At 71.9% G+C, this 57,671-nt stretch carries 38 protein-coding genes, 9 tRNA genes and 4 pseudogenes (1 of these 51 only partly in view); 32 read left to right on the top strand and 19 right to left on the bottom strand.

Translation table 11 applies throughout. The annotated features are described in order from the left end of the window. From K7C98_RS10745 to trhA, 3 genes are all read right to left on the bottom strand, one after another. Nucleotides 1-292 carry the 5' end (the start) of an ADYC domain-containing protein gene (locus K7C98_RS10745; protein ID WP_224191500.1) on the bottom strand. 641 nt of this gene lie to the left of the window's left edge, so only the first 292 of its 933 coding nucleotides appear in the window; it begins with the start codon at nucleotides 290-292; the stop codon falls past the left edge of the window. 161 nt (nucleotides 293-453) lie between these two features. Then, nucleotides 454-3,108 carry a protein kinase domain-containing protein gene (locus K7C98_RS10740; RefSeq protein WP_224191499.1) on the bottom strand — a complete coding sequence of 885 codons (2,655 nt, stop codon included), beginning with the start codon at nucleotides 3,106-3,108 and terminating at the stop codon, nucleotides 454-456. Between the two features lie 294 nt (nucleotides 3,109-3,402). Beyond that, nucleotides 3,403-4,062 (bottom strand): PAQR family membrane homeostasis protein TrhA, encoded by a 660-nt coding sequence (trhA, locus tag K7C98_RS10735; protein ID WP_224191498.1) that lies wholly within the window; start codon nucleotides 4,060-4,062, stop codon nucleotides 3,403-3,405. 281 nt (nucleotides 4,063-4,343) lie between these two features. Between trhA and K7C98_RS43495 the strand changes: the two genes are divergently transcribed. The 10 genes from K7C98_RS43495 to K7C98_RS10690 all read left to right on the top strand — a co-directional run bounded on the left by K7C98_RS43495 (nucleotide 4,344) and on the right by K7C98_RS10690 (nucleotide 5,706). Further along, nucleotides 4,344-4,478, top strand: a complete 135-nt coding sequence (locus tag K7C98_RS43495) for a hypothetical protein (RefSeq protein ID WP_263429395.1) — start codon at nucleotides 4,344-4,346, stop codon at nucleotides 4,476-4,478. 135 nt (nucleotides 4,479-4,613) lie between these two features. Next, nucleotides 4,614-4,688, top strand: a tRNA-Pro gene (locus tag K7C98_RS10730). A 49-nt stretch (nucleotides 4,689-4,737) separates the two neighbouring features. Further along, nucleotides 4,738-4,820: transfer RNA gene (locus K7C98_RS10725), tRNA-Leu, on the top strand. A gap of 51 nt (nucleotides 4,821-4,871) precedes the next feature. Beyond that, nucleotides 4,872-4,957, top strand: a tRNA-Leu gene (locus K7C98_RS10720). Nucleotides 4,958-4,984: 27 nt separating this feature from the next. Beyond that, nucleotides 4,985-5,067, top strand: a tRNA-Tyr gene (locus K7C98_RS10715). Between the two features lie 24 nt (nucleotides 5,068-5,091). Then, a tRNA-Leu gene (locus K7C98_RS10710) sits at nucleotides 5,092-5,177 on the top strand. Nucleotides 5,178-5,221: 44 nt separating this feature from the next. After that, a tRNA-Tyr gene (locus K7C98_RS10705) sits at nucleotides 5,222-5,303 on the top strand. Nucleotides 5,304-5,332: 29 nt separating this feature from the next. Further along, nucleotides 5,333-5,419 (top strand) — tRNA-Leu (locus K7C98_RS10700). A gap of 67 nt (nucleotides 5,420-5,486) precedes the next feature. After that, nucleotides 5,487-5,572, top strand: a tRNA-Leu gene (locus K7C98_RS10695). 53 nt (nucleotides 5,573-5,625) lie between these two features. Then, nucleotides 5,626-5,706 (top strand) — tRNA-His (locus K7C98_RS10690). Between the two features lie 46 nt (nucleotides 5,707-5,752). Here K7C98_RS10690 and K7C98_RS10685 read toward each other — a convergent pair. From K7C98_RS10685 to K7C98_RS10675, 3 genes are read right to left on the bottom strand one after another with little or no spacing between them, the layout of a single operon-like run. After that, nucleotides 5,753-5,971, bottom strand: a complete 219-nt coding sequence (locus K7C98_RS10685; protein ID WP_224191497.1) for a hypothetical protein — start codon at nucleotides 5,969-5,971, stop codon at nucleotides 5,753-5,755. A 15-nt stretch (nucleotides 5,972-5,986) separates the two neighbouring features. Then, nucleotides 5,987-6,967 carry an FAD binding domain-containing protein gene (locus K7C98_RS10680; RefSeq protein ID WP_224191496.1) on the bottom strand — a complete coding sequence of 327 codons (981 nt, stop codon included), beginning with the start codon at nucleotides 6,965-6,967 and terminating at the stop codon, nucleotides 5,987-5,989. Further along, nucleotides 6,964-9,798, bottom strand: a complete 2,835-nt coding sequence (locus K7C98_RS10675) for a molybdopterin-dependent oxidoreductase (RefSeq protein ID WP_224191495.1) — start codon at nucleotides 9,796-9,798, stop codon at nucleotides 6,964-6,966. Before K7C98_RS10675 ends, K7C98_RS10680 begins: the two co-directional genes overlap by 4 nt. Nucleotides 9,799-10,031: 233 nt before the next feature. Here K7C98_RS10675 and K7C98_RS10670 point away from each other — a divergent pair. Further along, a pseudogene (locus K7C98_RS10670) lies at nucleotides 10,032-10,468 on the top strand (NADP-dependent oxidoreductase); the annotation flags it as partial. Between the two features lie 147 nt (nucleotides 10,469-10,615). On the opposite strand, the gene K7C98_RS10665 reads toward K7C98_RS10670, so the two are convergent. Further along, nucleotides 10,616-12,076 (bottom strand): hypothetical protein, encoded by a 1,461-nt coding sequence (locus K7C98_RS10665; RefSeq protein WP_224191493.1) that lies wholly within the window; start codon nucleotides 12,074-12,076, stop codon nucleotides 10,616-10,618. Nucleotides 12,077-12,194: 118 nt separating this feature from the next. Between K7C98_RS10665 and K7C98_RS10660 the strand changes: the two genes are divergently transcribed. Both K7C98_RS10660 and K7C98_RS10655 read left to right on the top strand, forming a co-directional pair. Continuing rightward, nucleotides 12,195-12,857 (top strand): GIN domain-containing protein, encoded by a 663-nt coding sequence (locus K7C98_RS10660; protein ID WP_224191492.1) that lies wholly within the window; start codon nucleotides 12,195-12,197, stop codon nucleotides 12,855-12,857. A gap of 601 nt (nucleotides 12,858-13,458) precedes the next feature. Further along, a complete protein-coding gene (locus K7C98_RS10655; protein WP_224191491.1) occupies nucleotides 13,459-13,761 on the top strand; it encodes a hypothetical protein in 303 nt (100 codons plus the stop codon). Between the two features lie 223 nt (nucleotides 13,762-13,984). Here the strand turns inward: K7C98_RS10655 and K7C98_RS10650 are convergent, their stop codons facing one another. The 7 genes and pseudogenes from K7C98_RS10650 to K7C98_RS10620 all read right to left on the bottom strand — a co-directional run bounded on the left by K7C98_RS10650 (nucleotide 13,985) and on the right by K7C98_RS10620 (nucleotide 19,394). Further along, entirely contained in the window at nucleotides 13,985-15,079 is a 1,095-nt protein-coding gene (locus K7C98_RS10650; protein ID WP_224191490.1) for a hypothetical protein, read from the bottom strand. A 118-nt stretch (nucleotides 15,080-15,197) separates the two neighbouring features. Continuing rightward, nucleotides 15,198-15,644: a hypothetical protein gene (locus K7C98_RS10645; protein ID WP_263429411.1), complete on the bottom strand. Its 447-nt coding sequence runs from the start codon at nucleotides 15,642-15,644 to the stop codon at nucleotides 15,198-15,200. Nucleotides 15,645-15,718: 74 nt separating this feature from the next. Beyond that, complete coding sequence (locus K7C98_RS10640) at nucleotides 15,719-17,056, bottom strand: FG-GAP-like repeat-containing protein (RefSeq protein WP_224191489.1); 1,338 nt, start codon at nucleotides 17,054-17,056, stop codon at nucleotides 15,719-15,721. Next, nucleotides 17,032-17,400: pseudogene (locus tag K7C98_RS10635) on the bottom strand (transposase); the annotation flags it as partial. The pseudogene K7C98_RS10635 and the gene K7C98_RS10640, both read right to left, overlap by 25 nt. Beyond that, nucleotides 17,286-17,819 (bottom strand): annotated as a pseudogene (locus K7C98_RS45475) (tetratricopeptide repeat protein); the annotation flags it as partial. The pseudogenes K7C98_RS10635 and K7C98_RS45475, both read right to left, overlap by 115 nt. A 140-nt stretch (nucleotides 17,820-17,959) precedes the next feature. Beyond that, nucleotides 17,960-18,481: pseudogene (locus tag K7C98_RS45470) on the bottom strand (tetratricopeptide repeat protein); the annotation flags it as partial. After that, a complete protein-coding gene (locus K7C98_RS10620) occupies nucleotides 18,369-19,394 on the bottom strand; it encodes a hypothetical protein (RefSeq protein ID WP_224191487.1) in 1,026 nt (341 codons plus the stop codon). The pseudogene K7C98_RS45470 and the gene K7C98_RS10620, both read right to left, overlap by 113 nt. Before the next feature lie 419 nt (nucleotides 19,395-19,813). Between K7C98_RS10620 and K7C98_RS10615 the strand changes: the two genes are divergently transcribed. The 8 genes from K7C98_RS10615 to K7C98_RS10580 all read left to right on the top strand — a co-directional run bounded on the left by K7C98_RS10615 (nucleotide 19,814) and on the right by K7C98_RS10580 (nucleotide 34,094). Next, complete coding sequence (locus K7C98_RS10615; protein ID WP_224191486.1) at nucleotides 19,814-20,026, top strand: hypothetical protein; 213 nt, start codon at nucleotides 19,814-19,816, stop codon at nucleotides 20,024-20,026. A 194-nt stretch (nucleotides 20,027-20,220) separates the two neighbouring features. Beyond that, nucleotides 20,221-21,591, top strand: a complete 1,371-nt coding sequence (locus K7C98_RS10610) for a hypothetical protein (protein ID WP_224191485.1) — start codon at nucleotides 20,221-20,223, stop codon at nucleotides 21,589-21,591. 156 nt (nucleotides 21,592-21,747) lie between these two features. Beyond that, nucleotides 21,748-22,506, top strand: a complete 759-nt coding sequence (locus K7C98_RS10605) for a hypothetical protein (protein WP_224191484.1) — start codon at nucleotides 21,748-21,750, stop codon at nucleotides 22,504-22,506. Between the two features lie 232 nt (nucleotides 22,507-22,738). Beyond that, entirely contained in the window at nucleotides 22,739-23,557 is an 819-nt protein-coding gene (locus tag K7C98_RS10600) for a hypothetical protein (protein WP_224191483.1), read from the top strand. A gap of 338 nt (nucleotides 23,558-23,895) precedes the next feature. Beyond that, complete coding sequence (locus K7C98_RS10595; protein WP_224191482.1) at nucleotides 23,896-25,518, top strand: right-handed parallel beta-helix repeat-containing protein; 1,623 nt, start codon at nucleotides 23,896-23,898, stop codon at nucleotides 25,516-25,518. Nucleotides 25,519-25,881: 363 nt separating this feature from the next. Next, nucleotides 25,882-27,216, top strand: a complete 1,335-nt coding sequence (locus tag K7C98_RS10590) for a hypothetical protein (protein WP_224191481.1) — start codon at nucleotides 25,882-25,884, stop codon at nucleotides 27,214-27,216. A gap of 232 nt (nucleotides 27,217-27,448) precedes the next feature. Further along, nucleotides 27,449-30,952 carry a sigma-70 family RNA polymerase sigma factor gene (locus tag K7C98_RS10585; RefSeq protein ID WP_224191480.1) on the top strand — a complete coding sequence of 1,168 codons (3,504 nt, stop codon included), beginning with the start codon at nucleotides 27,449-27,451 and terminating at the stop codon, nucleotides 30,950-30,952. Between the two features lie 298 nt (nucleotides 30,953-31,250). Next, on the top strand, nucleotides 31,251-34,094 hold the full coding sequence (locus tag K7C98_RS10580) for a DUF4215 domain-containing protein (RefSeq protein ID WP_224191479.1): 2,844 nt from the start codon (nucleotides 31,251-31,253) through the stop codon (nucleotides 34,092-34,094). Nucleotides 34,095-34,221: 127 nt separating this feature from the next. Here the strand turns inward: K7C98_RS10580 and K7C98_RS10575 are convergent, their stop codons facing one another. Together K7C98_RS10575 and K7C98_RS10570 are read right to left on the bottom strand one after the other, a co-directional pair. After that, the gene (locus tag K7C98_RS10575) at nucleotides 34,222-35,673 is read right to left on the bottom strand and encodes a deoxyribodipyrimidine photolyase (RefSeq protein WP_224191478.1); all 1,452 of its coding nucleotides are present in this window, start codon (nucleotides 35,671-35,673) and stop codon (nucleotides 34,222-34,224) included. A 184-nt stretch (nucleotides 35,674-35,857) separates the two neighbouring features. Beyond that, entirely contained in the window at nucleotides 35,858-37,021 is a 1,164-nt protein-coding gene (locus tag K7C98_RS10570; protein WP_224191477.1) for an oxygenase MpaB family protein, read from the bottom strand. An 80-nt stretch (nucleotides 37,022-37,101) separates the two neighbouring features. On the opposite strand from K7C98_RS10570, the gene K7C98_RS10565 reads away from it, so the two are divergent. The 6 genes from K7C98_RS10565 to K7C98_RS10540 all read left to right on the top strand — a co-directional run bounded on the left by K7C98_RS10565 (nucleotide 37,102) and on the right by K7C98_RS10540 (nucleotide 46,362). Continuing rightward, a complete protein-coding gene (locus tag K7C98_RS10565) occupies nucleotides 37,102-37,590 on the top strand; it encodes a glutathione peroxidase (RefSeq protein ID WP_224191476.1) in 489 nt (162 codons plus the stop codon). 61 nt (nucleotides 37,591-37,651) lie between these two features. Continuing rightward, entirely contained in the window at nucleotides 37,652-38,629 is a 978-nt protein-coding gene (locus K7C98_RS10560; protein ID WP_224191475.1) for a DUF4384 domain-containing protein, read from the top strand. An 82-nt stretch (nucleotides 38,630-38,711) separates the two neighbouring features. Next, nucleotides 38,712-40,088 carry a hypothetical protein gene (locus K7C98_RS10555; protein ID WP_224191474.1) on the top strand — a complete coding sequence of 459 codons (1,377 nt, stop codon included), beginning with the start codon at nucleotides 38,712-38,714 and terminating at the stop codon, nucleotides 40,086-40,088. Next, nucleotides 40,085-43,582: a caspase family protein gene (locus tag K7C98_RS10550; RefSeq protein ID WP_224191473.1), complete on the top strand. Its 3,498-nt coding sequence runs from the start codon at nucleotides 40,085-40,087 to the stop codon at nucleotides 43,580-43,582. Before K7C98_RS10555 ends, K7C98_RS10550 begins: the two co-directional genes overlap by 4 nt. Nucleotides 43,583-43,624: 42 nt before the next feature. Next, complete coding sequence (locus K7C98_RS10545) at nucleotides 43,625-44,179, top strand: cupin domain-containing protein (protein ID WP_224191472.1); 555 nt, start codon at nucleotides 43,625-43,627, stop codon at nucleotides 44,177-44,179. 173 nt (nucleotides 44,180-44,352) lie between these two features. Next, nucleotides 44,353-46,362: a hypothetical protein gene (locus K7C98_RS10540; RefSeq protein WP_224191471.1), complete on the top strand. Its 2,010-nt coding sequence runs from the start codon at nucleotides 44,353-44,355 to the stop codon at nucleotides 46,360-46,362. A gap of 59 nt (nucleotides 46,363-46,421) precedes the next feature. On the opposite strand, the gene K7C98_RS10535 is transcribed toward K7C98_RS10540, so the two are convergent. Beyond that, nucleotides 46,422-48,536, bottom strand: a complete 2,115-nt coding sequence (locus K7C98_RS10535) for a hypothetical protein (protein ID WP_224191470.1) — start codon at nucleotides 48,534-48,536, stop codon at nucleotides 46,422-46,424. 48 nt (nucleotides 48,537-48,584) lie between these two features. Beyond that, complete coding sequence (locus K7C98_RS10530) at nucleotides 48,585-49,142, bottom strand: alpha-ketoglutarate-dependent dioxygenase AlkB (protein ID WP_224191469.1); 558 nt, start codon at nucleotides 49,140-49,142, stop codon at nucleotides 48,585-48,587. Nucleotides 49,143-49,240: 98 nt separating this feature from the next. Here K7C98_RS10530 and K7C98_RS10525 point away from each other — a divergent pair, with 98 nt between their 5' ends. From K7C98_RS10525 to K7C98_RS10510, 4 genes are all read left to right on the top strand, one after another. Continuing rightward, entirely contained in the window at nucleotides 49,241-50,089 is an 849-nt protein-coding gene (locus K7C98_RS10525) for an EamA family transporter (protein WP_224191468.1), read from the top strand. A gap of 32 nt (nucleotides 50,090-50,121) precedes the next feature. Continuing rightward, entirely contained in the window at nucleotides 50,122-50,601 is a 480-nt protein-coding gene (locus tag K7C98_RS10520; RefSeq protein ID WP_224191467.1) for a hypothetical protein, read from the top strand. A gap of 73 nt (nucleotides 50,602-50,674) precedes the next feature. After that, nucleotides 50,675-51,676: a cupin-like domain-containing protein gene (locus K7C98_RS10515; RefSeq protein WP_224191466.1), complete on the top strand. Its 1,002-nt coding sequence runs from the start codon at nucleotides 50,675-50,677 to the stop codon at nucleotides 51,674-51,676. A 198-nt stretch (nucleotides 51,677-51,874) separates the two neighbouring features. Beyond that, nucleotides 51,875-52,393, top strand: a complete 519-nt coding sequence (locus K7C98_RS10510) for a Spy/CpxP family protein refolding chaperone (RefSeq protein ID WP_224191465.1) — start codon at nucleotides 51,875-51,877, stop codon at nucleotides 52,391-52,393. A gap of 395 nt (nucleotides 52,394-52,788) precedes the next feature. Here K7C98_RS10510 and K7C98_RS10505 read toward each other — a convergent pair whose 3' ends face one another. Further along, nucleotides 52,789-54,555 carry a right-handed parallel beta-helix repeat-containing protein gene (locus K7C98_RS10505; RefSeq protein WP_224191464.1) on the bottom strand — a complete coding sequence of 589 codons (1,767 nt, stop codon included), beginning with the start codon at nucleotides 54,553-54,555 and terminating at the stop codon, nucleotides 52,789-52,791. A 469-nt stretch (nucleotides 54,556-55,024) separates the two neighbouring features. Between K7C98_RS10505 and K7C98_RS10500 the strand changes: the two genes are divergently transcribed. Next, nucleotides 55,025-57,592: a hypothetical protein gene (locus K7C98_RS10500; RefSeq protein WP_224191463.1), complete on the top strand. Its 2,568-nt coding sequence runs from the start codon at nucleotides 55,025-55,027 to the stop codon at nucleotides 57,590-57,592. Nucleotides 57,593-57,671 lie beyond the last annotated feature (79 nt).

Genomic DNA, 57,671 nt, shown 5'->3' with positions numbered 1-57,671 from the left:
CGCCGATCAGCTGCGCGCCCCGCAGGACCTGGCCGGCGGGGTTGCGAGCCACCAGCGCGTCGCCCTCGGTGGCGAGGCTGAAATTGCCGAGTAGCCCCTGCGGCGCCAGGAAGCCGACGATCCGCACGCCGTCGCCGTTGGCCTCGCCGTCGAGGTTGAGCTCGCCGATCGAGCGCCCGTTGACCTCGGCGGAATTGAAGCCGCACTGCCACGTCGGGCAATTGTAGGGGCGGAATTGTGTATCGTCGACCTCGGGGTCGTCGCACCCCGCGATGAGGGCGAACAGAGACACGATAACGCTGAACATTCGACGGTGGGGCATATATCCTCCGGGTTATCGATTGTGCGATGCGCCACTCGAGACGGACTCGAGGTGCCGTTATTGAATCGCATTCGGCCGCAGCGGCGGCGGCGGCGGCGTCCCCGCGCGAGTGCGAGGATGCCGCGATTGAATCACTCTAGCAATTGACGGCGCGCGATGATTGCGGGTAGTCGCCAGGCGAATTCGCCCCCCGCGCCGCGGTACCATGATTCCGCGTCTGCGAGCACCTGCGCGGCCTTCTCGCGCTCGTCGTCGGCGATCAGGGCGTCCACGAGCGCGAGCCGCGAGCCGGCGAGGTTGCGCGGCAACAGGTTGTCGTGCGCCTTGTCGGCGATCTGCGCGAATGTGTCGACGCTGGCCTCGAGGGCGCGCCGGGCCCCTGGGACGTCCCCGAGGGCCAGCCGGTGAAGGCCGATGCAGAGCTCGATCTCGGCGACCTTGCGGCGCTGCCACCATTCCGGGCCGCGCAGCTCGTCGACCGTGGCCTCGAGGTATGGCAGCACGTCGGTGTGGGTGCCGTCGACCAGGCCCGCGTGGCCGCGGATGAGCGCGTGGTCGGCGCGATAGGGCGAGCGCGGATCGGGCTCGGGCAGCTGCTCGAGCAACGCGCGGGCGCGCAGGATCGCCGCGTCGGCGATCGCGACCTCGCCGGCGTCGCGCGCGTGCGCGGCGAGGTGCTGTAGACATTCGGCGCGCTCGCGCAGGTCGTCGGGGCGGTACTCGTCGAGGGCGTCGCAGCCGCGCTCGAGCAGCAGCATGGCGTCCTGGGGGTCCTGCGCGAGCGCGCCGGCGAGGATCCGTACGCCCATGGTGTCGGGGTGGGCGGGCCCGAGGTTGTCCTCGAAGATGTCGAGCGCGTCGCCGATGTACTGCCGGCTGCGCGCCGGGTCGGCCGCCTGCAGGGCGAGGTTGCCGAGCGTCTTGCCGACCTCGAGGTCGTCCCCGCCGGCGGCGCGGCGCAGCACCAGCGACTCTTGCAGGAGGGTCTGGCTGCGCTCGGCGTCGCCGGCGACGAGGTGGAGCGCGCCGGCGTTGTTGGCCATGAGGGCGCGCAGGTTGGGCGGCATGCCGAGGCGAGGCAGCAGCGCCTTGACGACCTCGAGGTCTTCGAAGGCGCCCTGCAGGCCGCCCGGGATGCGGCTGCGGGCGTAGAGGCGCAGGGTCAGGGCCTCGGCGACGCGGCTGTCCTCGCCGGCGCCGATGGCGACGACGAAGGCGCGGGTGAGGAATGGTTCGGCGCGGCTCGGGTCGCTCTCGAGGTCGAGGCGGCCGCGGTGGAGGTACGCCTGCGCGAGCGTCGGCCGGTCGCCGAGGGCGTGGGCCTCGGCGATCACGGCGTCGGCCAGCTCGATCGCCGTCGGGGTCCGGCCGGCCCGCGCGTGCACCTTCACGACCTCGAGCTCGGCCATGACCCGCTCGCGGCGCAGCGCCGTGCCGATGTCCCGCGAGACCCCGGTGTGGGCGACGAGGCCGGCGCTGCTGCCACACTCGGCGGGGTCGGGCAGCGACGTCGCGACCTCGAGCGCGTGCAGGGCCACGTCGGCGTCGGCCTCGCGCAGCACGACCACCGCGGCCGCCAGCGCGGCGCGGGCCCGCTCGAAGCAGACCGCGCTGCGGGTCGCCAGCTCCTCGGAGAACTCGCCGCGCCGGCGCGCCTCGCAGGCGCGGCGGAAGTCGGTCTTCCAGCGCTCGCCGTACTCGTCGAGCTCGCGGCGGGCCTGCGGCCAGAGGTTGATCGCGAACGCCGGCGGCAGGTCGTCGAACGTGCGCTGGATGTCCGCCTGCGACTCGCTGTTCCACACCTGCTCGAGGTGCGCGTCGCCGCCGCCGCAGACATCGACCGGAGGCGGCGTGCGGGCGCCGACGTAGCCGCCGCCGAGCCCGAGGATCGCGGCCCCGGCGACGGCGGCGAGCAGGGTGCGGCGGGCGCGGGTGCGGTTGTGATCGAGGGTCCGCAGCAGCTCCTCCATGCTGGCGAACCTGTCCTTCGGGTCCTGTCGCAATCCTCGCAGGATCGCGGCGCTGAGCCACGAGGGCACGCGGACGTGACGCGGCGGGCTGCGGACCTGGCCGCTGGTGATCGTGAGGCGCAGCTCGTCGGCGCTGTCGCCGGGGAACGGCAGCTGACCGAACAGCGCCTGGTACAGCGAGGCGCAGAAGCTGAACTGATCGGAGGCCGGGCCGACGTGCTGGCCGAGGAACTGCTCCGGGGGCATGTACGCCGGGGTGCCGACGACCTCGCGGCCGGCCTTGGCGGGCGTGCAGGACAGGCCGAAGTCGAGGACGCGGACGCGGCCGTCGTCGCCGATCATCGCGTTGCTCGGCTTGAAGTCGCGGTGAATGAGGCCGGCCGCGTGGGCGGCCGCGAGGCCGCGGCCGGCCTGGATGAACGCGTCGAGGATGTCGGTCCAGCTGCGCGGCTGTTTGGACAGCCAGGCCTGGAGCGTGGCGCCGCGGATGAATTCCAGGGCGATGAAGATGCCGTCGTCGTGGAGGCCGACCTCGTGGACCACGGCGACGTTGGGGTGCGAGACCTTGGCCATCGCCTGGGCCTCGTCGTGCAGGCGCACGCGGCCGTGGCTGTCGGGGCGGGCGGCCTGCGGTCGCAGGACCTTGAGCGCGACCTTGCGGTCGAGCTCGGGGTCGTAGGCGGCGTAGACGATGCCCATCGCCCCGGCCCCGAGGTATGACAGGACCGTGAAGCGGCCGATCTCGTGGCCCGGTTCGAGGGCGATCGGGTCGGGCAGCGTATGTGGGACAATGGTCGTCCTTGTGGACCCGGTCACCATGATCGCGTTCGAGGCGTGACGGCCATTCCGGCCGCCCCGTTCGGGTGCGCGCACAGTCGGATGCGGACTCGACAAGGCTCTATGCTAAGAGGGCCTGATCCAGCGGCGGAGTCAAGGTCTGTCGAAGTCGCGGAGGGTTTGGAAAAACTGCGACCAGTGCGACCGGCCACAGAACGTCGGCGAGTCGGCCGCGCCCCGTCGGGAGCAGGCTCGTGACATGGATCGTCGAGGCCCGGATCGACGGTGTTCCGGCCGGATGCGCGCGGCCCTGCGTGGCCAGCGCTGGCGGCCTCAGGTGACCAGAGTCCAGATCGCCAGGTAGTGGACCAGGGCGGCGCTGAACACAAATACGTGAAAGAGCTCGTGATAACCGAACACGAGGGGCGCCGGATTGGGCCAGCGGAGGGCGTAGACCACGGCCCCGACGACATAGAGCAACCCGCCGGCGACGAACAGGAGGAACACCTCGTCGGCAGCGGCGCGGAGGGCCGGGGCGGTCGGCAGGGTGACGCAGCCCATCGCCACGTAGAGCGCCGCGCTGAGCTTGCGCGGGGCGTGGGGCCAGGCGAACGTCTTGACGATCCCGAGGGCGGCGGCGGCCCACATGGCGGCCAGGAGCCACACGGTGGCGGAGCCGTCGAGCGCGAGCGCGAGCGGGGTCGCGGTGCCGGCGATGAGGAGGTAGATGTTGGCGTGATCGAGCTTCCGCAGCCACAGGGCGGTGCGCAGCGGCCAGCCCGGGAGGTGGTAGACCGCGCTGCCGACCAGCAGGACGACCAGGGAGACGCCGTAGACGAGGGCGGCGAGGGTGGCGGCGCCCTCGCGGGCGCACAGGACGAGGGCGATCGCCGCCGGGACGGCGGTGGTGGCCGCGTAGATGTCGGCGACCCCGCGCAGGCGCGGGCGCAGGACCGAGGAGGTCGGGGAGGTCGGCGAGCGGCGTTCGGACACGCGGCCGCGAGCATACACGAGCGACGCGCGGGGACGAGAGCTCGGCCCCGGCTGCCCCGGATGTTCCCGCACGGACGTCGGGCGCGGGGGACGACGAGCGGCGCAATGACGAGAGGACGGTGCGCGGATTCGCCGGGCTCGGCGCGCCGCGGGAGCGGTCAGGGGCGCGTATCATCATAGAAGGCCCGGCCAATCACCGCATCGCGAGAAAAATCGTGCGAGGGGCTTGACCCGCGATTCGGCGTGCTGTACAAACCGCGGACCGAGTCAGGGTGAACGTCGTGGCGAACCATCAGCACATCACCGGGTCGAAGCTCCAGGGCCAGCCGCTCACGGCGAAGCTCCTGCCGCTCCCCGCGCTGTTGGTCCTCCCACAGCCGTATTTGCCGTATTCGGGCCCGTATCTACCCCTGTGACGCAGGGCGCCCCGGTCGGGGGTGCGGGCGTGCGCCGCGACGGGCGCGGGAGACATCCGAATCGTCGCACCTCCGCGGGGTCGTGTCGGGCGGGCATGTGACAGTGCCACTCGCGCGAGGTCCCATCAATCGTCTCGGGGCATGGCTCAGCCTGGTCAGAGCGTCTGTCTTGGGCACAGAAGGTCGTGGGTTCGAATCCCGCTGCCCCGATCCCCCGTACTCGGGCCACGGAAGGCCTGAGGGGCGAGGACGACAATTCGCGCAGGTGCTGGAACTGGTAGACAACTGGCGATGAGAGCGCCAGGCCCGGCGGGCGTGAGGGTTCGAGTCCCTCTCTGCGCATGAGTCACGAGAGATCGATCTTATAAAAGAAAGAGAGACACAGGGCTGTTCGCGCAGGTGCTGGAATCGGCAGACAACCGGCATTCAAAACGCCGGGCTCCGGGAGGGGCGTGAGGGTTCGAGTCCCTCCCTGCGCATGGTGCGAGGATCCGATTGGGAAAATCCCACGGGACGCCTCAATGGTGGGGCAGTCGGCTGTAACCCGACGGCGCTTCGGCGCAGGCAGGTTCGATCCCTGCCCCGTGGACTTTTTGAAAATGAACGAAAATACGCGCAGGTGACGGAATTGGTAGACGGCTGGCGTTGAGTTCGCCAGGTCCCGCTGGGGGCGTGAGGGTTCGAGTCCCTCCCTGCGCATGGCTTTTTTGAAGAGAATGAAGAGAGAAGACCGGGAGAATTTCCCGCGGGACGTCTCAATGGGGGACAGCCGGCTGTACACCGGGGGCGCTTCGGCGCAGGCGGGTTCGATTCCTGCCCCGCGGACTTTTTTGGATGATGGACGAGAGAGACAGGCGCAGGTGACGGAACCTGGTAGACGGCTGGCGCTCAGAACGCCAGGCCCCGGATGGGGCGTGAGGGTTCGAATCCCTCCCTGCGCATGATTGCGAGCGGAAGAACGAGACGCCTCGATGGTGGGGCATGGCATCGAGACGAGGACGTACGTACGCGCAGGTGACGGAATTGGTAGACGACTGGCGCTCAGAACGCCAGGCCCCGGACGGGGCGTGAGGGTTCGAGTCCCTCCCTGCGCATCCTTGATTCTTTAGTTCCTATTTTTAAAGGAAGTCTAGCGAGCAGAAGACACGCGCAGGTGGCGGAAGTGGTATACGTGGGCCCATGTGGCCAGGCCCTCGCGGGCTTGAGGGTTCGAATCCCTCTCTGCGCATCTCGGTGAACCAACACGGAGCGGGGCGTGAGGCCCTCCTTGTGCATCAGCTCAGGCGGAGGGCGACCAGGGGCGAGGCGACGTAGCACGGGCGGCTGTCGTTGCAGGCCTCGGGGGCGGCGAGCTCGTCGTCGGGGCCCCACGGCTGGCAGGTGTGCAGGCACGAGTAGGGGACCTGGTTGCGGGCGAAGGTGAGCTGGAATTCGGCCAGCTCGGCGGCGTCGTGGGCGTGGCCCTTCCAGCGCAGGTGGCGGCACAGTTGCATGGGCTGTCCTTCGGGTCAGGTGGGCGCGGGGGCGGCCGCGGGGGCAGCGGTGGGTTTGTCGGCGAGGGCGCGCTCGAGCGCGTCGAGGACGGCGCCGCGGAGGAGGTCGAGCTTGTAGGCGGTGCCGGCCAGTGGTTTGGCGCCGTCGGCCGCGACGGCGGAGGCGAGGCGCAGGGTCTCCTCGGTCGCGGGCTTGCCGGTGAGCAGCTGCTCGACCGCGCCGAGGCGCAGCGGCAGGTTGGCGACCCCGCCGACGGTGACGATCGCGGTCTGGATCTGCGTGTCGGCGACGACGAGGCGGGCGACCACCTCGACCAGCGGCCACTCGGCGCGGGCGCGGCTGATCGCGCGCACGTAGGCGGCCTGCTCGCCGGCGAGCGGGGGGCCGAGCGCGACGCCGGTGAGGATCGCGCCGGGCGGGAGCAGGTGCTGGCGGCGGGCGTCGGAGCCGTCGCCGTAGAGGCTGGCGAGGGTGTGCTCGCGGTCGCCGGCGACCTCGATGCGGACGTCGTGGGCGAGCAGGGCGGTGGCCAGCGACGACGGGTGCGGGGCGACGCACGGGCCGAGGTCGAAGCAGGCGTGGAACAGGTGGTCGCCGCTGCGCGCGGGGCAGCCGGTGCCGCCGGCCTTGAGGCAGTCGGCGCCGGGGCGGCGGTAGTACCAGCAGCGGACGTGCTGCAGGAGGTTGCCGCCGACGGTCGCGCGGGCGCGGATCTGCGGGGTCGCCACGGCGGCGGCGGTGGCGGCGATCGCCGGGTAGCGGGCGCGCACGTCGGGGTGCTCGGCGACGGCGGCGAGGGTGACGAGGGCGCCGATGTGCAGCTGTCCCTCGCGCCAGGTGACGGCGTCGAGGCCGGGGACGTCGCGCAGGTCGACGACTGTCCCTCGGGACAGGTGGAGCCTGCGCCGCTCGGTGAGATCGGTGCCGCCGGCGCGCGGTTCACCGGGGCGACCGAGCGCGGCGTCGAGGGTGGCGGGGAGCTCGAGCGTGGTCATCCGCGGACTCCTTGCAGGACGCGGTCGGGGCGCAGCGGCAGCTCGCGGGGGCGGAAGCCGGTGGCGTGGGCGACGGCGTTGCCGATGGCGGCGGCGGGCGCGAGGGTGACGAGCTCGGCGAAACCGACGCTGCGGCCGTTGACGCGCTCGTAGCCGTCCTCGACGAAGTGGACGTCGAGCTCGCCGATGTCGCCGATGCCGGTGATTCGGTAGTCCTCGAGGCCGGCGGTGAGGAGCGCGCCGGACCTCGGGTCGAGCCGGCGCTCCTCGTAGAGGGCGTAGCCGATGCCCTGGATCACGCCGCCCAGCACCTGGCTGCGCGCGAGCGCGGGGGCGACGATCCGTCCGGCGGCGACGCCGGTGTGCGAGCGGAGCACGCGGATCCGCCCGAGCCGGGTGTCGACCTCGACCTCGACGATCTGCAGCGCGCCGGCGACGTAGCGGCCCGGGGCGAGGTCGGACATCGGCGGCAGGAAGTAGCCGCCCTGGTCGCGCTTGCGCGTGCCGACGAACCGCAGCGGCGGCGAGCCGGCCAACAATTGCTGCCACGTGACGAGGCCGCCGGGGTGGCGCACGCCGCCGGCGACGGCCACGCCGCGGGCGCCGGCGAGGGCCTGGGCGCGCTCCAGGAGCTCGTCACGCAGCTGCTCGGCGGCCATGGTGGCGGCGGGCACCAGCGAGGCGGTGGTCCGGCTGCCGCCCGACGTCGGGCCCGGGACGAACGAGGAGTCGCCGATCTGGACCACGACCTCGGCGGGGGCGATGCCCAGCACGCGCGCGACGGTCTCGGCGAGCACGGTGCGCGTGCCGTTGCCGATGTCCTGGCAGGCCGTCGAGACGACGATGCCGTCGGGGCCGGCGTCGAGCTGCACGCGCGCGCTCGGCTGGACGAAGTAGAACCACCCGCCGACGGCGAGGCCGAGGCCGCGGCGGTGGCGGCCGCGGTCGCTCTGCGCGGGCTGTCTCTCGCGCCATGTCTTGAGGGACAGGGCCCAGTCGTACAGCTGATTGCGGGCGGGGTTGGGGTCCCAGCGCTTGCGCAGGAGCACCGGGTCGAGGCCGAGGCGGTCGGCGGCGACGTCGACGGCCTGCTCGAGGGCCCAGAAGATCGGCGGGCCGCCGGGGCCGCGGAACGGCTTGCCGGGCGGGGCGTGGTTGACGACGTCCCAGTCGGCGATGTCCTTGGGCGCCTTGGCGTACATCAATCGCAGCAGGACGGTGCTGGTCGCCCCGATCCCGCAGCCGGCGTCGGCGAAGGCGCGGGCGGTGACTCCCTGCAGGTAGCCGTCGCGGTCGGTCGCGACCGCGAGCTCGATCTCCTGCGCCGGGCGCAGGCCGCCGGTCACGAGCTCCTCGCGCCGATCGAGCGCGACGCGCACCGGCTTGCCGGTGATCTTCGCCAGCGCGACGGCGGCGACGCACTCGAGCTGCAGGGCGGCCTTGCTGCCGAAGCCGCCGCCGACGTAGGGCGCCAGCACGCGGACGTTGGCGCGCTTCAGGCCCCAGCGCTCGGCGATGTCCTCGGCGACGGCGTGGACCGCCTGGGTCGAGAGGTGGACGGTGACGGCGTCGGCGGCGGTCCAGTGGGCGACGCAGGCGTGCGGCTCGTGCGAGGAGTGGCACTGGACCTGGGTCTTGTATGTCCCTTCGACCAGGACGCCCTCGGCGGGTTGCTCGCGCAGCTTGTCGACGGCGCCGCGGGCCTTGAGCTTGTGGGTGCTGAACAGCTTGAACGGGCCGCGCACGTTGCCGTCCCAGCCGAGCGGGAGCAGCGGGCCCTCGCTGCTGTTGGGGGCCGACTTGCGGGTGTTGCGGGTCGGGTAGACCGGCGCGGCGCCGGGGGCCCGCGCGGCGTCCATGCCGACGAGCGCGGGCAGGACCTCGAGGTCGAGCTCGATCGCGGCGAGGGCGGCCTCGGCGGTGCGCGCGTCGACGGCGGCGACCGCTGCGATCTCCTGGCCGGCGAAGTGCAGGGTGGTGCTGCCGTGCAGCAGGTCGACGACGCCGGCCACGCCGGGCAGCTTCAGCGCCTTCGACCAGTCGACCTTGCGCACGCGCGCGTGGGCGTGCGGGGAGCGCAAGATCTTGCCCTCGAGCTGATCGGGGAGGCGGACGTCGACGGTGTACCTGGCGGCGCCGGTGACCTTGTCGCGCGCGTCGTAGCGCGGGGCCGCAGGCTCGGGGCCGAGCGGTTTTTCGTAGGCGCCGGCGCTGGCCTTTTGGACAGCCCGGATGATGCCGTCGTAGGCGCCGCAGCGGCACAGGTTGCCGGCCAGGGCGGCGGCGACGGTGTCGCGGTCGGGCTCCCGATCGGCGTGTTCGGCCCGCCAGCGGCGGTAGAAGGCGCTGGCGGCGACGACGAAGCCGGGCGTGCAGAAGCCGCATTGCAGCGCGTCCTCGGCCATGAAGGCGCGCTGGACCGGGTGCAGCTCGCCGGCCGGCGCGAGGCCCTCGACGGTGGTCAGCTTGCGGCGGTGCAGCGCGACCGCGGGCAACAGGCAGGCGACGACCGGGGCGTCGTCGAGGAGGACGGTGCAGGCGCCGCACGCCCCGTGGCCGCAGCTCTCCTTGCAACCGGTGAGGCCGAGGTCGTTGCGCACGAGCTCGAGGGCGGTGTGCTCGGGGTCGACCTCGAGTGACCTGGCGGCGCCGTTGACGGTGAACTCGAGGCGTGGGCTCGCAACAGTGTCGGCGCCCGCGTCGGGCGGCGCGAGGCCCGGCGCCTCGGCGCGCTCACCGACGATCTTCGGCGGAGCGCAGCTCTCGCTGACGAGGACGGTGCCGCCGAGAGTTCCGCGCAGGATGCCTCGCCGCGAGATCGGGGGGCTCATGCGCGGGATGGTCCGGTGAGCACGCAGGGATTGTCAATCGGGAGGCCCGCGCCGACTTGCGCCCCGGGCGCGGGCAGGGCAGCCGCTCGACGATCGCGGCAGACAGGCGAGTCTCGCCGATCTGCTTTCGCCGTTCATCTATTCTCTCATCACCACCGCGACACTCAACATCGGCAGCGATTCACCGGTGCATGTCGTGGACCTCGACGCCTCCTGTCGTCCTCCATGCTCGCCGCGCGGTCGCCGACTTCGTGGTGATCGACGCGATCGGAGGCACCGCGGCGAACGAGGCCCATCACACCCCCGAAGGCGTCGACGATCGCACCGCCGCCACCCTCACGATCGCCGGACGCACGGCATACGCCGCCCTGGCCGTGGTCCAGCCCGGGCCGGACGACACCGTGCTGATCGGCGGCGCGGCGGGCGGAGTCGGGGTGTTCGCCGTCCAGCTGGCCCGGATCGCAGGGGCGCGCGTGATCGGGACGGGATCGGCGACATCGGCCGATTTCCTGCGCGAGCTCGGCGCCGAGCCGGTCGCCTACGGCGAGCGACCGGCCGACTCCGGGTGCCCATCGCCGCGAGCTTCCCGATCGAGCAAATCTGCACCGCGGTCGAGCTCCAGGCCGGCCGGCACGTGAAGGGCAAGGTCGTCATCGACCTCTCTCGGTAGAGTGCTCCGAACGAGGCTGACAGCCTGCGTGCCTACATTCAGGGATTGGCGCGACAGGGTGGCTCGGCCGCACAGGACGTTGCCGCCGTTGACGTTGAGGAGCTCGCCGGTGATGTGGCGCGCGAGCTCGGAGGCGAGGAAGAATGTTCAGAGGCTGAAGCCCTTGATCGCCACGCCGACGCCGGCGAGGCACATCTCGTCGAGGGTGCCCTCGCCGAGGCCGACGTCGACGGGGGCGTCGAGGCCGGCCTCGGCCAGCATCTCGACCACGCCGGGGTTCGACATGGTGTTGTTGTAGACGCAACGCAGGCGGACGCGGTCGCCGGCGCGGACGCGGAAGCTCTGGTCGATCGGGGCGTCGTATTGATAGGAGCGCTGCCAGTTGAAGTCCCACTTGGGGGTGTGCAGCAGGCAGGTGTCGCCGCCGGCGGCCTCGACCCACACGCGCATGTCGACGCCGACCTTGTGCATGTGATTGAGGACGGTCCAGACGCGCACGTCGGCGAGGGCCGGGATGTTGTTGGGGACGACGTACTCGTACTCCTCGACGTGCGCCTCCTCGCCGGCGGGGATCTGCAGCGGGCCGGCGAGCGACTCGCCGACGCCGGGGGCGCCGATGAGGGTGAAGAAGGTGGACCACTCCGCGGGCGCGTCGGTCCAGCGCAGGGCGAGGCCGGTGGCGCTGTCGGTCTCGGGTCCGCCGCCGGTGGCGTGGTAGTGGACGTTGAGGATCAGGCGCGCGCCGGCCGGGAGTTCGGTCGAGACGCCCGCGGGCGCGACCATCGGCATGCCGCCGGGGACCCAGCCGCCGATCAGCTGGGCGTTGCCGATACCGGCCCCGCCGCCGCAGTTATGCTTGACGCCGCCGGGCCAGCTGGCCGAGTCGGCGCCGGCGTCGACGTAGATGAGGACGTGATGGACGATCTTCGGGTTGCCGGCGAGGACCTGGATCCCGTCGACGTACACCGGGGCGGCGTTGCCGGGGTCGAGGCTGAGGCAGTGGAAGAAGTCGAGGCTGTTGCCGACCTTGTCGATGTCGACCGGGGTGGCCATCGTGATCGATGTGGTCGGGTTCTCGAGGTCGAGCGAGGGCGCCGGAGGCAGCGGCGCCGCGAGTGCCGGATCTCCTTGTGGCGCGCCGAGATCGGCCCAGTCCTGGAACATGGCCTTTTGGTCATCCGACAGCCGAGGGTCGTGGAGGTAGGGCAGCGGCGGCTGACACACGTCGGTCTCGAGCGCGTGCCACGGCGGCATCAATCCTTGCTCGACGTCGGCGGCCATGAGCGCGGCCCACGGCTTGGCCTCGTCGTAGGTCATGAGCGAGAACGGGGCGATCCCGCCGGGGACGTGGCAGGTCTGACAGCTGGCGGTGACCAGCGGGGCGATGTCCTGATGCCAGTTGGGCCGCACGTCCTCGCCGCCCTCGGTGGTGCCGCCGGTGGTCGGGACGGACCCGGTGGTGGTCGGGTCGCCGTCGCTGCCGCCGGTCGGAGCGCCCGCGGTCGTGCTGGCCTCGGCGGCGGCGGTGCCGTCGGTGCCGTCGCCGGACTCGCCGCAGGCGAACAGGACGAGCGAGGTGAGGAGCAGGGGACGCGAGGCGGAGACCATTTCACGATGCTGCCAGCGCGTGGCGAGGCCGTCCATGCCTGCCGTGGCGGGCGGCGGGCGCTTTCGCACGAGCACGCCGCGCGCCCGGCGGGGGCCAGGACGCGCTACCGTGCCCGTCGTGCGCAGGACGATCGCAACGCTCGCGCTGCTGGCGGGCTGTGAGCTGAACGGCGACGGCGTGCCCGCAGAGGTGGTGCGCGAGGTGCCGCCGCTGCACGCCATCGAGGTGTTCGACGACTTCGAGGTCGCGGTGACGGTGCGACCCGAGCTCGACCCGGAGGCCGACGTGACGTTGCGCGTGACGGGCGAGGCGAATGCGCTCGACCGCCTGTTCACCGAGGTCCACGGGGAGGGCGTGCTGTCGATCGCGGTCAACCCCAACCTGCTGACCGAGCTGAAACTGAAGCCGACGGTGACGCTCGAGGTGCCCGCGCTGCGCAGCGTGTTCGCGAGCGACAGGACGGTGGTCAGGGTCATCGGCGCCAGCGAGGCGCTGGCGATCGAGGCCGAGCTGAAGAGCACCGTGGAGGCGACCGAGTTGACGGCGATCGCGGCGGAGGTGGTCGCCCGCGACCTGGGCCGGGTCAAGCTCGCGGGAGCCGGGCCGGAGGTGCGGATCTCCGTCCACGACATGGCCGAGGTCGATGCGTCGCGGCTCGTCGCCGAGGCCGCTCATGTGAACGTGGAGGGCGCGTCGGCGACGGTCACGGTGTGCACGAGCGCGGCGCCGCCGGAGATCGTCGGCGAGGCGGCGCAGGTGACGGTCGCGTGCGAGATGTGAATCGACCCGGGCATGCGCCGGGGGAGAGCATTGCGTGTTGCGTTCGTCGCGGCCAGGCGCGCCAGATATGGAACCAGGACGCCTACCACTTCACCCATACGGTACGCGTGGCCTAGCGCCGCCCGGCGCGCCCTTGAGCGCGAGAATCTGGTAGAAAGGACAGGTATTAAGTCGCTCTAGCTTGGCTCGATTTTGTCTCGAAAATCTGGGGGTAGGAGGAAGGGTCGTGATCACTGCTGCGTTCGTCCGCGAGTGCAAGCCTCGCGCGATGAAGTACGAAGTCACCGGCGACGCGCTCCCCGGGTTCATTCTGCGGGTTCTTGGAGGCGCGGATGAGTCCCCCCGACGGGCCGCGGGAGAGCGCACTTCGCTTCCGTGCGCTGGCCGGCTCCGGCGGGAGAGCGAGCCGTCGCTGCGCCGTACACCGCAGCCGTGAAACCTCCACCTCAGTCGTGTCAGGGCTCGGCTACAGCTGCGCCCTCGCGGAGGGGGGGCCGTACGCTGCTTCGGTCCGCGGGCCTCGACAACCACGCCGGAGGGGGCGTTCCGCGCGCTGTCCGGTGGTCTGTCCGGCGCATGCGGGCTGCGGGAGGATGAGACGTTGCGCTGCTGGGACGAGCGCGCCTTCGAGCGGGCGCCGGGAGGGGCGTTCAAGGCCGTCAGCTGCGGGAATTGGCACTGCTGCGCGATCAAGGTGGAGGACACGCTCGCCTGCTGGGGGAACGACGAGGACGGCCGCGCCTCGCCACCGGCAGGGCAATTCAGTGCCGTCATGGCGGCGGTCGAGCACTCGTGCGCCGTGCGAGCGGAAGGGGGCGTCGTGTGCTGGGGTAGCAATCACCTCGGCCAGTGCAACGTCCCGCAGCGCGAGGGCGAGCACAATTGGTACGTGCCCGGGTTGTGAGATCAAGATGTTGTCCTTTCGCCTCGTCGCCCGCCTTGTTCTGCAGCTTGATCGCGGCCACTTGCTCGTTCGAGGTCGCCCGCCACACCCGGGCACGCCTCCTTGAGCGATAGCCCGCTTGTTGCCAGAGACCGGTGAGGTCATGGTCTTCAGCGCGACCTACACCGCGCCGCCGCTCGGCTGGGAGTATTGCAGCGACCCGTCGGCGCCGCCGGCGCGGAGGTCACTGCGGGATCGTGCAGGCGCACGCATCCTTGTCGCCGTCCATCGGCACGTAGTCGTGGCACAGGGTGCCGTACTCGTCGCACAGCCAGGCGTGGCCGTTGCCGCAGACGGTCAGGACCGCGTCGGGGTTGGTGATCCCGCCGCCGATCATCGGCGGCAGGTCCTGACCCGTCGGGGCCGGGCCGACGATGACCTCGCCCTTCGGTGTGAGGATCGCGGACTGGATCCCCGTCGTGCTGAGGATCAGGAAGTTGTCGCTGCCCGCGATCAGGCTGATGCCGTCGGGGCGCGGCAGGCCGACGGCCGCGAGGTCGATGCGGTCGAGCTCGGTCTGGCCGTCGCGGGTCATCACGACGACCTCGTCGGTGAAGAAGCTGGTCACATACATGCTGCCGTCGACGCCGATCGCGACCCCGGCGCAGGTCTGGAGGCCGAACTTGACCACGTCGAGCTGGAGGACCTCGAGCGTCTCCATCGTCACCGGGTCGATGTCGACGACCGCGCAGCCCTGGGTGATGAGCATGCCGACGCGCTTGATCTGGTCGAAGCTGGCCCCGTCGAGGGCGGGCAGGGCCTCGGGCGGGGCCATGACGTCGCCGAGCGGCGTGCCGTCGAGGCTGTAGCGGCGGCCCGGCCCGAAGTACGAGAAGAACACGATTTCCTGGGCGTCCTGGTTGTAAAACGAGGCCTGGATCGTGTCGATCGGCGCGAGGTCGATCGACTTGGTGTACGTGAAGGCGAGCGTGTCCTCGACGTCGCCGATGACGCACCCGCTTTCGCCGGTGTCGCTCGATCCGCTCGACTCGCCGGCGCTCACCGGCCCGGTGCTGCTCGTCGCGGGCTCGGGCGTCGTGCTCGCGGCGGTCGGCTCGTCGACGCTGCCGGTGGTCGAGGTCGAGGTCGAGACGTCGCCCCCCTGGCCGACGGTCGAGCCGTCGGAGGTCGTGGGCGTGGGGCCGGTCGAGCCCCCAGGGGCGGCCGTCGAGATGCCGGGCCCGTCCGTGGCCCCGGCACTGTCCATCGGGCGGCCGCTGTCGCCGCACGCACCGATCAGGGCAGCGATCAGACAGACCGAGAATTTCAAATCACGCATGCGTCGACCGTGCCCGCAGCTATACGCCCGGTCAAGCGCTCGCTCGCGCGGCGCTCGTCTCGCTCGCGCCAGGCGCGCGGACCGTCGCGCGCCCGGCCCGGTTCCGGCGCGCCGCGAATCATTCGATCTGCAGGGTCGCGCCCGCGCCGGCGGAGACGACCGCAGGCACGTCCTCCGCGGGGATCGGCGAGTAGGAATACGGCGGAGTGAAGTCCCCGGGCGGCGTCTCGATCAGGGGCTCCACCGTCTGGACGAAGATCGCGCTCGAGTAGCCGGTGATGACCGGGATCGACGGGCTCATCCCCTCGCCCATGAGCAGGGTGTGATCGCAGTCGAGGAAGTAATTGTTGTACCTCGTCAGGCGCTGTTTCCCGATGCTCTCGACCTCGCCGGAGCCGCCGCCGACGAGCACGGCCTTCCAGCTGTCGGTGAATTTCGTCCACGAGACGGTGACGAAGTCGCAGCCGCGCCTGATGTCGAGCAGGCCGTCGTAGTACTCCTCGTTCCCGTCGACGACGAAGGGCTCGCCGACCGGCTGGGGGCGGAGAGCGCAGTGATGACCCAGACGTGGTGGGTGCCGTACGTCCGCGATCGCGACGGAGCGGCCGCGCTGAGCTCGTCGAGCGGCGCGATGGCGCGTCAGCGCCCCGCGTTGCGGTAGAGCTGCACGCCGTCTCCACTGATCACCGCGAGATCGATCGCGCAGTCGCCATCGAAGTCGGCGGCGGCGATACCGGCCTTGCCCGCGGGAGAGCCGGAGTCGGGGAGCTCGACCGCGACGGTGAACTCGAAGTCGCCGTGGTTCTCGAAGACGATGTAGTCGCCGGCGCCGGCCGTCCCCGCCGCGGCGATGTCGAGGTCGCCGTCGCCGTCGAAGTCGCCCGCGACCGAGTTGGCGTACGACAGCTGGTTGCCCTTCATAGCGACCGGGAGCTGGCCCACATCGACCAGGGCGCCGCCGTCGTTGCGATAGAGGCGCAGCTCGTTGTCGTTGCTGAAATCCTCCCCGACCGGGATCAACAGATCGGCGTCGCCGTCGCCGTCGAAATCCGCGCGCAGGATGCCATTGTGGAAGCTCTCGTCGCCATCGCCGTAGGCGGAGGGACACAGCGGCTCGACGTGGAATTCGATCGGGGTACAGCCGACCGTCCCGAGCGTCGGCGGATTGCTTCCGATCGAGCCGTCGAGCACCAGCTGGCCGTCGTAGATCGCCCCCGTCTCGTCGACGAGATCGAGGATGCCGTCACCGTTGTAGTCCCACACGCCCTTGACGCGGTTCCAGCCCCCCGGGGAGAAATCGAGCTCGGTGAAGACGCCGCTGCCGTCGTTCAGCCGCAGCGATCCCGGGCTCACGTCGTCCCACCACCAGTCCAGGTCGCCGTCGCCGTCGAAGTCCAGGACGCGCGTCCACAGCGCGCCGCGGGCGTTGGTGTTGGGCCCCTCGCCGACGCCATGCGCCTCGCCGTCGAGCAGCTCGAAGCCGCCACCGGCCTCGCCGCGCCAATAGTAGTTGGTCTCGCCGCCGCCGTGGTCGGTGATGATGACGTCGGCGCGCTGGTCGCCGGTGAAGTCGGCCAGCATCACCGAGAAGTAGCTGCCGCCGACCAGCGCTTCGAGACGGAGATCGGGGGCGAAGCTCAGCGTTCCCTGGGGCGGCTCGCAGCCGTCGGGGCCGGTCGTGCCGTCGGAGCCGGTCGTGCCGTCATCGGTCGTGCCGTCGTCGGTCGTGTCCTCGTCGGACGTGCCGGCGTCGCTCGAACCGCCGCCCGACGTGCTGCTGTCGACCGGACCACCGTCGGTCGTGCTGCCCTCGCTCGTCGGTCCGTCGTCGCTCGCGGAGCCGCCGTCGCTCGCGGAGCCGCCGTCGCTCGCGGAGCCGCCGTCGCTCGCGCCGGTGCCGTCCGTCGAGGTCGCTCCTTTGGTGCCGCAGGCGGCCGGCGCGAGAGAGAGGATCAAGAGGAGACGACGTGCTTGCATGCTTCGAACTCGAGCGGATCATAGAAAAGCGCCCGTGCGAGGTCAACAGCACGGGGCGAGCCATCGCGGTCAGACGCCCGGCAGATCGATCTGTGTCGGCTTCGCGCTCGGGAGGTGCAAGCCCCAATTCTCGCGCCGGATCCAGCGCTTGAGTCGCCAGAGGGCGCGTTCTTGCCGGTCTGCTCGGAGAGGGCGCGGGCCTGCTTCATCTCGTCCTCGATCTCGGCGATCAGGCGCGAGTTCTTCTGCAGGCCGAGGACGAAGAAGAGGCCGTTGTCCTCGTACCAGCGCATGACCTCGTCGCGGCAGAAGCCGGAGTCCCCGCGCACGATGATCCGGACGTCCGGCCAGCGCGAGGATCTGCCCGACGATCCGCTCGAGCTCTTCGATCGCGCCGCTGACCGGCTGCTTGTCGGCGGTGTTCAGCGCATCCCTGCGTGGCGTTCCAAGTGGAACGGTTCCAGATGCGTCGAACCGCCTCGTCGCTGCGGCCGCGGTGCTCGGCGATCTCGCCGAGGCCACCGAGCGACCACGCGTTGTCGAGGTGGTCGGGGCCGCGGGCCGCCTCGGTGATCTCGAGGGCGCGCGTGAAGTAGTGCTCGGCCCTCTCGAGGTCGTTGCGCTCGAGGTGGAGGTCGCCGAGGTGGACCATCGCGCCGGCGACCCCCGGGTGCTTCGGGTCGAGGGCCTTCTCGATCGTGATCGCCGCGCGCTCGTACGGCTCGAGCGCCATCGCCGTCTGCTGGCGGTCGAGGTACACCGCGCCGAGGGCCTGCTGCGCGCGCCGTCTCGAGGCCCTCGGGTCCGGCCGTGCGCTCGCGGATCGCCAGCGCCCGCAGGCTCAGGCGCTCGGCCTCGTCGAGCTCGCCGCGGAAGCTCGCCATGCTCGCCAGGGTGGTCGGGGCCGAAGTTCCGCTCGAACGCCGGCAGCGACCGCTGATAGGCCAGCCGCGCGTCCTCGTAGCGCTCGCTGCGGCGGTACAGGTGGCCGAGGTTGTTGAGGGCCCCGGCGGCCCCGGGCGAGTCGGAGCCGGCCAGCCGGAGCTCGACCGCCAGACACCGCTCGAGCAATTGCTCGGCCTCGGCGAGTTCGCCGCGCTCGAGCACGTGAGACCTGCACTTCGGGGCAGGCCGGTGACCGGGCCGCTGTACGGCCAGCCCTACGACCTGCGGCCAAGTCGCGCAGCTGTCCTCGCATGCCGTACCAGCGCACTCAAGGCCCTTGTTTGCCGGTACGCAGGTCCTCGGGTGGCAGCATTCTGCGACCAGGTCCGCGGGCCACTGCTCGCCGACCCCGAGCGGCGCGGTGCGGTCACTTCGGCGGCAGCCCGTCCCAGACCTCCAGGTCGTCGATCTGCCAGCCGCCGCACACCCCCTCGCCGTCGACGCATTGCGCGTAGTCCCGCCCGTCGCCCGTCGACGCATAGAACAGCTGAAAACCCGTCCAGTGGAATTCACGCTCGGGCCCGTAGGGGATCCGGCCGTCCAGGAAGCGCTCGTCGGTGACGAGGTGGCCGTCGACCCAGACCGTGAAGTAGCGCTCGTCGTAGTCGATGAAGTACTCGAAACGCCGCCAACTCCCGGTGCCCGGGCTCACCTCCGGGTGCTCGAGCCATAGCGCCGAGTAGCCCCAATTGTCGCACGTCCCGTCCTCGCGGCACGCCTCGCACACCTCGTCCGAGCCGGTGCAGTGGGCCCAGTGGTTCGACTGGCATCCGTTGTTGTACGCGATCGCCAGGCCTCGGCTGTGGAGCTGCCCGCCGAAGTACGCGTCGAGGGCGCAGCCGTTGGCGTCGAAGAAGTAGAGCAGCTTGCCCTCATTGCCCTCGCCGTACGTATAATCGTCGTGGCGGAACCAGTACGAGAAGTACATCTGGCGCGGCGTGCGCTCGGCGATGTCGTGCCCCGCTCCGCGCCAGTCGAGCAGCGCGTTGCCGGTGCCCGACAGCCCGGTGATCGGATCGACGATGCTGGCGAACTGGTTGCCGCGCAGCGACCGGGTGCCGCCGTGCGGCTCGTGCGTGACGACGGCGACCCGATCTTCCCAGGTCTGGCGCCCGGTGAAATCGTCCTCCCAGCCGTCGGCCTCGAAGTCCTGGCGGTAGAGCAGCTGGGCCTCGTGAGCGCCCTCGGTCGTGCTCGTGGTCGGGCTCGCGGTCGTTCCGCTGGTCGGGCTGGTCGGCACGTCGCCCGTCGCCTCGCCGCCGCTGCCGCTCGACGTGCTCGACGTCGACGGGCCCCCGTCGGTCGTGCCGTTCGAGCCCTCGCTGCCTCCACCGCACGCAGCGACCAGCACCAGGACCAGGCCGCGCGCGCGCCTCTTCGTTCTATTCGTCATGCGGCGGACTCTAGCCGAAGCCACACGCGCTTGGGGCGCGACGCTTTGGGTCAACGCGGGGGCGTATGACCCCCTGCAATGCAATCATGGTACCGCTGCAGTGGGTCAATTGGGCCTCACTGAAATCGCATCCGGCCCGAACTCACACGTCGGCGAGGATAACTCATACTCGGGGACTAACGGAATCGGGGGCGGAGTGGAACCGCGCCGGGCGTGTCCCCGACGATCCGCTTGAAATGGCGATGCAGCCGGCTCCGGTGCGCGTCTGCGCGGAGCGCTCGAGGTCGTCACCGTCCGCGCGCGCCGAGAGATCGGAGCGGAATTTTGTACGCGGTGACGGATGGTCGACCGACCGGAGACATGCGCGGTGAACCCCTGGCGCGTCGAGTGACGCGCCGAACCGCCCGAGGACAACTACCATGAAAAAGCTCGCGTTCATCCTGGCCGTCGTCGCCGGCCTCCTCGCCAACACCGCCCTCGCCGCCCCACCGACGAAGGCCTGCACCGCCAGCAACGCGGGAGAGGTCGCTATCACGTGGAACAACAAGCACACGCGCCAGGAGACCTACGTCTGCGACTCGGTCTGGCAGTTGGTCCGCGTCTGCCAGAACGGCATCTGCGAGGAACACTGAGCCCGTCGCCGGCCCTCCGGGGCCGCCTCGACGCCGCGTGATCGCGGCCTTTTGTGTGTACGAAGTGGGGCGCGCGGAACGCTCTCGGGCGTCGCTCGCCCCGACGATGTCGCGCGTCCCGCCGACCCCTGCATCTTCTGCTTCGCCGCGCGCGGCGAACTCCTCCACGGATTCACTCGTCAAGGACCTATCCCATGAAGTCGCTCACCTTGCTGGCTCCCCTGCTCCTTCAGACCCTCCCCTCCGGCTGCCATGACGGGGGAACCCCCCACGATCCGGACTGCGGCGCCGACGGACGATGCGGCACCTGCGTCGCTGGCGAGGAGGATTGCCCCACCGTGGCCGAGCTGCTCGAGGCGGCCGGCTTCGTCGTCAGTCCGGCCGGCACCAGCGACGACGGCGCCGAGCTCTACGAGCTCACGCTCCTGCAGCAGACCGACCACCAGGACCCGATGGCGGGCACCCACGAGCACCACCTGACGCTCGTTCACCGGGGCTTCGACCTGCCGATGAACCTGATCTCCACGGGGTACAGCAATTACCTCGGGTTCGAGGAGGACGAGCTGACGACTCTCCTCGGGGGCAACCAGCTCGTGCTGGACAAGCGCTTCCACAACGGCAACGGCGACGACTACTCGACCTTCACGCGCAAGCAGGTCGCCGACGACGCTCATGACGTCGTCGTGCGCCTGCGCGACGTGTACACGAGCGCGTGGCTCGGCTCCGGCTTCAGCAACGGCGGCGTCGACATGGTGAGCTTCCGCCGGCACTACCCCGACGACGTCGACGCCACCGTCGCCTTCGGCGCCCCCTTCATGCGGCCCGGGGACGAGCGCTTCCTGGACTTCTTCGACGCCGTCGACGCCGCCTGCCAGGACCGGCTCGAGGGCATCCAGCGCGCCGTCCTCGGCGCTCAGCGGGCGGCCGTCGAGCCCGCCGTGCTGACGTCGGCGGCCGACGAGCTCGGCGCCACCTTCGCCCGCGTCGAGGCCGCTCGCGCCTTCGAGGCCGCCGCGCTCTCGTACCCGTGGCTGTTCTGGCAGTACTTCGGCACCGCGGACGACTGCGCCGACCTGCCCGACCCGGCGGTGGCGACGGCCGAGGAGCTGACGACGGCGCTCTTCGGCGTCACCAGCATCTTCGGCGCCTATCCGATGTCCGACGCGTACCTGTCGTTCTTCGGCGCCTACTTCTACGAGGTGCAGGAGAGCGCCGGCTGGCCCGCGCTGCCGCGCGCCGAACTCGTCGCGGAGGGACTGATCCCGGCCGACCTCGTCGATATGGAGCGCGGGCTCGTGCCGGAGGGCGTGACCCCGCCGGAGTTCGACCTCGCCGAGAACTCCGCGCTCGAGGAGTTCGCCCGCCTCGGGGACGGCGTCGCCCTGGTCTACTCGACCAACGACCCCTGGGCCGCCGCCGCCGTCACCCCCGCGGCGATGAGCGGCAACGTCCGCTTCGACGTCACCGACGGCAACCACCTCGCGACCTTCTCCTCGCTCTCGGAGCCCGACCAGACCGCGCTCACCGCCTTCCTCGCGGCGGAGCTCGGCGTCGACATCCCCTGAGCGACGACGCCGGGGCGACCTCACGTCTCGCGCGTGGCCGCGCTGATGCATGCGGTCTCGCGGCGCGACCACACCGACGATCACTCGGCCGTCGCCGTGCGCGTGCGCTGATCCTCGCGGTTTGACCGGCGAGGCGTGGCCCGATACGGTCCGCGCATGCGCGCATGCCTGCTGACGCTCGTCCTCGCGGCGTGTACCGGGCAACCTCCCGTCGACGCCGGGCCACGGCCGCAGCCGACTCCTCCACCACCCGTGGTCGAGCCGTGGTTCGTCGCCGCCGACGTCGCCCTGGCGAGCCGTCCCGCGAGTGTCGAGGAGCTGCAGCCGTGGATCGCCGTCGATTCGCTACAGCCGACGGACACGCTCCCCGGGGTCGTGTTCGCCTCGTACGGCCCGTCGCTACCGACCGCCACCCGTCCCGCGATCGTGTGGTTCGATCCGGCGAGCGAGGCGCGACCGAACCTGATCGACCTCGAGCGTGTCGACGAACTCGCGCAGGCGCGGTGGATCGTCGTCGAGACATCGCACGATCGCCGGCGGATCTGGCTGGTCGCGGACTCGGCCGTCGAGGGTCCGTCGTGGGCGCTGGCGATCGTCACCAGCGAGGACGGCGGGCGCAGCTGGAGGCTCCGCGGCCACGTGCGCAAGCCGTATTACATGGCCGGCGTCGAGGGGCTGCAGATGGATGCCGCCGGCCGCGGCGCGCTGGTCGTGCGCTGGGACGACGACCCGGCGGCGCCGATCAGCGGCACCGCGCCCGGGCGCTACACCTACCGCACGAGCGACTTCGGCGCGACGTGGTCGAGCCCCGAGTTCGCGCCCGACGACCTCGCCCGGCGCTTCGCCTTCGACGGCGACGACGTCCCGCCGGGCACCACGGTCCCGGCCTGGATCGCGCGCCGGCGCGGTCGCTAGTACAGCCGGCCCGAAGTTCTCCAGGGGTTCCTGCGAGCTGCTCCGTCCTGGATCTACCTGGATCCATCGCCGAGGTCGCCGCGCGTCAGCTCACGATCCACAACCGGGCGGCGTACGCAATTCGTCGGATGGCTCCCCCGGGCCGCCTTTCTAGTGTTCGCGGGCGTCGGGGGAGTCCGCGCGTGTTCATGGTTGCGGACATCCCTCGCGCTCCCCCCTTGCAAGGTCGCTCATGAACAAGATCGTCGTCATCTCCACATTCCTCTCGCTGGCTCTCGGATGCGCGGGGACCCTGAAACTGGACACCAATTCTTTGCTCTCGCGGAAGACGGAGGACGCATCGGCCGGCCCGTCCGAGGCGGCCGCGGGTTCGTCGAACGGGGCCGGGTCGGGCGCGAGCGACACCGCCACGGCGGACCCGCCCGCCGCGGCCGAGGCGGAGGCGGAGGCCGATCCGGGCGCCGAGCGGCGCGCCCACTACCAGCCCCAAATCGACAGGGTGGATGCTCTGTTGCAGCAACTGCCGCAATGCTGCCAGGGCGAGGAATTCCTGCTGCAGAGGACCGCGAAGTACCCGAGTGACCCGTTCATCAACGAGTACAAGGCGGCCTACTCGAAGAAGTTCGTGCGGGGAGGCGACAAGGAGACGCCCGAGTGGCAGGCCGTGGAGGCCAAATACAAGGAGCTCGAGGACGCGCTGGCCGCCGCGGTCCGCCTGCCGAAGGACGTCTACAAGGGCAAGGACGCGAAGAAGGTCAGGGACACCTTCAGCGACTACGCCGCGAGCTTCACCAAGAAGCGCGTGGTCGACGTCGTCCTGCTGAAGGAGGACTGGGACCGCAAAACGGGCAGCAACTGGAAGGGCGACACCATGGTCAAGTACGATAACGGGTTCTTGCGCGGGTTCGTCGTGGTGGAAGGCGACGCGGGGAAGGGCGAGGTGTGGGAGTTCACGCCGCGCAAGGACTTCCTCGACGGCGGGAAGGTGAAGTTCGACATCTATGTCCCGACCAAAATCGCGGACATCGCCGTCCCCGCCGCCGCGAAGTAGCCCGCCGCCGACGGCGGGTTGGGGCCGCTGGACGAACGCCCGGAATTCATGGACGTATGCGGCCGGCGGCCGCTGGGCAGTGCTCGAATCGTAGGAGCGCCGGCGCCGCAGCTCGATAGGAAGCTCGCGCGCCGACCCCCCGTAGCGCTCGACTCGAAGCTCGCGCGGGCCGACCTCCCGGGCGGCGCTCGAATCATCAAAGCGACGCGCTCCACTCACGCCGCCGCGGCTCGACAGGAGAGCCGCGCACCGACCTCCGGGCGGCGCTCGAATGATGGAGCGCCGCCCTCCACTCGCGCACGCCGACCTCCTGCATCACCAAGGACCTGCGCCATATCATGTCATTCCGAATCTCTGTCGCCCCCTTCATCCTCGCCACCCTCACCGCCTGCAGCACGCTGGACGTCGATCCGAACACCGACCCGGAGGCCACCGCCGGCACCGACCCGACGAGCGGCACCACCGGCGACGGCAGCGGGGTGGACCAGCCCACGACCTCGACCACCGCCGGCGATCCGACGAGCGGCACCACCGGGCCCGGCTCCACCGTGACGAGCACGGACGGCCCCGACACGGATGGCACCGGCGCCGTCACCGAGGGCAGCACGGACCCCACCGGCACGACCACCGACGACACCACCGGCACGACCACCGACGACACCACCGGCACGACCACCGACGACACCACCGGCACGACCACCGACGACACCACCGGCGACACCGACGACACGACTACCGATGGCATGGGCCTCCCCGACGACGCCATCTTCGTGAACATCGGCGTCGGGCTCGACTCCGATCCCGGCACCCAGGACGCGCCCAAGCGGACGATCCAGGCCGGCATCAGCGCCGCGGTGATGACCGGCGCGAGCGCCGTCTACATCGCCGAGGGCGCCTACGACGTCGATTACCAGGACAACAAGGTCATCGTCTTGCAGGACGGCGTCTCCCTGTTCGGCGGCTTCAAGGCCGACGACTGGGGCGTCCGCGACCCCGCGCTCCACCCGAGCGTCATCGTCGACAAGAGCGACACCGGCGGGACCGCCTCGCAGCCCAACCGCGCGCTGGACGGCGGCACCGGGGTCGGCCCCGACACCGTCGTCGACGGCCTGACGCTCCAGGGCGGCACCGGCGACCTCTCGGCCGCGGTCTTCATCGAGGGCTCGAACCCCACCCTCACCGGCAACGTGATCCTGGGCGGCTCCGCCGCGTTCCTCAACTCCTACGGCCTCTACGTCCGCGCGGCGTCGCCGACCGTCAAGCGCAACCGTATCGAGGGCGGCGACCACAACAGCCTGAGCTATACGGCGGCCGCTTACTTCGGCGAGTCCAGCGCCCGCGTCGAGGGTAACACGTTCAAGGCCGGCAAGGCCCGCTACACCCGCGGCGTCAGCGTCAACGGCTCCGATTTGGTCTTCTACAACAACGTCCTCGACGGCGGCACCTCGACCAACTTCAACAACGCCGGGTATGCCCATGCCCTCAGCATCATCAATGCGGCGCCGGTCGTCGCCGGCAACACCATCGTGACGCAGTCGCCGACCAACGGCGTCGGCATCTACCTCTGGGACGACGCCAACCCGACGATCGACGGCAACATCATCACGAGGTCCGGGCGCTGCGTGATCGAGGACGACCCGCCCTTCAAGGCCGCGTCGATCCGCAACAACGCCTTCCACTGCACCCAAGCCTACGAGTCCGGCGGCATGACCTACAACGAGCTGCTGCCGCTGGAGACCCTGCTGAACGCCAACGGCACGCTCGCCTCGGGCAACGTGAAGGTCGCGCCGACCTTCGTCGGGAACGGTGATTACCGCCTCCAGGGCATGGGGCAGACCGTGTGCGAGTTGGCCCAGGGCGGGCTCGATCAATCGCAGTTCTTCACCGAGGATCACGACGGCGCGCCCCGGACCGCGCCGTGGACGATCGGCGCGTTCGAGCTCGACGGACCGTGCCAGTGACAGTCGGCGCGCCGGCCGACACCTCCACCTCGCCCGCCAGCATCTGGCGGGTGCTGTGGGCGGGGGCATCCGATGTTCTCCAGGCCGCGAGAAGGGGGGACGCTCGCGGTCAAGGACGACGCGGACGTGATACGCTCAACGGCGGTGCCCCGCGCCGCTCACCTGTCGTTCGCCTTGCTCGCAATACTGCTCTCGACCTGTACCAGTCCGCTGCAGCTTGTGCCAGAACGACCGGAGCATCGGCCCGAGGTGACGGCCACACCTGCGCCTGTGGCCGCGACCGAACCGCCAGCGGACGCAGCGCCGCGCCGTTGCGCGATCCCCGGCGGCGCAAGCGACGAGCAACGCGCGCTCGCGGTCTGGTTGGCGCGCAACCCGGCGCCCGAGGGGTTCACCTGCCCGCCGGCGCTGCGCGTGGTCCAGCGGGAGCCGTGGCACGTCTCCGAGCACGACCTCGTGCCCGGAGCGACCGACGATGTCCCCGGCCCGACGCGGCGCACCGTCCTCGGTGAGCGCGTGGTCTTCTGGGGCGTCGATCCGGCCTCCGGTGACTCGCTGACGGTCTCGCTCGCGCGCCTCGACGAGGCGAGCTGGGCCGCGACGAAGCAGCGGCTCGCCGGCAACCTCGCGGGGGACGTCGATCCCGACTTCGAGAAGGACGAGCGGCGCCTCGACGGCCCGTGGCGCGGCCTGAGCTTTGCGGCCCGTCCGGCGGCGACGGCCCGGAAGCTGCGCGCGTGGCTCGCCGAACTGCCGGCCGAGAGCTCGGTCGAGAGCTACCCGATCGACGACGAGGAGTTGGTGACGCTGTCGCGGCTCGTCCACCTGCGCAGCGCGACGGCGAGCGTGCTGTGCGTCGAAGCTGCGTCGAGGCGCGGCTGCTGGACGACGTCGCCGGTCGAGATCGACGAGGCCGCGCCGAACCTGCGCCTCGGCGGGGATGACGACGAACCCGCGGACGACGACGCCGCAGGCGATCTGGCCGACGCGTTCGTCCCGATCGAGCTGGCCGTATGGACAGGTCGCCGGCGCGAGGTGTGGCACCTCGACGCGGCGGGCCGCTGGAAGGTCGTCGGCGGCGCGAACAGCCGGCGCGGGCGTCCGCGACCGATCGCTGCCGACCGCCGCTTCGAGCCCGCCGCGCTCGCGCCGTTCCGCGGCGAGTTCCCGGGGCTGTGGGTCCGCTCTCTGACGGCCGAATGGATCGTCGCCGGCGAGTATGGCGACGGCTCTCAGGGCCAGGTGCCCGACGCGCGGTGGATCTTCCGCCGGCGCCCGTCCGGCTGGCAGTTCGGCGCGCTCGACGGCGACGATGTTCGCCATCACCTCATATGGCCTGACGGACAGACGATTGGCCTGGTGCTCGGCTCACACGAGCGCCCGGGCGGCGACGGGCTCGCCTACGCCGACGGCCGCCTGATCGTCTTCGTGGCCGAAGACGAGTGGCTGCGACCCGCCGGTCAGCTCCCGCTGCCGGTGCGAGGCATGGCCATGCTGCGCAGCGAGGGCGGCTGGGAGTACGAGTATTCGCTCGCACCCAGACCGCCGCGCTGCCTCGCCGTCAGCCTCGCGCGTAGCCTCTACTGGCTGACCAGCGACTTCGGGCGCACCCGGCGGGAGTCCCCGCTGCGTCTGCCGATGGCGAGCCTGAAGGGCACGTGGAGCCTCGGCCCCGAGGGCCTCGCGCCCGGCTGCTGACGCAGTCTCGGCCACCGACTTTGATGGAGCTCGAGTGCGCGACCGGCCGAGAAGGTGGAAGGCGCGAAGATCGAGGATGAACGCTCCTCGGAGATCGGTGGCGACTGGGCCGGGGCACGCCAGGCGCGCGCGGCATGACGGGTGCGCGCGCCGGGGCCGGGCTCGGAGGCGCCGGAAATTCCGTCTCGTCCTTGCAACGCTCGCCTGCGCGGCGGCATGTCGGCAGTGAACGATGACCCACTCTGGAGTGACCGCCACCGCCCTCGCGGACCTGAAGTGGCTGCAACGCCTGGCCACCGCTCTCGTACGAGACGTCGAGGATGCCGCCGACCTCGTGCAGGACACGCTCGTGGCCGCATGGTCGCACCCACCGGCCGACAGCGACCAGCCGCTGCGCCCATGGCTGGCGACGGTCCTTCGCAACCGTTTTCGCATGAAGCGCCGTGCGGATGGTCGGCGCGAGCGTCGCGAGCAGACTGCCGTGTCCGCGTCGACGACCGCCGCCGGGCCCGACCGGGAGCTGCTGCGCCTGGAATTGCTCCGCGTGCTCCTCGCCGAAATGGAGCAGCTCGCGCTCGAGGACCGGAAGCTGGTCGTTCGACGATTCTTCGAGGACGAGAGCCCGGCCGAGATCGCCCGCGCGCTCGCCATCCCCGCGGCGACGGTCCGTTCTCGCCTCCATCGCTCGCTCCAGCGGCTGCGCGCTCGTCTGGACGAGCGGTTCGGAGGCCGCGCGGCCTGGTCTGCCGTGGTCTTCCTCGCGCCTCCCGGCGCGGCGACACCACCCGCGAGCGTGGCGAGAGAGAGCAGTTCCATGAGCATCGCCGCGAAACTCGTGCTCGTGACGAGCACCGGCATCCTCGGCGCGGCCGGCTGGCTCGCGCTCGCCGAACCGACCCCGGCGGGGCTCACCCCGGAGAGGTTCGGTGCGTCACAGCCCATCCCGCAGCCTCACGTCGAGGGACCGGCGGCGGCGGCGTTCGACCCCCGCCCTGCGGAGCGGGCCGCCATCTCCGGGCACGTGCGCGATGGAGAGGGTCGCCCGATCGCCGGCGCGACGGTGTGCGGGGCGTCGGCTTCGGAGGAGCTCGGCGCGTCCGAGCGGCGCGCGAGGCCCTGCACGAGCACGCGGGCCGACGGCTCGTACCGCCTGGACGACCTGCTGCCGGTGCCGCATCGGGTCACCGCCGGCGCGCCACACTTCATCCCGCAGGCGCACCGGCGCGGCGCAGGGGCTCTCTCGCGCGAGCTGGTCTCGCCGCGCTTCGGAGAGGAAGAGCGTGGCGTCGACATCACGCTGCTGCCCGGCGGGGTGGAGCTCGTCGGGATCGTGCGCGACCTGAGCGGGGGAGAGCTCGAGGGGGCGATCGTCGAGGCGGGCGACGCGACCGGACGCTCGGGCGCGGATGGAGCGTTCTCGCTGTGGGTCCCGCCGGGCGAGGTGCTGGTCACGGCGACGGCGGAGGGCTACGCGGACATGCAGACCGGCGGGCGCGCACCGGGACTGACGCTCGAGGTCCTCATGACGCCGGAGTCGGTGTTCCTGGGCCGAGTGGTGCGCGCCGACGATGGCTCGCCGGTCGCGGGCGCCGAGGTGAGTGCGCTCGACGGCGGCGGCGGGGGCCGCCAGGGATCCACGTTCACCGACGCGTCCGGCAACTTCAGGATCGACGCGCTGCGGCCCGGCACGTACAAAGCGCGGGCGCTGGACGACGAGGGATACGGCGCGTCGGAGGGGCTGGTGATGCTCGGCCTCGCCGAGACATCGGCGCCGGTGGAGATCCGCATGCACCCGGCTTTCCTGGTCGAAGGGACAGTCGTGGTCGCCGGCGGGGACACGTGCGATCGCGGCTCGGTCACGCTCTCGGACCCACAAGGCCAGCGCCGCGTGAAGATCGCGCCCGACGGGCGGGTGAGGGCGCGTGGGCTGCTGCCCGGGAATTACGCGGTCGACGTCCGATGCGAGGGGTTTGTGCCAAATCCGAGCTACTCGCCCCTGGCGATCGTCGACCGCAGCCTGCGCGAGCAACGGTGGGAGGTGCGACGGGGCCAGGCGCTTCGCGGCTCGGTCGTCGCAGCGACCCGGGAGCCCGTCACGGCGCTGACGGTCATGGCGAGCCCACAGCTCGACCCAAGCCGTCCGAAGGCGCAGTCGACCAGCGGGAGCGCGCGGGCCGGCGGCGACGGACAGTTCGAAATCGTGGGGCTGCTGCCGGGGCGCTATCAGTTGCGCGTGTATGGAGGTGACCCGCCGCAGCTGCGTGACGGACCCGAGATCGAGGTTCGTGAAGGGCATGACCTCGAGGACATCCGCATCGAGCTTCCGGCGGCCGGCGAGGTCCGTGGCACGATCCGCGACGCCCGGGGCCGGGCCGTCCCCGGCGCGCGAGTCTTGCTGCGCGGGTCGACGTACGTGCAGACGACCAGCCTCGACGACGGGAGCTTTCGCCTCACGGGCGTGGCCGCCGGCGCATACCAGGCGAGCGTGAGCAGGAGCTATCAGCCGATGCGCGTGCAGAGCGGAGAGGGCGACGCAGAGCCGCGCGTCGAGGTCGAGACCGGCGAGGTCGCCGTCCTGAACCTCGTCGCCGAGGCCCAGGACGGGAAGATCTCCGGGCGGGTCGTCGATGGTGACGGTGAAGCGCTGACGGACGTTTTTGTCGAGGTGTTGCGCGAGCCGGAGGAGGGGCCGCCGGGGAGCGCATTGCGCGACATGCGATGGAGCATGGACCGCGGCCTGCGGCCACGGATGACCGACCTCGACGGGCGCTTCGAATTCGGTGAGCTGCCCGATGGGACATACACGCTGGTGGCCCACCGGCGCGGCGGCGGCGAAGGGGTCCTCGAGCGCGTGGCGCTCGGCAGCGAGGTCCTCGTGAAGATCGCCGCGCCGGGGTCGCTGGTCGGGCGCGTGCGCTTGCCCGGTGGCGTCGGGCCGGAGCGGTTCTCGGTGGAGCTCCGCGATCCGGCGACCGGCTACGAATTACGCGCCAGCTTCTTCCGCACGGACGGGACCTTCTCGTTCCCGCAGGTGCCGGCCGGAAAGTTCGTGGTCGCAGTCGAAGCGCCCGAGGGCGCGGGCACGGCCGAGGTCGCGCTGGCAGCGGGCGAGCGCGGACAGGTCGAGGTCGCCCTCGCGGGTCGCGTGACCGTCCGTGGACGTGTGCTCGACCTCGACACCGGCGAGCCGGTGCCGGGGATGCGCGTGAAGTTCGGCGCAGAGGGAAAAGAGGCGTTCATCAGCTCGGCAGACCATGTCGACGAGCGCGCGGTCTCGGACGCGGAGGGCCGCTTCGAAGTTACGGGCGTGCCGGTCGGCCGTGCGACGGTCATCGTCACGGCCGGGGCCTTCGGAGCGACGAGCGACCACGAGACCATCTGGACGCGAGCGGCGATCGCGGGCAGCGGCGCGGTCGAGCTGGCGCCGCTCCGGGTGCCGCGACGTCGCCTGCAGGCCGGCGACCCGGCCGCGGAGCTGGGGATGACGATCCAGCGGGAGGACTCGACGGAGGCTCCGGAGGCGCGGCGGCCGACAGTCGCGTCCGTGCAACCGGACGGCCCAGCGGCGCGTGCCGGGCTGCGAGTCGGTGATGCGATCATGGCGGTCGACGGGCACGACGTCACCGGCGATCACGTGCACCGCTTCGAGGCCCTGACACGTGTGCCGGTGGGGACGGAGCTGCGCCTCGATCTCGCGCGTGGAAGCAGCGTCAGGTTGATCGCAGGACGGCGATGAACGCAGGCGGTCGAGGGGCCTGATGTTTGGATAGTAGTCGAAAGGAAATGACGAGAGAGCGAGAGCGTTGCGCGGAGTCTCTGTTCCGAAGTCGGAGCGCGGGCTGAGCGGGTCGCCGTCGACACGGCCTCCACGGAAACCATGCCGAGCGACGCGGCGCTCGCGCTCGCGCTCGCCTCCTACATGTGCGAGCGGCGTCCCGGCGCTCACTCTTTTTTTTAAAAAAGTCGGGATCAACCCGTGGGGTCCGACGACTTAACCGAGGCCGCTCCCCCTGCACACGGGAAAGTCGTCCACCATGAAGAAACTCTCGCTGACTCTCGGGTCGATGACGACCCTGCTGCTGATGGGCTGTCCGGATTCGACCGCGACGAGCACGGGAGGCGTCGATCCAGACGCGACCGACACCGCCGCGACGTCCTCGATGTCGAGCGCCGACGCGAGCTCGAGCGGGGAACCGACGACATCTCTCCCGACCACGGGCCCGAGCGACCCCTCCGATACCACCACCGGCCCCGTCGACACCACCGGTCCCGAGCCGGCGTGTGGCAACGGCGTCGTCGATCCCGGCGAGGGCTGCGACGACGGCCCGGACAACGGGTCCGGGCAGCCGTGCAGTGACAGCTGCCAGCCGGCGGCCTGCGGTGACGGGGTCGTCGGTCCCGGCGAGCAGTGCGACGATGGGGCCGACAACGGCGGCGGCAACAGCTGCACCGGTGATTGCAAGCACAACGTCTGCGGCGACGGCCTTGTCGGCCCCGGCGAGGGCTGCGACGACGGGAACGACGTCGACGGCGACAACTGTACGAACGCGTGCGCGCCGGCGTCGTGCGGCGACGGTGTCGTCGCGCCGACCGAGCAGTGCGACGACGGCGACGCCGACGACACCGACGACTGCACCGCCGCCTGCACCGAGGCGACCTGCAGCGACGGCTTCGTCCAGCCCGGCGCCGGCGAGCAGTGTGACGACGGCCCGGGCAACGCCGACGACGCCGCGTGCACGACCTCCTGTCAGACGGCGATCTGCGGCGACGGCCACGTGTGGAGCGGCGGCGAGCAGTGCGACAACGGGGTCGACAACGGCGCCGGCAAGGCCTGCAACGCCCTGTGCCAGCTCAACGTCTGCGGCGACGGCGATCAGGGCCCCGCGGAAGCGTGCGACGACGGCAACCTCGCGCCCGGCGACGGCTGCAGCGCGACCTGTCAGCTCGAGGAATGCGGCAACGACGTCGTCGACGCCGGCGAGCAGTGCGACGACGGCCAGGACGGCGACGACGACGACGGCTGCACCGACGCCTGCAAGTTCCCGGCGTGCGGCGATGGCCTGCTGCAGCCGAGCCTCGCCGAGCAGTGCGACCAGGGCGGGGCCAACAGCGACAGCGGCGCGTGCACGCTCGCCTGCAAGTCCGCGGCTTGCGGCGACGGCCTCGTCCACGCGCAGGCCGAGCAGTGCGACGACGGCGCGAACAACGGCCCCGGCAAGGCCTGCAACGCCCTGTGCAAGCTCAACGTCTGCGGCGACGGCGACAAGGGCCCGGGCGAGGCCTGCGACGACGGCAACGCGAGCAACGACGACGGCTGCACCAATGTCTGCAAGCTCGCGACCTGCGGCGACGGCTTCGTCCAGCCCGGCGAGCAGTGCGACCTCGGTGCGAGCAACAGCAACGCCGGCGCCTGTACCCTCGCCTGCCTGCTACCCGTCTGCGGCGACGGCCACGTCGGTCCCGGCGAGAGCTGCGACGACGGCAACGCCTCGAGCACCGATGCCTGCCTGGCCACCTGCGTGCCGGCGGCCTGCGGCGACGGCTTCGTTCATCAGGGCGTCGAGCAGTGCGACCTCGGCGCCGGCAACGGGCCCGGCGCGGCGTGCAAGGCCAATTGCACGGCCAACGTCTGCGGCGACGGCGAAGAGGGCCCCGGCGAGGAGTGCGACGACGGCAACCTGGTCGACGGCGACGGCTGCTCGTCGACCTGCTTGAAGCCGACGGGCTCGCTCGATTGCGCGGACCTCCAGGCCAGCGAGCCGATCATCCTCGAGCAGTTCAACGGCGGCGGCCCCGTCGAGTACCCGCCGACTGCGATGACGTGGCGTGACGAGCTCGTGCTCGCCAACGCCCGGCCTGGTCCGGCCGATACCTGCAACATCCACTGGGAGCGCCGCGACGCATCCGGCCAGCTCGTCGCGCCGCCCGTCGACATCGCGATGTCGACCCCGAGCGACCATTACACCTGCCAGATGGTCGGCGACCTCGGCTGGGACCACGTCCGCCAGCGCTACATCTTCATCCATCCGCAGGGCAAGTCCGGCAACATTCGCAACACGCCGGTGGCGATCACCCCGGCGGGAGAGCTGGTGTGGGTCGGCAGCGGCGAGCACCGGCCCGGCCGAAGCTACAGCGGCGTCGTTTCGCAGCTCCGCGTGGTCGACGACAAGGTGTTCGTCCTGGGTCACTACGACGCCGTCAACCTCGACGGGCCCGCAGTCTATGTGTACAGCGCGGTCGACGGCAAGTTCCTCGCCAAGACGGTCTCGGTCGATTCCGGTTGGACCCACAGCGCGGTCGCCTGCGACGCCACGTGCAAGAAGGGCCTCGCGATCTACTATTGGAGTGGACTCTACATGCAGGAGCTCGACCTCGTCGCCAATCAGGCGGTGGGCGCACCGATCAAAATCGCGGAGGGAGCGTACGGCGGATACAGCCCGAGCGCGATGCTCTGGCGCCAGGGCACCTCCTACTTCGCGACGTCGGTCCCGTACACGGCAATGCAGGGCTCGGTCTTCCACACCAACACGCTGTCCCCGGGCGCCGGCTGGACCGGCCAGGACAAGAGCCTGCTCGGGGGGACCGAGATGTACCACGAGCCGACGATCATCCCGACCGACGACGGCTACGCCATCGCCGCCAGCAGCGTCCCCGGGGCTCTCCATAAGATCCCCGACGACTTCCGCACCGTGCACGCCCGCGTGTGGAACGTCGCCCACGACGGGACGATCCGCGGCACCTTCGAGCCGACCCCCGCCGGCCACAGCCCGCGGCTCGCGTACAAGAACGGCAAGCTGGCGCTCACCTACGTCCGCCTGCAGACGCAGTACGAGCAGCTCGACTCGCGCCGGCTGCTGTTCCTCGAGTGCCCGCGGTGACCGCTCGCGCTCGCCCCATCGCGCGAACCGATGGGGCGTGATCCATCGAGCGGGATGGCGCGTCACCGCATGAGTGAAGAGGCATGTCGAAGCGGACATGTCTCTTCAAACATGCGCGAGCCGGCGATCAGGCGCCGTAGCGCCGCAGGTAGTCGCGAGTCGGCATCTTGCGCGCGGTGTTGTCGCTGCTCATGTAGCGGACCTTGCCGTAGACCGGCCGCTCGGGGCCCCAGGGGCGGTCGTAGCGGCCGAAGATCCACAGGATGTTGCTGTACGAGTTGGGGTCGCGGCCGTCGAGGGCGTATTTGTCGTTGAGGCGGAGCAGGCGGGCCAGCGCCTGCTGCGGGCTCGGGCTCCACTCGAGGACCTTCTTGCCCCACAGCATGCGCAGATAATTGGTGATGACGCCGTCGCGCAGCAGCTGGGTCTGGGCGGCGTTCCATAGCGGGTCGGCGGTGGCGGCCCGCTCGAGCTGCTCGACGCTGTAGAGGTGCGGGCGCGCGTCGCCGGCGTGGTCGGCGAGGGTCTGGCGGGCCCAGCCCGGCAGGCTGTCGTATTCGGCGTAGTCGTCGCGGTGGGCGCACATGTTGAAGCCGAGCTCGCGCCAGGTGACGAGCTGATCGAGGAAAGCCTCGGTGTCGGGGGCGACGCCCCAGAAGCCGTGGCGGTGGCCGCCGGCCTTCTTGTTGAGCCGCCCGGGGCTCCAGCCGGCCGGGCGCATGACGGCGTCGAACACCTCGTGGGCGCCGACGTGGCCGAAGTGCAGGTAGGGCGAGAGGCCGCTGGTGCCGTGGGCGTCGAGGGTGTTGTGGCTGGTCTCGTAGGCGGGCAAGGTGTCGGCGACGAACGCGGCCAGGCGCTCGCGGGCGGCGACGCTGCCGCCGCGGCCGGCGGGGGCGACGTGGTGATCGATGGGTAATTGGGAAAAGTCGTCCGGAATGACGGCGGGCCAGCGGCGGGTGACGCTCGTCGGAAGCGCGGGCAATGACGGCAGTCGCAGGCGCGCGAACGGGTCGGCCCGCGGCCCCTCGTCGACATGCTTTGATAATGTGGATTGCAGGTAGCGGCGGAAGGCGAAGGCGGTCGGGAACACGCGGCCGGCGGCGCGGACCGGCAGGAGGCCGTTGCCGTCGACCTTCTCGAGGCGGACGTCGAGCTGCGCGCCGGCGGCGGCGACCATGCGCGGGAGGAAGAGGCACGGCCAATCGTCGGTGACGACCACGCAGGCGCGCGCGGCGAGGGCGGCGAGCAGGCCGGCGCCGGCCCGCTTGCCCGGCTCGACGTATGGATAGTAGGCGACGCCGGCCTGCTGGCAGCGGCGCTGGTTGTCGCGCATGCCGGCGAGGACGAACGCGTGCAGGCGGTCGGAGGCCCACGGGTAGTCGCAGCGCAGCGGCTCGAGCACGAGGAGCGGGCGGGCCAATTCGCGGGCCCAGCGGAGCGCCCGGTCGAGGCTGTGGTTGCCGGTGGTGCGGCGATAGGCGATCATCCAGTAGAGGACGTAGTCGCCGCCCGCGCGCACGGGGGCGTCGTTGACGGCAGCGACGCGCGGGTCGGGCAGGTCGGACGGGGTCGTCATGGGGCGGACGGGGACGGGTGGGGAGAGGCTGCGTCGCATGTCCAGAAGGACATGTTCCGATAATCTTTAAAAAAGAAGTTGGAGGCCGCGTGGGCGGGAGCGTCGGTGGACAGATGATTGTGCCTGGAAGGATATGTCCTTCGGGCATCTTCAATAAAATGCCTTGAAGGACATGTCGAATGGGTCAGGCGGCGTCGATGTGGCGGCCGAGCTTGGCGGGCATGGGATAGGTGGGGGTCTCGCCGTTCATGCCGACGTCGACGACGAGGTCCCAGTAGCGGCGGCCGAGGGCGACCGCGGAGGCGTCGATCGGCGGGAGGGCGGCGCGCAGGCGGTCGAGGCCGCCGAGCAGCGAGGCGAGCAGCGGGACGGAGAACGGGTGGCGCTCGGCCGGGACGCCGAGGGCGTCGCCGAGGCCGTTGCCGACGAGGTGACGGCAGATGCTGGTGCTGAGGCGGACGCGGGCGGCGGCGACGCGGCGCTCGGCCGGGGTGCGCGCGGCCTGCAGCGGGGCCTGCAAGAGCGCGGCGGTGAGGGCCCGCGAATCGGCGTCGGGCGGACCCTGGGTGAGGAAGATGCACTCGGCCAGGCGGCGCGCCTCGGGCTCGCGGTCGGGCACGAGCTCGGGGTCGACCCCGAGCAGCCAGCTGGCCAGGCGCCACAGGTGCACGTAGTCGTCGGCCTCGTCGGCGTCGACCCGGAGGCCGAACAGACGCAGGCCGTCGAGGTAGACGTGGCTGAACAGCAGGCTGGTGGCGAGCATGTCGTGCTGGTTGATCGGCACCGCCCAGGCGGCGCGGTCCCAGCGGCCGCTGGCCAGCAAGAGGCGGCGCACCTGGGCGTGCATCAGGCGCACGTGCAGGGCGATCGCCCGCCCCTCGCCGCCGGGCAAGAGCCCGCCCGGCTCGCACACGGCGGTGACGAAGCGGGCGGTCTCGGCGAGCCGGCGCGGGGCGGCCTCGCGCAGGCGGCCGCTGAAGGCCAGCGGCTTGTTGCCGGCCGGGGCGGCGTAGCCGAGCACCAGCGAGCGCAGACCGAGGACGAAGCCGCCGACCACACCTGCCCGCGAGAACAGGTGAGCGGCGCGCTCCAGCCGCGCCGGTCGGGCCCACGCCGGCAGCCCGGCCACGGACTCCAGCAGCGCCGCCACCGGCTCCGGCGCGCCGGCCGGGTCGCGCAGCGCGGCGGCGAAGACGGCATGTCCTTCGGGACAGGTCGAGAGCCAGGCGGCGGCGGCGTCGGCGAGCGGGTCGGTGCGCTCGAAGGCGGGCAGGAGTCGGCCGATGAGGTCGCCGTACTGGGCGCGCGCGGCCGGGAGGTTGTGGACGCGGGCAGGAGCTGCGGGCATGACCAGCAGCGTGCCACACGTCGGGCGGCGCGCACGCGAGGAGGTGCGCGCGCGTGCGGCGGCGTGGTAGGGTGCCGGCCATGCAAGGCCCCGCCCTCGACCACGAAGTCCGGACCCTCGCCGGCGCGCCCCGCTCGCTCGCCGATTATCGCGGTCAGGTGCTCCTGATTGTGAACACCGCCTCGCAGTGCGGGCTGACCCCGCAGTACCACGCGCTCGAGGCGCTGCACCAGCGTTTCAAGGGCCGCGGCTTCTCGGTGCTCGGGTTCCCGTGCAACGACTTCGGCGCGCAGGAGCCGGGCACGCCCGAGGAGATCCAGACGTTCTGCACCACGCGGTTCTCGGCCAGCTTTCCGCTGTTCGAGAAGGTCCGGGCCAAGGGCGACAAGTCGCCGCTGTATCGCACCTTGACCGAGGAGCTCCCGGAGGGCCTGCGCGGCGAGATCAAGTGGAACTTCACCAAGTTCCTGGTCGGCAAGGACGGCCGCGTGTCGCACCGCTTCGAGCCGCAGATCGAGCCGCTCGCGCCCGAGGTGATGCAGGCCGTCGAGCGGGCACTGTCCGCATAAGCGCGTCGGGCAAACATGAGCATTGACACGCCCGCGACAAAGCGGGCAGTTTCCCCCGCACATGCGCGCGCGCTCGAAGGTGGGGGTCGCAATATTTACGCTCACGCTCGGGTTCGCGCTCGGGAGCTGCAAAAAGGGCGGCAGCAGCGGCAGCCCCGATTGTGATACCGAGATCCGCTACGACGCGCGCAAGGTCGAGGGCCGCGTCGACGCCGGAAAATTCGGGGTCGAGGCGACGACCTCGGTCGCGGCGGTCCGCGAGGTCGACCAGGCGGTCGAGCGCTACCTGTCGCGCTGGCGCACGCTGTGTATGGATTACAAGAACGGCGCGATGTCGCCGGACGAGTACCGCGGCGAGGCGCGGCTGCTGCGCGAGCGGACCGAGAAGCTCGAGAGCCTGATGCTGGTCCTCGAGCACGCGCCCGACGCCGAGTCGTATCAGAAGGCGCTGAAGGAGATCTACGTGGCCATGGTCCCGCCCGAGCAGGCGGTCGACCTCCAGGTCGAGTTCGGCGTGCTGGCGCAAAAGCCAGGTGAGACGAGTTGGTCGGTGGTGCCACCGAATGGGTCGATAGCCACCGGTACGAACGTGTATTTCACGATCCGCACCAGCGAGCAGGCCCACGTCTATCTCTATCAGGAGACGCCTGCAGGCGGCATCAACGTGATGTTCCCGCATCCGCAGATGCCCATGGTCAATCCGCTGCCGGCCGGGCAGGACCTGCGGATCCCGCCGAAGCCGGGCTTCTTCACGCTCGAGGCCGAGGGCGTCGGGCTCGAGCAGGTCCACATCGTCGCGTCGATCGAGCCGCTGGCGAAGCTCGAGACGTCGCTCGGCAAGGGGCAGACGACCGCCGACGAGCTGGCCTGCGGGGCGCGCGACCTGTCATACAATCCAGGTACGCAGTGCGGCGACGTCCAGGCGCGCACGTTCGGCCTCGCCCAGCCCGGAGACGCGCCGGGTGTGTCGATGAAGGCCGCCAACACGGCGGGTGCGAAGAGCATCCACCAGATCTTCGCGTTCCAGCACACGCCGTGATCCACGGCCGGGCGGGGTATACGTCCGCGGCGGTCTCACCGGCGCGAGGGGGGTTGATAGGATGCGTGGAATGATAGGGCCAGTGGGTATCCGGATCGTGTGCATATTCGTAGTCGCGCTGGCGTTCGCGGGGGTGGCCCACGCGGGGCCGCCGTGGGGCACCGACGACGCCAGCTTTCAGGCGACGTACCTGCAGCCGGGCGATCTGACGAGCGTGTCGGATCTGTCAGGCGACTGGGCCAGGGCCGGGTGCGAGCCCGGGGCGGCGCAGTTCGGCTGCACGCACTGGGGAAAGAAGCTGTGGACGGCCAAGGACGCGTCGGTGGCGATGTGGCAGGTCCACGATCTGCGGTGGGTGTTCCCCAATGCGGACGCGGCCCAGCGGTTCTTGCAGTCGTCGATGGACGAGATGGCCGAGGGCCTGCCGGCGGTGACGACCCCGCCGGCGGTCGGCGCCGATACGAAGATGTTCACCGCGCAGGGTGACACCTACGGCATCGGCATCGAGGTCATCATGTACAACCTCGTGTTCCGGGTCGACAACGTGGTGGTCAAGCTGTTCGTGGCCCAGGGGCCGGAGGCGAAGCAGCGCAAGGTCTTGACGCCGCTGATGGTGGCGGCGCTGGGACAGAAGGCGGTCGAGCGGATCCGGGCCGCCGAGCCGCGCGGCGTCGCGGTCGCGCCGGTGCCGGTGAGCGAGCCGGTGCCGGCGACGCCGGTCGAGCCGGTGCCGGTGGAGCCGGCGGCGAATGCTGCGACGCCGGTCGAGCCGACGCCGGAGCCCGAGCCGGAGCCCGAGCCGCGGCGGCGGTCGAGCGGACGGCTCGCCGGCGAGATCAAGGATTACTGGCGCTCGGGGGTGAGCAAGCCGTACATCTTCGTCGGCGGCGCTTACAGCAGGGCGATCGGCAGCTACACGCTGCCGGGCGGGCTGAAGTTGAGCGAGAAGAACGCGTTCGACATCTCGCTCGGGTTCTTGCTGCACCCGCGGGTCTACTTCCAGGTCATGTTCCACCGCGACGTGTGGCAGGTGCCGAAGGTGGAGGAGGTGCTGGTGCGGCGCCTCGAATTCATCTACGGGCTCGACCTGCTGGCGCTGCCGCCGGATTGGCGGGTGCGGCCGGCGCTGATGGCGTTGCTCGGGTTCGGGTTCGGGTTCGGGCGCATCGATTCGCTGGTGGGGACGCCAGATCCAAACGAGCCGATGCCGATGCCGCTGCCGCAGGTCGACGAGGGGCGGGGGATCGGCATCGGCGGCATCATCGGGGCCGACTTCGCGCTGCACATTCGCGTGACGCGGAAGTTCGAGCTGGCGCCGTACGCGGGCATCACGATGCCGGCCTATGCGTATACCAACGACTTCCCGGCGGCGGAGCGCCACATCGAGGGCGAGCGCGGGTTCGGTCGCGCGTGGCGCTGGCACGCGGGCTTGAAGATCGGGTTCGGGGGTCCGGGATGAGAGCGGCGGCGATACGCGGGCTGGTGCTCGCGGGCTTCGTGGGTGCGACGCTCGGCGCGCCCGGGTGCAAGCGGCAGTCGGTGCGCGCGCCCGACGAGGCGGCGAGCGCGAATGTGGGGAGCGGGCCGCAGCCGGAGCTGGTGGTGCAGGCCGGGTCCTCGCACTGGGTGAAGGACACCAAGTTCTCGCCCGACGGGCGCTGGCTGGCGGTCGCCAGCGTCGACGGACTGGTCAAGCTCTACGACGTGCGCATGGGCAAGGAGTGGCGCACGTTCACCGGCGCGGCCGGGCCGGTCTACGTGACGACGTGGAGCGCCGACGGCGAGCGGCTGGCGGCGGCGGGGTTCGACAAGAGCGTGCACGTGTGGGACGTGGCCAGCGGCGCGGAGGTGGCGACGTTGCCGGGTCACAGCGGGTGGGTCGGCAGCATCGAGTTTTCGCCCGACGGCAAGCGGCTGGCCAGCGCGGCGAGCATGCAAGACCAGGTGGTGGCGATCTGGGACCTCGAGCAGCGGGCGGTCAAGCACGCGCTGATGCACGCGAAGGACGTCAAGGACCTCGCGTGGTCGCGCGACGGCAAGGTGCTGCTGACGGCGACCGACGAGATCAACGTGTGGAACGCGGAGGCGGGCGGGCTGCTCGGGACGATCGCGGTCGCGCCGAACGGGGCCGGCGGCAAGCCGTTGCGCTTCAGCCCCGACGGGAAAATGCTGGCGATCGACGCCGGCGAGTCGGTGCACGTGTACGACGCGGGCTCGTGGGCGGAGGCGTCGCGGATGCCGGGGACGCTGGTCGGCTGGGCGTCGGACGGTGAATTGACGGTGCACCGCGGGCGCGAGGTGGTGCGGGTCGAGCCGCGCAGCGGGCGGAGGCTCGGCGGGTTCGCGGCGGGCGACGCGGCGGGCCTGCCGCGGGCGGAGCTGTCGCCGGGTGGGCGGCTGGCGGCGACGATCTCGGACATGCAGGTCGACCTGTTCGACGGGACATCCGGGGCGCGGGTGCGGACGCTGCGGAGCACGTTCTGGAACCTGGTCGGCGGGGCGTTCGGCAACGACACGGAGCTCTTGCACGTGGCCTGGAGCCCGACGGCGCCGGTGATCGCGACGGCGGGCTTCGACGGGATGTTGCGGGTGCTCGACCTGCGGCGCGGGGCGGCGCCGAAGGCGGTGTCGGCGGGGCCGAAGGTCGAGGTCGGGGCGGGCGACGACGGCAAGAACTTCCTCGGCTGGGCCTACGCGAAGGTCGGGCTGGTGAGCGACGTGCAGTTCTCGCGCGACGGGGCGTCGCTGCTGACGCGCGACGGCGAGGGCGTGTCGCTGTGGGACGCGCGCACGCTGGCGCTGACGCGGCGGTTCGCGGCGCCGGGGGCGTCGGCGGAGTCGCTGGCGCCCGACGGCAAGACGCTGGCGATCGCCCACGGGGAGGCGGTGGTGTCGGTGTTCGACGTGGCGACCGGGACCCGGCTGCGCAGCAGCAAGGGCGGCGGGCTCGACGCCGACTGTCAGAAGGGGATGGGGGAGACGACGATCTCGATGGGAGCGCCGGTGATCACGGGGCTCGGGTGGTCGGCCGACGCGAAGAAGCTCTACGTGCTGTTCCGCGAGACGGCGACGTTCGTCGAGTTCGACGCGCAGACGTTCGCGCTCGGCCAGGGCGGCTGCGCCCACCGCACGCGCACCAACGCGGTGGCGTGGTCCGACGCGCGCGACAGGGTGGCGATCGGGGCCGGCACGCACATGTTGGCGCAGACGATCAGCGAGATCAGCTTCGGCGACAACTCGGTCCACGTGTTCGGGCTCGCGGGCGAGATGCCGCTGCTCCACCGGCTCGAGGGCCACTCGCTGGCGGTGCTCGGCGCCGACTTCAGCCCCGACGGCAACCTGCTGGCGACGGCCAGCGCCGACCGCACGGCGCGGCTGTGGGACATGCGCACGGGCTCGCTGGTGACGACGCTGGCGGGGCACGCGGCGGAGGTCGACTCGGTGGCGTTCAGCCACGACAACCGCTACGTCGCCACGGCGAGCTACGACCTGACGGTGAAGGTGTGGGACCTGGCGACGCACGCCGAGGTGGCGACGATCGTGACGATCGGGGCCGACGGCTACGTGATCGAGACGCCCGATCACTACTACACGGCGTCGCGGCAGGGGTTCGAGTCGGTGTCGTTCCGCCTCGGCGAGACGATCGTGCCGGTCGAGCTGTTCGACCTGCGGCTCAACCGGCCCGACCTGGTATTGAAGCGGTTCGGCTACGCGCCGGCGGAGCTGCTGGCGCTGTACGAGAAGGCCTACAAGAAGCGCCTGAAGAAGATGCGCATCGACGAGGCGGCGCTGCGGCCGGAGTATCACCTGCCGACGGCGAAGATCGCGGGCGAGCTGCCGGTCAGCACGCCGGAGCGGACGTTGCAGCTGCACGTGACGGCCGACGACGACCGCTTCGCGCTCGACCGCCTGCTGGTGTACGTCAACGACGTGCCGATCCACGGCTCGGCGGGCCTCGACCTGCGCGGCGAGAAGTCGCGCCACCACGAGCGCACGCTGGCGGTCGAGCTGCTGCCGGGGCGCAACAAGATCCAGGTGTCGACGCTGAACGCGGCGGGCACCGAGTCGCGCAAGGACACGGTCGAGGTGGTGTCGACGGCGCCGGCGCCGGCGTCGGACCTCTACGTGGTGGCGATCGGGGTGTCGAAGTACGCCGACGTGAAGATGAACCTCAAGTACGCGGCCAAGGACGCGCGCGACATCGCCGGGCTGTTCAAGTCGCGCGGGTCGCGGTTCGGCAAGGTGGAGGTGCTGCAGATCCTCGACGGCGAGGCGCGGCGCGAGAACATCCTGGCGGCCCGCGAGCGGCTGCTCGGCACGAAGATCGACGACCAGGTGGTGGTGTTCGTGGCCGGGCACGGGATGCTCGACACCAACCTCGATTACTACTTCGTGACCCACGACTTCGAGCGCGAGCGGCCGAGCGCGCGCGGGCTGTCGTACGAGCAGCTCGAGAGCCTGCTCGACGGGATCCCGGCGCGGCGCAAGCTGATGATGATGGACACCTGCCATTCGGGCGAGGTCGACGAGGACGCGATCCGCACGCCGCCGCCGCTGCCGGGCGCGGGCACGGGGGCGCGGGCCGAGGAGGTGAAGCTGGCCTCGGACTTCCGCACGTTCAGCTACGGCGGGGCGATCCAGAGCCCGGACCGCTCGCACGAGGTGCTGGCGCAGCTGTTCGCCGACCTGCGCCGAGGGTCAGGTGCGGCGGTGATCTCGTCGGCCAGCGGGGCCGAGTTCGCGCTCGAGTCGGCGCAATGGCAAAACGGGGTGTTCACGTTCAGCGTGCTGCAAGGGCTGATGTCGGGCTCGGCCGACCTCGACCGCGACGGCACGATCCGCGTGTCCGAGCTGCGCGAGTACGTGGTCGGCGAGGTCCATCGCCTCACCCGCGGGGCCCAGACGCCGACGTCGCGCCGCGAGAACCTCGAGTTCGACTTCCCGGTCCTGTGAGCCGTTGCGCGGCGCGCAGGTCGTGATGTACGTTGCGGCGCGATGTCACGCGCCGGCTTCGTGCTCCTCTTCTCGATTGTGGCGACCACAGGCTGCGAGCGCGCGCCCGAACCGGTGAAGGTCGAGACGCGCTCCGAATTGGCGAAGGCGGAGCCGGGGAAGAAGAAGGACACGAAAGGCGAGACCAGGGCGGAGGACGCCAGGCCGGCCGATGCGCCGAAGCCGTCGCTGCCGGCGGCGGTGACGTCGCTGGCGCAGGCGGAGCACCGGCAGAAAAGCGGCGGGGCGGCGCAGATCTGGGCCCTGGCGCGCGGGCAGAACGCGTTCCTCGGCAAGCTCGAGATGGCACCGGGGGGTACGGTGCCGGAGCACCGCGACCCGACCGAGGAGTACATTCACATCCTGAGCGGCGCGGGCAAATTCACGATCGACGGGCAATCGCACGAGGTGGGCCCGGGGACGACGATCTACATGCCGCCGGGCGCGCTCGTCAGCTTCGAGAACGGGCCCGAGCCGCTGGTGGCGATCCAGGTGTTCGCGGGGCCGGAGCCGGCTGCCAAGTACGACGCGTGGGAGCGGGTGCCGTCATCGCCGTAGCGCCGGGGCGCGCGGGCGAACACCGGCGCGTGGACCCGGTGCTACGATGGGACATGCGCTCGCATTCGCCTGTGTGGTCCGCGGTGCTGGCGACGGGGCTCGTCGCTGCCGGTTGTCGACCCAAGCCGGAGACGGCGAACGCCTCGCCGATGGCGTCGACATCGGCGCCGGCCGTGGCGACCTCGCCCCGCGCGGCGCCTCCACCGGCGGTGGCGCCGGCGCGCGCGCCGATCGACCTCCTGCCTGAAGGGACAGGTGTGGTGGTGAGCGCGGCGAGCGTCCGCCACGTGCTGCGCGTGGTCGACGTGGCGGCGCTGATCGGGACGTACCGCCCCTATTACGATCAGGCGGCGGCGTACCTCGAGCAGGGCCTCGGCCACAACCTGCTCGACCCCGGGCGGTGGCCCGAGATCGGCGTCGACCCGGACCGACCGGTCGGCGGGGCGCTGCTCGACGCGGGCAGCGGCTCGATGTGCCTGTTCATCACGCTGAGCGACCCGCAGCGGTTCCGCCAATTCCTCGACCGCGTCGGCATGAAGCTCGGCGGCGACCTCGAGTCGGTCTACGAGGACCGCGGGATCGTGCTGGGGCAGGAGTCGAACGCGAAGACGTCGCTGGTGCTGCGCGACGACTTCGCGTTCATCGTGATGGTCGACAACCCGAGCCTCGCGCCCCACGACTTCGCCCGCGAGCTGGCGAGCGTCGACCCGGCCCGCGGCCTGACGGCGTCGCCCCGCTGGCAGCAGGCGCTCGGGCCGGCGGCGCGCGACGTGGTGGCGTTCGTCGACGTCGCGCGGATGATGCGGGCGGAGCTCGAGGCGCAGAGGCGGCAGGGCGAGCCGTCGCCGAGCTGGGCCGAGCAGGAGCTGCAGCGGCTGCGCGAGCAGGGCGGCTCGGCCGAGGAGATCGCGCGCTGGCAGCAGGTGGCCGACGAGCAGCGCGCCGCGGAGGCGCAGCACCGCGAACGCCGGCAGCGCGAGCGGGAGCTGTGGAGCGCGGTGTTCGGACCGCTGGGGCCGATCGTGTTCGAGCTGTCGCTCGGGCCGCAGGCGATCGCCGGGACGGCGCGGGCGCAGGCGCCGGAGTCGTCGCTGCTGCGGCGGGCGCTCGGGCCCAGCGGGGCGCCGCCGCCGGCGCTGATGGCCGCGAGCGAGCGGGTGCTCTTCGGGACAGGCGGCAGGTTCGACGTGGCCGAGGGGATCGCGGCGCTCGACGCGTTGCTGCGGGCCGACGGCAAGAGCGTCGAGGCGCTGTTCGCCGACATCCAGCGCAACCTCGGCGGCGAGCCGCGGGCCGCCGTCGAGATGCTCGACGGGACGGTGAGCTTCGCGGTGACGACCCGCGACGTGAGCGCGCTGGTGACCGCCGAGGGCAGGTCGTCGCTCGGCTTCAACCTCACGCTCGGATTTACCAACGTCGTCGCGGCCGAGGCGCTGGTGGCGGTGACGATGGCGAAGCTCCCGGGCTCGCCGCTCGGCCTCGCGGGGCTGAAGGTGAAGCGCGGGAAGGGCCGCAGCCATGTGGTGACGTGGCCGCAATGGCGCGACGTCCACGTGGCGCTGGTCGGCTCGACGCTGACGATCTCGACCGACCCGAAGTTCGCGGCGAACGTCGAGCGCGCGCCGGCGAAACCGTGGGCGCCGCGGCAGGCCCAGGCGGCGCCCGTCGTGACCGCGCCGGCGGGGGCGACGCTGCTGCTCGACCACGCGCTGCTGCTGGCGACGTTCATGGCCGGCGCCGCTGGCGAGCGCTACACGCCGGCGCAGAACCAGCCGTACTGGCGCTTCCCGGCGGTGGCGCACGCGGCGATCGAGGGGGTGCCGGAGTCGGCGGCCTACAGGGCGCGGCTCAAGGAGTGGCAGCGGCTCGACGCGAAGATCGATCGGGCCGAGAAGGCGCAGGCGCGCGAGCGGATGGCGCTCGCGGTCGCCGCGGCCGACAGCCTGGGGTCGATCGCGCTGCACGTGCGCGAGACCGACGACGGGCTGATGACCGAGGGCGGGCAGTACTTCGGCCCCGGCGGGCTGGCCCGCACGATCGAGCGCGTGATCGAGGGCCTGACGACCAGCGGCCGCGACGGCGACTACTCGGTCCACGAGCAGCGCGGCCGCGTCGAGCAGGAGCTGCAGGAGATCCGCGTCCGCGACATCGAGCGCGCGCTCAGGGTCCGCGCAGCCGAGTGACCGATCGGGCATGCTCTGATGAGCATGCCCGATCGGGCATGTCTTTAAAAACATGTTCTTCAGCGCGGGAGGGCGAGCAGGCGCTCGACGGTGCCGGGGCCGAGCGGGTCGTCCTCCATGGCCGGGCGGCCGCCGGCGGGCGCGTTGAAGACGACGGGGTAGCGGAGGCGGTAGATCTGGTCGTCGAGGCGGCCGGCGGGGATCTCCAGGGCCCAGGCGGCCTCGAGCAGGCATGCCTCGAAGCCGGGCTCGCGGTGGTTGAGGCCGGCGGTGTCGACGCGGGCGAGCATGACTTCGCCCTTGCCGACCTCGACCTCGAACACGACCTTGCCGCCGAGCTGCTGGTCGCGGGTGAGGGCCTTATTAAAGCAGGCGCGGGCGCGCGGGAAGACGCGGATCCCGAGGTAGTTGCGGAAGATCTTCTCGTCGAGGAAGCCGCGCTCGTCGCCGTTGCCGCGGCCGGCCCAGGTGATGCCGAGCCGGGCGACGCGCTGTTGATTGAGGCCGAACCACGGCGGCAGGGCGAAGCCGTCGGCGGCGGCGCGGTCGAGGTCGGACACGCCGAACGAGGCGACGAGCGCGCTGGGCGGCGGCGGCGAGGCGACGGCCCGCAGGGTGCGGCTGGTGCGGACGCCGGCCAGCTTGCCGCGCACGCCGATGCTCGGCGGGGCGCCGGTGTAGCTGCCGCGGACGACGAGGACGTTGCCGGCGACGAGGCCGTCGGGGGCGGGGACGTCGAGGGTGACGCGGCGCGGCAGCTGCAGCTCGAGGTCGGAGAGGACGGCGGGGGCGGCCAGCAGCGCCTCGGTGAGGCCCTCGGGCGGCTCGCCGCCGCTGCGGCGCGCGTGCTGGGCGAGCGACTCGAGGCTGATCCGGGCGCCGAGCGCGGTGGCGATGCCGGCGATCGGGTGCTCGGGGGTGATCCCGCCGCGCAGCATCATCGGCTCGTCGACGATGAACAGCAGCTCGGGGCGGGTGGTCCTGGTGAGGCTGTCCGAAAAGACATGCCCGATCTGCTGCGCGTCGATCCCCGCCGGCAGCATGCCGTCGGTGATGACGACGACGAGCGGGCGACGGGCCCCGCGGGCGGCGATCCGGCGGCCGGCGAGGGCGAGGGCGGCGGCGAGGTCGGTGCCCTGCTCGCGCGCGCCGGCGTCGAGGGCGGCGGCGACGCGGTCGCGGGCGGCGCGGTCGCGGACGCCGGGGAACTCATTGTCGCCGAGCAGCGGCCGGGCGGTGCGGGCGAAGCTGATGGCGTCGAAGGTGAGCGCGGGCGGGAGCTCGTCGAACAGGCCGGTCAGCGCGGCGAAGGCGTCGCGGTGGAGGTCGGGGGCGGTGCTGCGCGAGCGGTCGAGGACGACGACGACGTGGTCGGGCCGCGGCGGCGGGGCGGCACCGAGGCGCAGGTAGGCGCGGAAGCGGCCGCTGCCGGCCTTTTTGCCGGGCGGCGCCGGATCGGGCAAGACCTCGAGGTGGCCGTCGAGGATGCCTCTGTCTTTTGAGACATGTTTATAGGGCCATGAAACAACGGACCTGTCCTCGGGGCGCGATGCGAGGTAGGCGGCGCCGTCGCTGGCGACGTCGTCGAGCCAGAAGCGCGGGGCGGCCTGGACGACGACGCGGCGCTCGGGGGCGAGGGCCCAGCGGTCGTCGCCGCGGCTCGGCAGCTCGAGCTCCCAGCGGTCGGCCCGCAGGCGCGGCGGGACCTTGAGCTGCAGCTCGAGCTGGATGTTCGTCTCGGGGTCGAGGTTGAAGACGACGACCTCGGCGGCCGGGAGGTCGCCGGCGATCGCGGGCGCGAGGGCGCGGGCGAAGGCGGTGCCGGAGGCGCGGTGGCCGGGCTCGGCGGCGACGCCCGCGGGCTTGCCGGGGCTCCAGACGCCGTCACGGGCGACCGCGAGGCCGACGAGCTCGGCGTCGCGGGGCATGGCGAGCGAGAGGACGGCGTCCTGGCGGCGCTTGCTGGCGTTGTGCAGGGCGACGCGCAGGCGCAGGTCGACCTTGTAGCCGTCGACGCCGGCGACGATCGCCTCGTAGGACAGCTCCTGCACCGGGGTGAAGTTGCGCTCGGGGTTGGCCTGCACGTCGATGTGCAGGCTGTCGGCGCGCGCGGTCGCGGCGGCGCCGAGGACGAGGGCCGCAGCGGCGGCGACGATCCGGGGCGTGGCAGGCACGGTGAGTCAGTGTAACGCGAGAGCCCGCGGGCGAGCTCCGGACCGCAGTCACTGGCGGCGGACGACGGTGCGGAAGGTCAGCGACAACCGGCGCCCGCGCGGGCCGCGATCGGGGTCGCTCCTGCGCGCCGGGATGGCGTGGCGCCAGCGGTAGCGCGCGTCGCCGGCGAGGACCAGCAGGCTGCGCGGCGGCAGCCACACGACGGCCCGCGGGCCCGGCTCCGGGGGCGACAGCTCCATCATCGCGCCGCTGCCGAGGCTCAGGGAAGCGACCACCGGGCCGAAGCAGGGGACGCAGTCGATGTGGGCGGAGATCCCCTGGCCGGGTACATACTCGTTGACGATGACCTGGTCCGGAGGACAGGTGAAGACGGATTCACCGCAAAGCCGCGCGGCCAGCTCGGCGGCCCACGCGGGCAAGGGCCCGAGCGGCTCGGCGGCGTCGACCTTGCGGCCGCGGTAGGCGTAGCGGTAGCCGTGGTGCTGGACGCGGCGGCGCAGGCTGTCGTCCCACGGGTGGGCGTCGACGGCGGCGACGATGTCCCGCTCGAGCGCGGCGGAGATCCACTCGGGGACGAGCGTGAGGCCGGGGACCGTCGCGGTCATGCGCCATGCTGCCACGCAGGCGAGCGGTGGGCGGCGTGCAATTGCGCGCGTGGGCCGGCCTTGCACGGCGAGCGGAACTGCGAGATGGCGGCGAGGCCATGCGCTCCCTGCTCGCGGCGACCCTGCTCTGGGCGTTCTCCTTCGGGCTCATCAAGCGCCACCTGAGCGTGCTCGATCCGAACTTCGTCGCGGCCGTGCGGCTCCTGCTGACGCTGCCGCTGTTCCTGCCGCTGCTGCGCGTGCGCGGGCTCGAGCCGGCGATCGTGGCGCGCCTGCTCGTCATCGGCGCGGTGCAGTACGGCCTGATGTACGTCGGCTACATCACCGCGTTCCAGTTCGCGGCGGCGCACGAGGTGGTGCTGTACACGGTGCTGACGCCGCTGTACGTGGCGCTGATCTGCGACGCGCAGGCGCGCCGGTTCGACGTCGTCAACGTCGGGCTGGCGGGGCTGGCGGTGCTCGGGGCGGCGGTGATCCAGCACCGCGAGGGCGCGGGGGTGGCGTGGGTCGGCTTCGTGCTGGTGCAGCTGTCGAGCCTGTGCTTCGCCTGGGGGCAGACGGCGTATCGCCGCCTGCGGCGCGACCGACCGGCGCTGCGCGACCGCGAGGTGATCGCGCTCTTGTACCTCGGCGGGGTCGGGGTGACGGCGATCGCGGCGACGTGGAGCGGCAGCTGGGGCACGCTGGCGGCGCTGACCGGGACGCAGTGGCTGGTGTTCGCGTACCTCGGGCTGCTGGCGACGGGCCTCGGCTTCTATCTGTGGAACCGCGGGGCGGTGCAGGTCGGCGCCGGGGCGCTGGCGGTGGCCAACAACCTCAAGGTGCCGCTCGGGGTCCTCGCGGCGCTGACGATCTTCGGCGAGCAGGCCGATCTGCTGCGCCTGGCGGTCGGCGGCGGATTGATGGTAGTCGCGGCCGCGCTGGCGGCCCGGCGCGGCGAGGCTTGACAGCCGCGGGCCCGCCGGGCGTTCATGAGGTCATGACCGACGCGAAAGGTCGAGGCCTCACGCCGCTGCCGCCGGGCCCGGCGCTGGTGTGCAGGACGGTGATCGCGGTGACGCTCGGAGCCGCGGCCTGCGGCGAGGAGGACAAGACCAGCGCGACGGAGAAGTCGCCGATGCCGGGCCCGATGACGACGGAGGTCGACCCGACGATCGCGCCGATGTTCACCACCGAGGCCCCGACCACCCAGGGGGAGACGACGCTGATCCCGCCGATGGTGCCGCCGACCGGGAGCGAGTCGGGCAGCGATGCGACGACGGTGGTGCCGATGCCTCCGCCGACGTCGACGGCGCCGATGCCGGATCCCACCACGGAGGGCACGACCGGCTCGACGACCGAGGACACCGGCACGACGGCGATCCCGCCGATGCCGCCGCCCGACACGACCGGCGCGACGACCGAGGACGCCGGCACGACGGCGATCCCGCCGATGCCGCCCCCCGACACCAATGGCTGAAGGGACATGTGATGGGGGACATGCCCTGGAGGACAGATGAAGGTTCGGGGTCCATGACCGAAGGGACAGGTTTGTGAGAGCGTCGCGGCGGCGGCGGGGGCCGACGCTGAGCCCGGCGTACCGGGCGTGGCTGGCGGAGAACCTGCTGCGCGGGGCCGACGAGGCGGCGATCCGGGCGGCGCTGGCGGAGCGGGCGGTGCCGGCGGCGGTGATCGACGAGGCGCTGGCGCGGGCGCGCGGGTCGGCGGAGCTGGCGGGGGCGCGGGCGGCGATCCGCGGGCTGCAGCGCGAGGCGCTGGTGGGCCGCCTGCGGCGCACGCTGCGGGCCACGGCGCCGGCGATCGAGCGCCGGACGGCGCCGTCGCCGGGCGAGTTCGTGGCCCGCTACTGGGCGACGGGGACGCCGGTGATCCTGACCGACGTGGTGCCGCGCTGGCCGGCGTTCTCGCGCTGGAGCCCGGCGGACCTGCGCGACCGCTTCGGGGCGGCGGAGATCGAGATGTCGATCGGGCGCGCCGCCGACGACGACCCCGACGTGCGCTTCAAGGAGCACTGCCGGGCGACGACGCTGGGCGAGTACATCGATCGCGTGCTCGCGGCCGGCGAGACGAATGATGTCTATCTGATCGCCAACAATCGCAACCTGGCGCGCCCGCAGCTGCAGGGGCTGCTCGCCGACATCGCGCTGCCGCCGGGCTACTTCGACGAGTCGCGCAGCGCCCGGTGCGGGGCGCTGTGGTTCGGGCCGGCCGGGACGGTGACGTCGCTGCACCACGACACGTCGAACATCCTGTTCTTCCAGGTGGTGGGCCGCAAACGCTTCCGCCTGTACCCGCCCGACGAGCCGCGCCTGCTGGCCGCGGCGCGCGGGGTGTACAGCACGCTCGACCCGGAGCGCGACGAGCTCGCGGGCGCGTTCGGCCTCGACGAGGTGCTGCTGCCGGGTGAGGCGCTGTTCCTGCCGGTCGGCTGGTGGCACCACGTGCGTGCGCTCGACCTCAGCATCAGCGTGGCGTTCAACAACTTCGTGTGGCCCAACCAGTTCGAGTGGTACAAACCCGGCGCGCCAGGGTGAGGCCGCGGCGATTCGCCGCCCGCGCGCGGACCGGGCACTGCGGGCGCGGACGAGCTCGGCGGCGATGCTGCGGCGATCCGCGGCGGCGGCGGTTGACAGCCGCCGGCCCGGACCGAATACTCCGAGGACGCGCGAGGCAGGTCGCCCGCGCGGTCCGGACAGCGCCGGGAGCGAGAGCCCCGGCAGAAAGCGACAATCATGCATCCCTGGTTCTCTGCGTGGCGCGGGTTCGCGCGCCGGGTGGCCGCGTCGCGGCATTTCGGGCACGAGCATGCCCATTGTGGTGGTTTTGGTAGAGGTCGCTGCGGCGACGGAGACGGGAGCGGCGGCGGCGGCGAGCCCGGAGGCGGCCCCGAGAGCTTCTTCTGGGGCGGCGGTCCGTTCGGCGTGCGCCGGCCGCTGCGCTTCCTGGCCTACAAGCTCGGGCTCGACGAGCGTCAGGTCAGCGAACTGGCGGTGATCCTCGACGGCCTCAAGGTCGAGCGCGCCCAGGCCGAACTCGACCTGCGCCGCACCAGCGGCGGCTACGCCGACCTGCTGGCGGCCGACACGTTCGACGAGGCCGCGGCGGCCCAGATCGCCGCGGAACGCACGCGCTCGGCGGAGCGGGTGCAGAAGGCGGTGCAGGTGGCCGTGGGCAAGATCCACGGCCTGCTCGGCGAGGAACAGCGGCGCCGCTTCGTCTACATGCTGCGCACCGGCCTCGTTCGGCTGTGAGTCGCGCGCCGTGACGATTCGCAACGCGGCGGCCTCCGAGGCCGCGCGGTGGGATCTTGCGGAGACCTCGGCGCGGCGAGCGAGGAGCTCGCGGCGCTGCTGTGATTCGTGCTTTCGCCAAAGACGCGCGGGACGTGTGATTCTCGTCGGGCGCAGCGAGCGGGAGCTTGCGGCGTTCGTGTGATTCGTGCGCCGATCGCTAGAAACGAGCGGGACGTGTGATCTCCGCGCTGTGTCGCGAGCAGGAGCTCGCGGTGCTCGTGTGATTCGTGCTCGCCCTCGCGAGGAGGAGCGGGACCTGTGATCTCCGCGCTGCGTCGCGAGCAGGAGCTCGCGGTGCTCGTGTGATTCGTGTGCGTGCCGGTCGCGAGGACGAGCGGGGCGGCGGCTCGTCGTCAGGGCGACTCGAGCGCGCCGAGCGTGCACGGGTCGCCGCGCGGCTCGCCGCGCTGATCGGTCGGCGGGCAGTCGCTGCCGGCCGCGAGCGCGGGGCTGCCGGCGAGCGGCATGATCGTGCGCGTCGGGCCGCCGTTGTCGGCGAGCGCGCCGAGCAGCGGGTCGGCGCGCGAGATGCCCGGGGTGCAGTCCATGTCGTCCTGCACGCCGTTCGGCCACTGGATGTTGTGGTCGCCGCTGCCCGGCGGGCTGGCGAACATCGCCCCCGTGCAATTGAGCGGGGTGTACTGATTCTCGGCGTTGTTGCTGATGATGGTGTTGCGGACCACGAGCGGGGTGACGCGCAGGATGCCCGCGCCGAATTGCGCGTCGTTGCCGGCGATCGTGCAATTGAGGATCGTGCCGGTGGTGTCGTCGCCGATGGTGATGCCGGCCCCGATCCCGCGCATGGTGAAGTCGTCCTGCGGCCAGGTCGAGTTGCCGGTGATGGTGACGTTGGTGAGGTCGGCGACGGCGGGCTGGGCCCCGTGGCCGAGGATCCACACGCCGGCCGAGCTGCGCGCCTTGTTGCCGGAGATCGTCGAATTGGTGAGCGTGACGGCGGTGCCCTGAATGTAGAGCGCGCCGCTGCTCGGTGAGTCGTCGTCGTCGTGGTCGGGGATCTCGTTGTCGGCGAAGGTGCTGCGGTCGATGACGGTGGGCTCGCCCTCGTAGCCGGTGCGAAACAGCGCGGCCCCGAAGGCGCCGCCCCGGTTGCCCTGGACGGTGCTGCCGCAGATCGTCAGCTCGCGGCCGCTGCCGTCCATGACGATCGCGCCGCCGTTGCCGCCGTGGCCGGCCTGCTCGCCCATCATGTCGATGTAGTTGGCGTCGCGCCCGGTGGCCTCGTTGTCGGTGAAGGTGGAATTGACGATCGTGAGCGCGGTGTGCAAGGCCCCGATCGCGCCGCCGTTGGCCGCGCGGTTGTTGTGAAAGGTGCAGCCGACGACGGTGGTGGCGCCGACGCCGATGCCGTAGATCGCGCCGCCGGCGACGTCGGGGCCCCAGGTGGCGGCCTCGTTGTTCTCGAACACGCTGTCGATGGCGGTGACGCTGCCGCCGAGGTGGAAGATGGCACCGCCGCCGCCGTCGACGTCGGTGCCGAGCGGACCCTCGGTGCCGCTGGCCTTGCCGTCGATGAAGCGCAGGCGCTGGACGGTGAGGTGCGGCCCCTGTGACTCGAAGTTGCCGGTGTCCATGTCGAGGATCCGCGTGACGCCGCCGCCCGAGAGGGTGACCTCGTGGTTGCCGTCGATCACGAGGTCGCTGGTGATGGCGATCGCCTGCCCGAGAGTGATGGTGACGGGGCCGCCGCAGGCGAAGGTGACGACGCCGCCGCCGGCGAGCGCGGCGGCCAGCGCCGATTCGTTGCAGCTCCCGGGGGTGCCGTCGCCGACGACGGCGGTCGAGTTCGCGGTGTCGACGAGCTCGACCGGGACCTCGCAGGTGCCCGCGGGCGGAGGCGGCGGCGGATCGCCGGTGTCGGTCGGGTCGCCGGTGGTGGGCTCGCTGGTGCCGGTGGGGCCGGTCGGATCGCCGCCGGTGTCAGACGGATCGGTCGTGGTGCTGTCGCTGCCGGTGGGGGCGCTCGTGGGGCTGCCGGTCGGATCTCCGCCGGTCGGATCACCGGTCGGGTCGGAACCTGTCCCTTCGGTCATGATGGCGCCGCTGTCGCCGCAGGCCGCGAGAGCGGCGAGGAGCGCGGCGCAAACCCTGTGCTGCTGCATGCGGCGAGGGTACCCGCGGGGCGAAGGCCCGGCGCGGGGGAGGGAGACGACAGGTGCGCGGGCGAGCTTCGGGATTCACGAGCGTCGCGCGGAGGTGGTTGATGGCGTCGTGGAGGTCGATGGGGCGCGGAGGGGTCGACGGCGTGGAGGTCGATGCGATCGGCGCGGGACGATGCAGCTGCGTCGATGCGATGAATCGCGGAGCGAGCGATCGATGCGGAGGATGCGATGCGGGTCGGTGCGCGATGAACCGATGTCGCTGGAGCGGAAGGGCTCGAACCGGTGAGTGCGTGCGAAGCAGGTGGTGCGAGGTGAATGCGGTGTCGCGGGGGCCGGCGTGGACGGTGGTGATGGCGCAAACGGACGGTAGACGCGCGCTTGCGTCCGCCGGGGGTGTTGGGGCAAGTTCGCCCTGGAATTGGCTCCCGTGCGCGATCTTGCTCCGTCCTCCGCTGCTCCGCCCGAGCCCGTGCGGGCTCCTCTGCCCGCGACGCTGCTGCTCCGCTCGAAGCGTCCGGTCGCGTCGGCCGTGGCGCGGATCTACGTGCCCTTCGCGGTGATCGCGGGGGCGCTGATCTTCGCGCCGCGCGGGCCGGTGTTCTGGGGGCTGCTGGCGGTCGCGCTGCTGTGGTTCGCGCTGTTCCCGGCGATCGTGCAGGCGCTGCTCGGGCCGCTCGAGCGAGCGGTGCTGGCGGCGACGCCGAGCAGTGCGCCGGGGCTGATCGACGCGATCCGCAGCCGGCGACGGGTGCGGTGGTTGGCGCCGTACGCGTGGACGGCCCTGCAGGAGGGCCGGCTCCACCTGGTGCGCGGAGAGGGTCGAGCGTCGGCGAAGGCGTTGACCGAGGCGGTGCGGCTGGCGGGGACGACAGGACAGCCGCCGGCGGTGGTGGTGTCGGCGCAGGCGCATGCGCTGCTGATCGCCGAGGCGCCGGAGCAGGCGCGTGACCTGCTGCAGTCGCTGGTGAAGCGCGAGGCGGTCGGGCCGTGGGAGCAGCTGCACCTGGCCGCGGCGCAGCTGCTGGCCGGGAAGCCGCGCGCGGAGGAGGTCCGGGCCCAGCTCGACGCGGCCGAGGCGGCGCTCGGGGCGACGCCGCGGGTGCTGGCGACGCGGGCGCTGCTCGAGCAGCGCGCGGGGGCGTCGGAGGTGGCGCTGTCGGCCCTGCGCGGGGCGGAGGCGGGGCTCGAGGCGGGGCCCGACAAGCTGGCGCAGGCGCTGGTCGAGCGGGCGCGGCGGCTGCTGCGGCCGGCGGTGAAGGCGAGCGAGAAGCGGGCGCGCAAGCTCGAGGCGCGGGCGGCCGAGCGCAAGGATGGCGCGAAGGGCATGTCCCTGGAGACAGGGTCGAAGGGGCAGGCGGCGAGCCGCAAGGCCGGCAAGGTCGACGCGAGCAAGGGGACTTCCGCGAAGACGCGCGAGGTCGCAGCGGGCGCGGTCGCGGGTCCGGCAGGCGGGCAGGCGGGCGCGAGCGGGCCGGACACGAGCGTGCCCGCCGGTCCGGCGGGCGAGGGCGGCGTGGTGCTGGCGCTGCCGGTCGGGACGTCCGAGAGCGGCGACGAGCGGCCGGCGGACCGCGAGGAGCAGGGAAAGCCGCGCGGGAAGCGGAACGTCCGCCGCGAGGAGCGGCGAGCGGCCCGACGAACCGCGAAGGCCGAGCGCCGGGCGACGCAACGCGCGAGCAACCCGCCGAGCCGCAGCGTGGCGCGTCCGGCCGCCAAAGCCGAGGCGAAGGGGCGCGAGGAGCGGGTCGAGCAGGCGGTGAAGAGCTCGCCGGCGCGCGCGGAGCAGGCGGGCGCGACGCAAGCGGCGGTCCGGCCGGGGCAGCGCGAGGAGCAGGCCGAGCAAGGGGTGAAGGGTTCGCCGGCTGCCGGGGCGGCTGTCCCCGGGGGCATGGCGGAAAAGACAGCGGCGGCGCCAGGGGCCGAGCGGCTGGCGACGCCCGCGATCAAGCCCGGAGGCGTGGCGGCGGCGCTGCGCGGAGAAGGGGCGTCGGTCGCAGCTGTCCTCGGGGACAGGAGCGCCGAGGCGGGTTCGGCGAGGGGCGAGGAGCTGGCGAGCGCGGGGGCTGTCCGGGAGGACGGGTCGGCGAGCGCGGGGGCTGTCCGGGAGGACGGGTCGGCCAGGGCGGCGGCTGTCCGGGAGGACGGGTCGGCGAAGACGGCGGCTGTCCGAGAGGACAGGTCGACGAGCGGGCCGATTGGAGCCGTTCGGGAGGACAAGTCGGAGAGCGCGGTGGTTTTGGAGGCTGTCCGGGAGGACAGGTCGGTGAGCGCGGAGGCTGTCCGAGAGGACAGGTCGGCGGGCGAGAGCGGTGCGCCTGTCGCTCGCCCGCCCGCTGCGGCTCCGCCCGCGGGGGCGCTGTTCGGGCACCTCGGAGCGTCGTCGGGCCCGCGCGTGGGGGCGCCGGGGTTCGGTGTGGGGCCGTCGCGGCCGGGGACGTCGGGGCCCGTGCCTGCCGCCCCGGGACCGAAGCCGCCCGCGTTCTCGGTGCCGCTGGCAAAGCCGCCCGGGACGGGTGCCGTGACCCCGCCGCCCCCGCTGGTGTCCAGCGGGCCGGCACGCTCGCCTGTCGCCTTCGCGCCGCCCGCGGTGAAGAGTCCCGGCTCGACGCCGACGAGCGCCGCGGTGCCATCCGTGCCGTCGATCGGAGCTCTGCCGACGAGTGCATCGAGAGCGCCGGCGGTGCCGACGCTCGGAGGCCTGCAAGCACCGGGAGTGACGCCTCCCGGCGTGCCCGTGGTGCCCACGGTCGGGGCTCCGGTGGTGGGCGGGCCAGCGGTGCCTGGGATTGGGGCGCCGGTGGTGGGCAGGCCAGCGGTGCCTGGGATCGCGGCGCCGGTCGTCGGGGTGCCTGTGGTCGCGGCGCCGGTCGTCGGGGCCGTGCCGGCTCGCGTGGTCGCGGCGCCGGGTGTGGCGAGGCCCGTGGTCGTGTCCGGGGACGCTCCGCAGGTCGCGCCGTCGGTCGGGTCGGCAGACGATGCCGAGTGGGATTCAGTGCTGGACGCGCTCGACGAGGCGTCCGGACCGAAGCCGATGTGACGAGGTGGCGCGGCAGAGGATGCCGGGTGGGATTCAGGGCCGCGCTCGAGCTCCGCGGCGGAGCTCGAGCGGCTCCGCC

The sequence above is a fragment of the Nannocystis pusilla genome (genome assembly GCF_020073745.1).
Classification (GTDB): domain Bacteria; phylum Myxococcota_A; class Polyangia; order Nannocystales; family Nannocystaceae; genus Nannocystis; species Nannocystis radixulma.
Note: the sequence above shows the minus strand (reverse complement) of the source record. Positions and strands in the feature narration are given on the sequence as shown.

Coding starts and splice junctions, on each gene's coding strand:
- K7C98_RS10685 (WP_224191497.1), bottom strand. CDS start 5,971: ATGCAACTGTGCCGCCACCTGCGCTGGAAGGGCCACGCCCACGACGCC.
- K7C98_RS10665 (WP_224191493.1), bottom strand. CDS start 12,076: ATGGTCTCCGCCTCGCGTCCCCTGCTCCTCACCTCGCTCGTCCTGTTC.
- K7C98_RS10605 (WP_224191484.1), top strand. CDS start 21,748: ATGCGCGCATGCCTGCTGACGCTCGTCCTCGCGGCGTGTACCGGGCAA.
- K7C98_RS10585 (WP_224191480.1), top strand. CDS start 27,449: ATGACCCACTCTGGAGTGACCGCCACCGCCCTCGCGGACCTGAAGTGG.
- K7C98_RS10610 (WP_224191485.1), top strand. CDS start 20,221: ATGAAGTCGCTCACCTTGCTGGCTCCCCTGCTCCTTCAGACCCTCCCC.
- K7C98_RS10595 (WP_224191482.1), top strand. CDS start 23,896: ATGTCATTCCGAATCTCTGTCGCCCCCTTCATCCTCGCCACCCTCACC.
- K7C98_RS10620 (WP_224191487.1), bottom strand. CDS start 19,394: ATGACGAATAGAACGAAGAGGCGCGCGCGCGGCCTGGTCCTGGTGCTG.
- K7C98_RS10600 (WP_224191483.1), top strand. CDS start 22,739: ATGAACAAGATCGTCGTCATCTCCACATTCCTCTCGCTGGCTCTCGGA.
- K7C98_RS10675 (WP_224191495.1), bottom strand. CDS start 9,798: ATGAGCCCCCCGATCTCGCGGCGAGGCATCCTGCGCGGAACTCTCGGC.
- K7C98_RS10570 (WP_224191477.1), bottom strand. CDS start 37,021: ATGCCCGCAGCTCCTGCCCGCGTCCACAACCTCCCGGCCGCGCGCGCC.
- K7C98_RS10615 (WP_224191486.1), top strand. CDS start 19,814: ATGAAAAAGCTCGCGTTCATCCTGGCCGTCGTCGCCGGCCTCCTCGCC.
- K7C98_RS10510 (WP_224191465.1), top strand. CDS start 51,875: ATGCATCCCTGGTTCTCTGCGTGGCGCGGGTTCGCGCGCCGGGTGGCC.
- K7C98_RS10580 (WP_224191479.1), top strand. CDS start 31,251: ATGAAGAAACTCTCGCTGACTCTCGGGTCGATGACGACCCTGCTGCTG.
- K7C98_RS10545 (WP_224191472.1), top strand. CDS start 43,625: ATGTCACGCGCCGGCTTCGTGCTCCTCTTCTCGATTGTGGCGACCACA.
- K7C98_RS10650 (WP_224191490.1), bottom strand. CDS start 15,079: ATGCGTGATTTGAAATTCTCGGTCTGTCTGATCGCTGCCCTGATCGGT.
- K7C98_RS10550 (WP_224191473.1), top strand. CDS start 40,085: ATGAGAGCGGCGGCGATACGCGGGCTGGTGCTCGCGGGCTTCGTGGGT.
- K7C98_RS10560 (WP_224191475.1), top strand. CDS start 37,652: ATGCGCGCGCGCTCGAAGGTGGGGGTCGCAATATTTACGCTCACGCTC.
- K7C98_RS10575 (WP_224191478.1), bottom strand. CDS start 35,673: ATGACGACCCCGTCCGACCTGCCCGACCCGCGCGTCGCTGCCGTCAAC.
- K7C98_RS10525 (WP_224191468.1), top strand. CDS start 49,241: ATGCGCTCCCTGCTCGCGGCGACCCTGCTCTGGGCGTTCTCCTTCGGG.
- K7C98_RS10520 (WP_224191467.1), top strand. CDS start 50,122: ATGACCGACGCGAAAGGTCGAGGCCTCACGCCGCTGCCGCCGGGCCCG.
- K7C98_RS10505 (WP_224191464.1), bottom strand. CDS start 54,555: ATGCAGCAGCACAGGGTTTGCGCCGCGCTCCTCGCCGCTCTCGCGGCC.
- K7C98_RS10565 (WP_224191476.1), top strand. CDS start 37,102: ATGCAAGGCCCCGCCCTCGACCACGAAGTCCGGACCCTCGCCGGCGCG.
- K7C98_RS10640 (WP_224191489.1), bottom strand. CDS start 17,056: ATGCAAGCACGTCGTCTCCTCTTGATCCTCTCTCTCGCGCCGGCCGCC.
- K7C98_RS10680 (WP_224191496.1), bottom strand. CDS start 6,967: ATGACCACGCTCGAGCTCCCCGCCACCCTCGACGCCGCGCTCGGTCGC.
- K7C98_RS10530 (WP_224191469.1), bottom strand. CDS start 49,142: ATGACCGCGACGGTCCCCGGCCTCACGCTCGTCCCCGAGTGGATCTCC.